The sequence below is a fragment of the Alphaproteobacteria bacterium genome, from assembly GCA_016722515.1.
Taxonomy (GTDB): domain Bacteria; phylum Pseudomonadota; class Alphaproteobacteria; order Rickettsiales; family JADKJE01; genus JADKJE01.
In genome coordinates this window covers 692,057-749,727 of record JADKJE010000002.1, presented here as the reverse complement: position 1 = coordinate 749,727, position 57,671 = coordinate 692,057, and the positions used below count along the sequence as shown (strand labels likewise).

The following is a 57,671-nucleotide window of genomic DNA, read 5'->3' as shown; positions in this document are numbered from 1 at the left end:
TTTATGATCAGCCTTACCTCCACCAACAAAAAGGCGGATGAAATTAATCAACTGCATCTGGAAAATCTCAAAGGCAAACCTTTACATTTTCAAGCAACCATCAAAGGTGATTTTGGAAAAGAATTTTATCCCACGGCCACCGAACTTCAATTTAAAATAAACGCACAAATCATGCTTCTGAATAACGATGCTGATGGCCGCTGGGTCAATGGCAGCATCGGTATCATTACTGATTTTGAACAAGACGAAGAAGGCAAACCCTACATACTGGTCAAATTGCAAGATGATGGCGGTTATGTTCAGGTGTATCCCTATAGCTGGGAAGTTTTCCGGTTTGCTCTTGCGGATAATATGATTATCTCCGAACCAGTCGGACAATTTATTCAATTTCCTTTCCGTTTAGCCTGGGCCGTTACCATTCATAAAAGCCAGGGTAAAACCTTTGACCATGTCATTATTGATATTGGCCGCGGCACATTTGCACCGGGGCAAATGTATGTAGCCCTCAGCCGCTGCACCTCCTTTGAAGGGATCGAACTTAAAACTCCTATTCTAAAACATCACATCCGTACCGATTCGCGCATTATTTCTTTTCTAAGTTACTATCAACATCAGCAAGCCGAAAAAGAATGTGCTGCCAACGATAAAGCAATCGCGATTAAACAAGCCATTCAAGAAAGTAGTGAATTAGAAATTATCTATCGTAAAAATGATGACACAACCTCTACCTATCTGGTTAAACCCATTTCAGTAGGAAGCCAGCAATATCTGGGTAAAATTTTTCCAGGAGTCGTAGCCTATTGCGGCCAGCATCAGGAAGAGCGAATGTTTAGGATCGATCGGATCATGGAGATTATTAAAAAGTAATCCCTATTCATTGCCACCTGTCTTCGTCAATGGGACACCCGAAACGAGGTTTTAGAGATCGATCAATTTTGCCTAACAACGATAAATCATTATTTGACATAATCATCTATCACTTACATTACTTTGGATATCAAATTGAGGACACGGCCTAGTTAGGTCAATGCTACCGTAAATCCTCAATCCAATCACATAATTTTTGTATTCCTTCGAGTAAATGCGGACAATATTCCTGGAGAAAATGGGATGGAAGTGGTGATCCCTTGCTGAATTTTTGAGCAGCCATGAGGGCTTTTTTGCCATCGAAATCAACATACGCCAAGCGCGCCGCCAAATGGGAGGCTGGCATTCCAAAGGCAGTTCCTGGTAATAAGGCAACACCCGTATCTTTTAAAATACGCTGACACAACGATACCGAATCGCTAATGGAAATATGCTCAAGCACCCGGCCGTAAGGGGTAAAATCGGGAAACAGATAAAATCCACCAAGTGGAGCATGCACCCACACTCCGGTATCTTGCAATCTCTGCGCACAATAATTACCCACCAGCGATAATATCCTTTGTTGAGCCTGGATATAATCGATAGTAGCATCCTGGATAGTATAAGCCGATTCAGCAGCTTTTTGAATAGGAGCTGGTGCACAAGAATAGGTTTCGGATGCGACTCCTAATAATGTTTCTTTTAACTCTTCTAAACCTTTAGGTACAATGGCGATACCCAAACGCCAGCCACCCGCCCCACACCATTTGGATAAACCAGACGTGATGATCGTACCTTCTCGGTAAAATAAAGCCAACGAGCGATGCTGTCCCTGATGATGGACAAAACCGTAAATTTCATCCGCAATCACCAGCACCTGATGTTTACGCAGCACATCCGATAAGGCTTCCAGTTCCGCCGCTGTATAGGCCATCCCACCTGGATTATCTGGATAATTTAGAATAACGATAGGCTGATACCCTGGCTGTTTCTTTTCTAAGGCAGCCTGTAACTGCTCAGGCACTATTTTCCAATGCTGTTTATAGGTTGTCATTATTCGCTGAAGTGGGTGCCCCAATAATTGCGCCTGCGGTTCATACGAAACCCAAGAAGGTGTTGGCACAAATATTTCAGCGTTGACAAAACTGGCCATAATCGCATAAATCAAAATTTTTGAACCGGTTCCTACGATCACCTGATCCCGATGAATATTAAAGCCGTTTAATTCGCTGTGAAACGCTGCAACTTGATCTCGTAAGGTAACCGATCCTTGAACAGGCGTGTAATCATGAATCCATGAATATTTGCTTAGCGCATCCAAAACATGAGCTGGCGGAGGAAACGGGGACTGACCAAAACCAAATTTATAGACTTTATTGCCCGCAGATTCCAACAACCGCGATTGTTCATTAATCAATAATGTCTGCGATTTAGAGACGTGTTTGAGTGAATGTAACTGCATAAACATTACCTATTAGAAAAAATCATGATTCATGTGTTTAACTAACGCCTTTGCTATCACCTCAGCACCCTGAATCGTGGGATGAAGACCATCAAGTTGCATCATACCAGGTTTACGGTATATGTCTTTTAGCAGAAACGGGTAGAGGGGAATATCATATTTGTTCGCAAGTGTCGTATAAATGCCATTAAATTCTTTTACATAACGCTCGCCTAAATTCATCGGGGCGGAAACCGCCGTAAGCACTATTTTAATATGATGTGATTTGCTGACACTCACAATTGCATCGAGATTCTGTCGCGTTATTTCAGGAGAAATCCCCCTTAACATATCATTCCCACCCAAGGCAATCACAATGATGTCAGGATGATAGCGATTTAAAGTCCATTCAATCCTGCTGCGACCACCACTGGTAGTATCCCCAGAAATCCCACCATTCATGACAGTGATTGCCTTGCCCTCTTCGTGCCAGAGCTTTTCCATCTTGACCGAAATCGTCTCCGTCGCGGGCAAACCATAACCAGCTATAATACTGTCGCCAAACAATAAAACGGTTGTTGCAGGAGCCGCCATAGCGTGTGATACTGGTAGGAAGTATACTAACCAGAGGGCTATGATGGATACGAATGAAAATAACGCGCTAGTTCTCAAAGACATCTCACTCTCCCTAAGGGGGCCTGAAGGTTTGCTTCCCATCCTACATCAAATTAATCTTGAGGTACACCGCGGAGAAACCGTTAGTATTGTGGGGCCATCCGGTAGCGGCAAAACCACCTTGATGATGGTCATTGCTGGCGTTGAAAAAGCAAGCTCAGGCACTATCCACGTCGCCGGGCGCGATATAACCCAGTATAATGAAGACCAATTGGCGTTGTTTCGCCGAAACCAAATTGGTATTGTCTTCCAGAATTTTCATTTGATTCCTACCATGACAGCATTAGAAAATGTCGCTATTGCGTTAGCCTTTTCAGGAGACAAGCAGGCTAACGTTAAATCAACACACATGCTTGAAAAAGTCAGTCTTGCGCATCGGCTTCACCATTACCCGTCACAACTCTCCGGGGGCGAACAGCAACGCGTTGCATTGGCAAGGGCCATGGTAATCGAACCGACGCTACTGCTCGCCGACGAACCTACCGGCAGCCTTGATACAGAAACCGGACATCATATTATTGATTTGTTACTCGACCTTAAGCAGCAATCCGGCACTACCTTAATTATGATTACCCACGATAACCAACTGGCTCAACGTACATCACGATCCCTTATCATGCAGGATGGTCAACTCCATGAAGTTCACTAGCATTCATATCAGCACTCCTGCCAAACTTGCCTGGCATGAAATACGGTATGGATGGCGACATTTTGGAGTATTTCTGATTTGCCTGGTCATGGGGATGACGGCCCTGACTGCTGTGGGTTCACTGAATAAGGCCATTCATGAAGCATTGAGCCAACAGGCACACGCATTACTCGGAGGCGATATCGACATCAGCCTCAGCAGCAACGAAGCGACTCCCGAACAAGTAACGTTCTTTAAACGCTACGGACATGTTTCCCACGTCACCACATTAAGAGGCATGATCTGGCACAACGATCAATCGGTATTGGTTGAAATAAAAGCCATTGATTCCTCATACCCACTGGTTGGTGAATTAGCTTTTTTGCCTGCTGCCGTTTCTGCCGATACGCTTCTGCGTTCAAATTCAGTAGCGGTAGATCCAGAATTGCTTGAAGAAACAGGCATTCAGATAGGCCAAACCATTACCCTGGGAAAACAAAATTATACTATTTACGCCACAATCGCAAAGGAACCAGACCGTGTTGTTCATCTCTTTAGCTTAGGACCTAGAGTCATGATGTCACAGCAGGCTCTTAGCCTTTCGGGTTTGGCAGGACCTTACAGTTTAATTCGCCATCATTACCGAATTGCCTTTGATCCTAACCACACAAGTGCTGTTTTTTTGAATGATTTAAAGAAGGCCTATCCCACGACGCCTTGGCAGATTGAAAGGGATGTTGATGGCAATCCATTCATTAATAGTTTTATCAATCAATTGTCACTTTTTCTGGAGCTGGCTGCCCTTGCTACCCTTTTAATCGGTGGCATCGGTATTGGCAGCAATGCGCGTTCATACCTTGAGCAACAAGCGCACACGATCGCCATCTACAAAACAGTGGGCGCAACCCGCTGGGTACTCTTGACCCTATTTACTCTGATCATCTCGGTGCTCACCTGTATTGGAAGTGTGATCGGGATTGCCTGCGCCTGGGGAACCATCCTTCTGTGCCAACCTTTTCTTACAGCATGGATTCCAGCACTCGGTAATGCTCCATTATTTTATCCTTCATCAGCGCTTCTTGCTTTTACTTATAGCTTGTTGATTGTTTATATCTTCAGTTTACCTCCCTTGTTACTAGCCCTTGATATTCAACCGTCTCTTCTATTTAGGAATGGGCGTGCGCTTTTGCCTTTGGTTTTTTCTAAAACAATATGGAGCATGGAAGCGTTATTGATTACATTATTGATCGTGATCCTGATTTATACCTCAGGTGACCCTGACTTTATTTGTGGAGCCATCCTGGTTGCCATGATTGGGTTTGCGGTGTTTGGCATAAGTGCCTATGTCTTTAAATTAATGGCTAGGCACCTTTCCTCCAACCGACCGTGGCTACAACTGGCCCTTGCCAATCTTTATCGCCCGGGTTCTACCACCACTACTGTGATCTTTGCCATCGGCATTAGCCTCAGTGTCTTTATCTCGCTCACCTTAACGGAAGCAAATTTTCAATATCACATTACCTCGGTCATGGAAAAACAGGCTCCTTCTTTATTTTTCATTGATATCCAACAGGATCAACGCAACCCTTTTTACGCTAGGCTAGCTAAATCCGCTTCATCGGATCATATCATGATGCTACCCATCATTCGTGGACGTATTGTGAAGCTAAACGGCAACGTGGTTAAACCCGAAAATGTCAGTGACGATGTACGGTGGGCCATTCAGGGCGATCGCGGTTTTAGCTATAGCACTTCCCTTTTGCCCAATTCACATATTAGCAGCGGCACATGGTGGCCTGAGGATTATAAGGGAAAACCCCTGGTTTCGATTGACGATCGCTTCCTTAAAGGCATGAACCTAACCATAGGTGACACAGTAACTATCAATATTTTAGGACAGGAAATAACGGCCACCATCGCCAATGCCAGGCATATTGATTACAGCACGTTTCAAATTAATTTTGCCATGATGTTTTCACCCGGTGTCTTGGAAGCATTTCCAGCAACATCCATTGCCACCGTCATTTTGGATACGAAACAGAATCCCAGCTTGGAAACAAATCTGGTTCGCAGCCTTGCCCATGAATTTCCGAATATCACCTCTATCCGTACATCACAGGCTATTGAGCGTATCAAAGAGATTATTCACTCTATCGCCATGGCCATGCGAGTAGCCATTATTACCAGTATGATAGCTGGCATTCTGGTTTTGAGCTCGTGTTTAAGAGCATTACTTAACCAACGCATCTATGATACCGCCATTCTTAAAGTGGTAGGCGCATCACGAAGAGATATCCTAAAAACCTATTTAAGCGAATGGATTTTACTGGGAGCAGTTACCACCTTGATCGCAAGTATCATTGGCACACTTGGCGCCTGGTTGATTATGATGCGTTTTCCAGGTCAGGTCTTTTCTATCATGCCTGGACTAACATTAGCTGTTATTCTGGCTGCCATGGGGCTCATTATTTTCATTGGATATATCGGAAACAGCCAGGTTTTCCGGGTCAAACCAGCATCATTATTGCGGAATGAATAATCATATTTTCTTGAATTCCAATAACGTGCTCATCTCACAAAACCCTTTATTTATATAGCTTAACAGCTCTCTAAGGCCTGGTTCCAATATTTCCTATTGACACACTAGGGTTTATATCCTATTAAATGCATATAGAATATTTCCTATTGACATACTAGGGATTATACCCTATAAAAGATGTAGAGATTTATTTTTAACACGGAGACCCTTTATGAAATACACGTTTTTAATCAGCTCTGCACTCGGCCTTGCACTCGCTGCCAATACTGGACATGCGGAAAACTATTCTGTAGATCAGCGGATCAATACTCTAGAACAAGAGATTTCTTTGCTCAAACGGCAGCAAGAAGTTGAAAAAGAAAAAGCTGATTCAGATAAGGAAAAAGCAGCCAAAACAGAGTTAGGGAAAAAAGGCCTTTCTATTACATCTCCAGACGGAAAATATGGCCTTAGCCTGGGTACTAACATCCAGCTGGATGCCCGTCACTTTATTAATGACCAAGATAAAAATGGTAAAGATGATATTCTATCCAGGCAGATTCGCCCGATCCTTGAAGGAAAAGCAGGCAACGCCTCCTTTCGATTCGTGCCAGATTTTGCCGGCGGTACTACCCGTGTTTTAGATGCGCATGTGGATTATAAATTTGCTGATCCATTTAAAGTTCGCGTAGGAAAATTTAAACCACCGATTGGCTTAGAACGCTTGCAATCACCCGTTGATATGTTCTTCATGGAACCTGGCCACCCTACAAACCTGGTACCAAACCGTGATTATGGTATTCAATTATACGGAGAGGCAATCCCTAACCTGGTTGATTATCAGTTAGCTATTATGAATGGAAACGGTGACCAGGGAAATACAGATGGCGATGACGACAATAAAAAAGATATTGATGCCCGGATTTTCAGCACCCCGTTCCGTACTTCCGATATCCCATCCCTGCAAGGATTAGGCGTAGGAGTTGGCGGTGGTTATGGTAAACGCGTCGGCACGCCTACTAAAACCATTTTAGGTGACTATAAAACTCCTGGACAATTATCCTTCTTTAAATACCGTACTGGAACTCTAGCCAGCGACACAACGTACGCAAGCGGAACCCAGTGGCGGTTATCTCCTCAAGCCTACTGGTATTCAGGCAATAAAGGCCTACTTGCTGAGTATGTGATATCAACTCAGGATGTAACACGCAGCACATCAACAGCAACATTGCACAATTCAGCCTGGCAGGTTGTGGGATCCTATGTCATTACCGGAGAAGATGTAACCTATAAAGGCAGTGTAAAACCGTATCAGGATTTTGATATACGCACTGGTGGCATAGGTGCTTGGGAAGTAGTCGCCCGTGTTGGACAAACCAACGTGGATGATGATGCTTTCCCATTTTTTGCTGACCCAGCCAAAGCAGCCAGACTTGCAACATCTGCAGGAACCGGGTTAAACTGGTATCTATCTGAAAATCTGAAAATGATGGTGGATTACGATTATACTAAGTTTGATGGTGGCAAAGCAGGCAATGATGATAGGGATGCCGAGCAAGCATTAGTCTCACGTCTTCAATTCAGAATGTAGTACCTAACTTATTTGTTATCTTAATAAAGGAGAATACCATGAATATTTTTAAGAAAATCATTTTAACCGGTTTAGTGGGACTTGCTCTAATCCCCGCAACCACTTTTGCTAAAAACATAGAATTGCTGAATGTATCTTATGACCCTACGCGTGAGCTATACGATGATTATAACGCATTGTTCACACGATTCTGGAAAGCCAAAACAGGGGATAATGTGGTAATCAAACAATCACACGGCGGATCGGGTAAGCAGGCTCGTTCCGTGATTGATGGCCTTCCTGCCGATGTCGTAACATTAGCGCTTGCTTATGATATTGATTCTATCGCCAGCAAAGGACAATTATTATCACCTGAGTGGCAGAAGAAACTTCCAAACAACAGCTCGCCTTATTCATCAACCATTGTGATGCTGGTACGTAAAGGCAACCCCAAACATATTCGGGATTGGAATGATCTGGTTCGCCCAGGCGTTCAAGTGATTACCCCGAATCCAAAAACATCGGGTGGTGCTCGCTGGAATTATTTAGCTGCCTATGCTTATGCGTTGAAACAATCCGGCAACGACAAAACCAAAGCGAATGCATTTATGAAACAGCTTTATAAAAATGTTCCGGTTTTGGATACGGGAGCCAGAGGCGCAACCACGACCTTCGTACAACGTGGAATTGGTGACGTGCTGATTGCTTGGGAAAATGAAGCTTATCTTGCCATCAATGAAATTGGCAAAGATAAATTTGATATCATCATCCCATCTCTTTCTATTTTAGCAGAACCCCCTGTTGCTGTAGTAGATAAAGTTGCTAACAAAAAAGGAAATTTTGAAGTTGCCAAAGAATATCTGAATTACCTTTACAGTAACGAGGCACAGAAAATCATTGCCAAGCATTATTTCCGCCCTAGTAATCCTGAGATTGCCAAACAATTTGCAAGCAGATTCCCTAAAATTAATTTGATCACCATCAATGATTTTGGCGGATGGAAAAATGCCCAGAAAGAATTCTTTGATGATGGCGGTTCTTTTGACCAGATCTATTTGAAGTAATGTGCTGTCCTCCAAAAAGCCCAATTCATCGAAAGTGAATTGGGCTTTTTTTATGTATTCTTGATTCAAAGACAACCAACTTGATTAAAAGCAGAGAGCTCATCCGCTTCATTTCATAGACTTCTCGTAGCCAAATGTGTATTATTAACCTCTAACCGTCTTAGAAACTGGGATTACAGGCTTATGCGCAGCGAACACCTGACTTTATGCGAATCAATTGACCATTCATTACGTATCATACGGAGGTCACTTTGACGTTGAGCGCGCAACCAAGAGATTAAGTGAACTTAACCAACAGGCAGAAAACCCTCAATTATGGGATAATCCTGAAAAAGCCCAGAAAATCCTCAAGGAGCGCACCAGCCTTGAAAATGGTTTACAGCAATATCATGATTTTGTTCAACAGTATGATGATGCCAAAACCCTGTATACATTAGGTGAAGAAGCAAACGATCCACCGTCTGTCCTTGAAGCGGCCCAACTACTGGAAGAACTCAAAAAACATTTAAAACTCGCTGAAATCGAGTGTATTTTTTCTGGTGAGGCTGACAGCAATAATTGCTTTTTGGAAATCCATGCAGGAGCCGGTGGTACCGATTCTCAGGATTGGGCATTGATGATGATGCGCATGTATGTGCGCTGGGCAGAGCGGCATCGATTCAAAACCGAAATACTAGATGAGCAACCAGGTGAAGAAGCAGGCATCAAGTCGGCAACCATCCGTATCAATGGTCATAATGCGTATGGATGGGCCAAAACTGAAAGCGGGGTCCATCGCTTAGTTCGCATTTCGCCTTTTAATAGTCAAGGTAAGCGTCAAACCAGTTTTGCCAGCGCCTGGGTCTATCCAGAAATAGACGACTCCATCGATATTGTGATTGAAGATAAAGACTTACGCATTGATACATTTCGTTCATCTGGAGCTGGCGGACAGCATGTCAACACCACGGATAGTGCTGTGCGCATAACCCACCTTCCGACTAACATCGTGGCCCAGTGCCAGAATAACCGCTCTCAGCATCGCAACCGCGATGAGGCCATGGCCATGCTGCGTTCGCGTCTTTACGAGCGCGAACTGCAACAACGGCAAGCCCAAGTCAACGCATTAAATGCTTCCAAAACAGATAATGCCTGGGGACATCAAATTCGCTCCTATGTTCTGCACCCGTATCAATTGGTAAAAGACTTGCGTACCTCACATGAAACTGGCAACATTCAAGATGTACTTGATGGCAACCTCGACGCTTTCATTACTGCCAGCCTGACAGCACAGCTTGAGGGAAAAACACTGACTCCAACGGATGAAACCGATGACTAAACCCATCATTGATATTGTTGCTCCTTCCATGCCTTGTGAACCAGACATTGTACGTCAATGTCTGCACATGATTGAAAGCTGGGGGTTTACCCCACGCTACACAATCGCAGAAGACAGCCCTCAATCACCGCTTGGTTTTTACAGCGAAACCATCCGTTTCCAACAACTCAGTGATGCAATTTATGCCGAAGATTCCGATATAATATGGGCTTTGCGCGGTGGATATGGATTATCACCCTTTGCAGATAAACTCTGCCAGATTCCCACGCCCAAACGAAAAAAAACCTTTATCGGCTTTAGCGACAATACTGCTTTGCATGTCATTGCCACCCAACAATGGAATTGGCAAACGGTTCATGGGCCGGTCTTGTTTCAAGCAGCAACAAACCTCGTTACCGAAAGCATTTTAGGACAATTATCTGCGCTTCTTAGAGGTGATTTAGTTGAAACAGTGATTCCGGCCTTAGCATTGAACGAAGCGGCTCAGACTAAACGTTCTATCCACACAACAGTAACGGGCGGCAATTTATCCCTTTTGCAAACGTCCATCGGCACTGCCTGGCACGTTAATTGCCAACATAAAATACTCTTTATCGAAGAGGTTAATGAAACAGGATACCGCATTGACCGCATTCTTCATCACCTTCGCCAGTCTGGAATTTTTGAAGGTTGCCAGGCACTCCTGGTGGGTGATATCGATAAATCATCCGACCGCACAGGCGAGGATCTGGCTCCTTACGTAATCGACACATGGGCGCAGCATTTGCCTTTTCCTGTCATCCGGCTTCCAGGTTTTGGTCACGGAAAGGAAAACGGATTACTGCCTTTCAATCGCCCATGCACACTTTCGCTTGGTGAAACACCTACACTAACATGCCTTTTTCAGTAAGGCTTCCTGTCATAAGATAATCGATATAACTCCCCTGGAACAATCGCAATCCATACCTTTTTCCGAGTTCAACCATCATGGCATTTTGGCAATGCCCCATAATTAACCGATTGGGATTACATTCTTCTATCGCTTTGATTAATGCTTCACTGTTGCGATCCAACAAAATACGTGCCTGTTCACTGGTTGCCGATAATTTGATCAAATCAAAGCCTAATTGTTTCGGTTGGATAAAAGGCAGACTCTGTATATCAACACCATCCAAACAGGTGCGGTATCCTTTTTCCTGTGCTCTTTTTTTAGCTTCCACGCCTACCGTCCAGTCTGATAATAAATCCTGTAATGATAATTCAATAATCACAGATCGCCTTTTGGCTGGCAATATGACATGTTGAAGCCGCTCAAAATCAGATCCTAAAATGGTAGTAAGCCGTAAATTAAAACTGACGGGGTGTTGAAGATAAATAATCGAACGTGACAGCACGGTGCGAATCAGATAATGATCTAATAATGGAGTTAATCGGCTTTTCAAATACCCGATATCCCCGGCTTGATCATCTCTGCGCAGGAGCTTAATCACCCAATCTATATCAATCGATAATTCTTCAAATACATGCGATGGCTTACCTGATTGAGAAATAATACAGGCAGGCTGCCTTGAGACTGCACGGCTTAAATCAATGCTTTCCAAATCGTTGATTAGCGCCTGGAAAGGATCGATATCTTTATTTTTGCCAATAACCGTCACGTTGGATTTCTGAAATGAAGCAACGTCTTCTGCTTTGGTTACCGTTATTTTATGGCACATTGAAACAAAAAGCGGATATTGGTAAGACAAATCATAAAAATAACAGAATTCAGGATTGTCACTGCCATTTTCAAAATAGGTCAAGGAATCTTCCGCAAATAAATAACGCAACTGGAACATTGCTTTATGAAGGAGCTCTTCTTCGCAGTCACTTACCACACAGCAAACGTCCCCTCCAGCAAGGGGAAAAATGGCACCATCTATTTTTTTAAGAATATCCAACAGTATATTGAGAGCAATCCGCAATTGATAATCGCTGCGAAAAACATCATCTAATTTTGATAAATTAAAGATGATGCCATGGCAGGCATCTTCTTGCCCCTCAAGACACCGCACCATCTCCAGCAGTTTTGAATCAGCAGCTTGCTCGACCAGAATCATATATATTGAATAAAAAAATAAGAGCACCGTACGGTGCTCTTATACCAAATATACGAACGAGAAGAAAGACTTCTGTTCACCTTATTTTTTGCCAGTTGCTAAAACTTTCAATTTTTCAGCAAGACGGCTTATTTTACGAGAAGCTGTACGCTTATGCATAATACCGCTATTAGCGCCTCTGACCGTTTCAGATTGAGCTTTAATGAACGCTTCCTGCGCTTCTTTAACATTGCCGTTAGCAATCGCTTCCTGAGCTTTCTTTAAAAAGGTACGAACGCGCTTACGACGATCATTGTTAATTTCGGTACGACGCTCGATTTGACGGGTTTTTTTCTTTGCAGACGATGTATTAGCCATGTGTTTTCCTACATTTCAAAACATGAAGAGTGGGCTAATCTACCCTAATTCTTCCTATTGGTCAAGGGGCTTTGGTTATAAATATCTATCTTAGGATGCTTTATCTTCGCCCCCTCCTCTCATCAGCGGTGGGGAATAAGGAGTGCTGCACTTCCTTCTACCACCCTCCGCGCGGAAGCGGGTCAGATTCATGCCCTCTTTGGCATGAATCTGGGGTGGTGGGAAGGACACCCGTTTTTTACTTCGTCTTTTTCTTGCGAACCACTTTCTTCTTAGGCGCCGATTGCTTCGTTTCGATAAGCAACAATGCCTGCTCAAGGGTAATCTGTTCTGGACCAGTATTCTTAGGAAGCGTGATATTATCACCATTATATTTGATATAAGGGCCGTAACGTCCCTTATACACAGCGATATCTTCCAGGGAATCAGGATGTTTACCAATAACACGCAACGGCTCAGCCTTCCCTCCCGCTCCGCCTTTGGCCGATTCGGCAATCAAGTCTACGGCACGGTTAATACCAACAGTCAATACATCATCGGTCTTAAGAGTCACATATTTGCTGTCATGCTGGAGATATGGCCCAAAGCGACCGATACCTGCAACAATTTTTTTACCTGTTTCTGGATGGGTTCCCACCTCTCTGGGGAGTGATAACACAGCAAGAGCCGTGGCCAGATCAATAGAATCAGGAGAATAGCCTTTAGGCAATGATACCCTTTTAGGTTTTGCTTTTTCTTTATCTTTGCTCTTGAGTGCTTCACCTACTTGCAAATAATGACCATAAGGTCCCTTCCTTACCGTTACATCCATACCGGTAGCAGGATCCTTGCCAATCAAGCGTGGCCCCTCAAGCAAGGATTGGGCTCCAGCTCCGCCTTGCTCACCCTCTTCAGAAGTATGTCCCTGGAGAGGTCGGGTATTATTGCATTCAGGATAATTGTTGCACCCGAGAAAAGCGCCAAATTTGCCAATGCGTAAATGTAACTCACCTTTGTTACAGACAGGACAATGACGATCATAGCTGCCATCTTCTTTCTTTTGAAATAGATGCGGCGTCAATTTTTCATTGAGGACATCTAATATCTCTGTCAAATCATGCCCCTGCACTTCATCAATCGTGCCTTTAAAGGGCTTCCAAAAACCACGGAGCACTTCTTTCCAGGCCATTTCACCGGCTGAAATATCATCAAGGGCGTTTTCAAGTTCGGCCGTGAAATTATATTCCACATAAGGACCAAAATACGATTTCAAAAATGCGGTGACCAACCTTCCCCTTTCTTCTGGAATAAACCGGCGTTTATCCAACACCACATACTCACGATCCTGGAGCACCGAAATGATCGAAGCATACGTCGATGGACGGCCAATTCCTAATTCTTCCATTTTTTTGACCAATCCAGCCTCACTGTAACGTCCTGGCGGCTGGGTAAAATGCTGATCCTTAAGCCAATCCTGCACATTGACATCATCGTTGAGATGAAGTGGTGGCAGGAGTGCATCCTGCTCATCTTTGCTATCATCCTCCTGGCCTTCTTGATACAGAGCCAAGAATCCATCAAACGCGATGGTTGTACCGACCGCTTTAAGGACCGCCTTACCCTGTTTATCATTCATCAATACGATAACCTGATCCATCACGGCAGATTGCATCTGGCTGGCAACCATGCGATTCCATATTAATTCATAAAGTTTATATTGAGCATCATCCAGATAGGTAGCGACCTCCTTAGGTTTGCGCGTTACATCGGTAGGCCTGATTGCTTCGTGCGCCTCTTGGGCATTTTTAGCTTTGGTTTTATAAATCCTGGGTTCTGCAGGAACATATGATTTTCCAAATTCTTGCAAAACCATTGTTCTCGTCGCATCAATGGCTTCTTTAGAAACCGTCACTCCATCGGTACGCATGTAGGTGATAAGGCCGGTTGCTTCACCGTCCATATCAATACCTTCATACAACCGCTGGGCAAGCTGCATAGTCCGCGAAGCGCCAAAACCGAGCTTCTTAGATGCTTCCTGTTGAAGCGTTGCTGTGGTAAAAGGTGGTGGCGGATTACGACGCAGTTGTTTCTTTTCGATATCACTAACCGTAAACTGGCAACCCTCTAATACCGCTAAAGCCTTTGTGGCAGAAGCCTCATCCGTGAAGGTAAATTTTTCGACTTTCTCGCCTTGAAGCGTGGCAAGGCTGGCTGTAAATTCTTTACCGTCCTTGGTCGTCAATAACGCTTTGATGGTCCAATATTCTTGCGTTATAAACTGCTCTATCTCCTCCTCGCGTTCGACAATTAAACGTAACGCAACCGATTGAACACGACCTGCCGATTTACTGCCAGGAAGTTTCTTCCACAATACGGGCGATAAATTAAATCCCACCAAATAATCGAGCGCTCTACGCGCCTGTTGAGCATTGACCAGATCCATATCAATGTCACGTGGCTGCTTGATAGCTTGGAGAATAGCCGATTTCGTAATTTCGTTGAACGAGATACGCTTCACATCAACACCCGCTTTAAGTGCTTTGTGCTGCTTGAGCACCTCTACTACGTGCCAGGCAATGGCCTCCCCTTCGCGGTCAGGGTCAGTTGCCAGATAGACTGTGTCAGCATTTTTGACCGCTTTTTCGATGGCAGCAATATGTTTATGGGATTGAGAACTCACCTCATAATCCATGGCAAAATCATCATCTGGCCTTACAGAGCCATCCTTGGAAGGCAAATCACGGACGTGACCAAAGGATGCTAGAACCTGATAATCTTTACCTAGATACCGGTTTATTGTCTTTGATTTGGCTGGTGATTCCACCACTACCACTGCGCTCATAGCAATCCTTTCTTTTTATAACGTTTTTTGGTTATAACCTAAATCCATTGATAGATCGTTACTTCCTGTTTAATAAACTCTTGAGATAGTTCCTCCAATGTGCCGCTCAACCTCACCGAGCAGCTCAAGTTCAGCCAAAGCTGACATGATTCGCTCACAAGGCTCTTCGATTAAATCCATAAGATTGTCGACCGCAATCGGAGTTTGGTTTAAGTTCTGTATAATTTTTATATGGATGTTGTCAACGTCCGATTGCATTTTGGGATGATTATCTTCATCTTCTTTAACAAATGTGTCATTCTTCGCAGGAGCAATATAACCTGGTATCATCATCAATACGTCACTAGCGTTCTCCACCAGGATTGCCCCCTCTTTAAGCAGTGAATTAGGGCCTTTAGAACGAAGATCCAGCGGAAAACCAGGGACCGCATAAACCTCACGCCCCTGTTCAAGCGCATATCTTGCTGTAATTAATGATCCAGATGCCATGGCGGCTTCAATGACCACAACTCCAAACGATAAACCCGAAATAATCCGGTTTCTTCTTGGAAAAAAATTCGCTAACGGTTTTGTTCCCAACGGCATTTCACTTACAATCAGACCCTGAAGGGCAATGGCATCATACAATGATTTATTTTCAGGCGGATAAATATAATCAAGCCCGCCAGCCACGACGGCAATAGTGCCATTTTCAAGTGACCCTTTATGCGCAGCAGTATCAATTCCCCGCGCCAAGCCCGATACGCAGACAAACCCAGCCGCACTCAATTCATACGCCATTTGTTTTGCTAAGGTCATGGCTGCATGTGATGCGCCTCTGGTTCCAACGATTGCTAAAGCTTCCCTGTTTAGTAAGGCACTATTCCCCAAGCAGCGTATAAAAGGCGGGTGGTATGTAATCTGTCTTAATTTATAGGGATAAAGCGCCTCATACCAGCCAAGAACGGCGATATGACGCTGTCGACATTGTTCATATTCCTGTTGTGCGTGAATAAGATAGGTTTGAAAACTGGATGCCATGCCCTTGGCTGCTTTTCCAGATGCAGATTGCTTGAAAAACTCAAAGGCCTCTTTAGCCGTTGGTATATGTTCTACTAACTGATAAAAAGTTTGAGGGCCAATCCCGGGAACCCGTGCCAAGGCCATCCAGGAAATTTTCTGTTCCTCATTAAACATCGCATTATCGATTTGCTCCACCTATCACTCCTTTCGTACAAACCTTTAGGTTTGATCCTGCTGTTGCTTATCTGCATCAAATGCCTGGATCGGTTTTTCCTCTCCACGAATTAAACGCACAATGTTGTCACGGTGGGCATAAATGACAATCATTCCCATGAACATAAATACAAATGCCTGTACGCCAGACGAACTGAAAATAAAGGCAAAAAACGGAACCAAAAAAACCATCGCAATTGATGCGATAGAAACGATATTAGTCGCTTTAAACACAGCGCCCCAAATAATGGCAGCAAAAATAACGGCTGGAAAATAAGCTGAAGCATACACACCAATGGTGGTAGCCACTCCTTTTCCTCCCCTGAAGCCCATGAAAATCGAATAGATATGCCCAACAACAACAGACAACCCGATCCACAATCCCATCGTGTCGCCTAAATAGTGCCTGGCAATTAAAACCGGAATAATCCCTTTAATGGCATCTGCCACCAATACAGCTGCTGCCATCGATTTCTTTGCATTGCGATAGACATTAGTAGCACCTATATTCCCTGACCCTAACGTGCGTATATCCTGATTTTTTCCAAATTTCATAAAGAGGTACCCCGTGGGAATCGACCCAATGACATACCCTGCTAACAAATACAGTCCTTTCATTAATATAGAAACCATAGCATCCCTTTTTGTTTCACACCGCATTCACGCCATTTCAAGTAGGATAAAACGAATTATCAAATTTACAACTGTTTATTTGTTAGATGACAACACTATTTTAAGCTTGTTATGTCAGCATTTCTATGTCACAAATAAGCCAACTTTTATTGCTTGAATGTACGGTACATGATTCGTAGTTCCTTATTATTTCCTTATTCAGATCAACGTGATTTTCTTGATCACCTCCAGTCCGTACTTGATACAACACAAGCAAACAATCAGCGTTTGACACTAGTTAATATTCATTTAGCCAACTCACCGCTTGTCGCTGAATTTTATGGTATTGAGACCATCAATACATTATTAGACGAACTCTGTGTTAAATTAAAAGGCCTTCAAAAATATGGCGAGCCTGTTTATAAACTTCAGATTGATCAATTAGCTGTCTGTCTTCTCAATTATACGCCTGCAGAAATCGAAGAATATTGCACGATGATCCACGAATTCATCCATCATTCGCCCGTATTTGTGGGGGATAATGATAAAAGCTGCATTTATTTTGTGGTCTCTCTGGGCACTGCCGATTTCCCCAGTGATGCGCAAACAGTTCCCGATTTAATCATACGTTCGTATTTTGCCTGCTCGTATGTCCAGAAAATTCCCGATAGTGATTGGTTTCATTATAGCGGTTTAAAAGATATTAAAGAGCGGCACAAACAACTCATGCTACGTGCCAACCATTTGCAGACAGCCTTAAAAGAAAAACACTTCAGGCTTGCCTATCAACCCATTATTAACAGCATCACCGGCAAGAAGCCAGATTAATGAATGCCTGCTTCGTCTGGGTCGATGTCAATGGCAATATTACCTCAGCATGGCCCTGTATTGAAGCCGCAGAGGAGCTTGGATTGATGGGGGATGTCGATAATCAGGTTCTGGAACTGGTTGCAAAAGAGCTTCATCGTTCTCCAACGGTCTCTTTAGCGTTTAACATTTCGGGACGTACGATTGACAATCCTAAATGGTTAATCAAAGCAAAAGAACTCATCGGTGACCCTGCTGTTGCATCAAGAGCCGTCGTAGAAATCACAGAGACAGCCGTTCAACATGACTTGAAGCGTTCGATCAGCTTTGTATCCTCACTTCAGGAAATAGGCTGCCGCGTTGCCCTTGATGATTTTGGAACCGGCTATACATCATTTAGGCAATTACGATCGCTGCCTATCGATATCGTTAAAATTGACGGATCATTCATCCGTGATATTGCCTCCAGCCATGATAATCGTTTATTTGTTAAAACTCTTTTGCGCTTAATCGAAGGATTTGGGTTGACTGCTGTGGCTGAATATGTTGAAAATGGTGAGATTGCAAAATTACTGATGGATTTTGGCGTTCCCTATTTCCAAGGTAATTACTTTTCAGCTGCCGTTAATTTTCGCCCCTGGATGGACCAGGAATCCTTATAGATTCTAAATGTCTTATACGATTCATTATCATCAACATGATATCATTATTATTGGAAGTGGTGGTGCTGGCCTCATGGCAGCATACCAGGCTTCTATGAAAGGCGCGAATGTTGCGCTTCTTTCAAAAACACACCCATTGCAAAGCCATACCGTTGCTGCCCAAGGCGGGATAAATGCTTCACTAGGACATGTTGAAGATGATCATTGGCAGTACCATATGTATGACACGATCAGTGGTTCGGATTGGCTTGCTGACCATGATGCCGTAGAAGTTATGTGTCAAGAAGCGGCCAGTGCCATTATTGAACTTGAGCATCTGGGGGTTCCTTTCAGTCGGCAAAACGACGGACGACTCTATCAACGTCGTTACGGCGGGCAATCAACCCACTTTGGACAGGGAACTGTCGTTCATAGAGCCTGTGCCGTTGCTGACCGAACAGGGCACGCTATTTTACATACGCTTTATCAGCGAGCGCTAGAAAGAAAGGTCCATATCTTTGCCTATCATTACGCGTTGCAACTGATTATGGATGGAACTTCCCGCTGTCATGGCGTGGTAACGCTGGATATTGAAACCGGAGACATTCATATTTTCCTTGCTCCATCCACCTTAATCGCCACAGGAGGTTTCAGTCAGATTTACCAAACCAACACCTCATCCAGCACCTGTACTGGCGATGGCAATGCATTGGCTCTAAAAGCTGGCTTATTCTTGCAAGATATGGAGTTGTCCAATTCCATCCCACTGGCCTTTATGGGTCTGGCTATTTAATTACCGAGGCTGCCCGAGGTGAAGGTGCCATTCTTTTAAACAATCAAGGCGAGCGTTTTATGGAACGTTATGATCCTCAATTTATGGATCTTGCCTGCCGCGATGTCATTACACGTGCCGTTGCTCAGGAAATCGCTGAAGGCAGAGGATGTGGTGAAAAAGGTGATCATGTATTATTAAGCTTGGAGCATCTTTCATCCACCCTCATCTATGAAAAATTGCCGCATGTCGTGGAAACCACACGTAACTTTAAAGGGATTGATCCGACCATCACGCCCATTCCTGTTGCCCCAACCGCACATTACACAATGGGTGGCATTCCAACAAACATCAACGGAGAAGTGCTCATGCCGACCGATGAAGGCATGATTCCAGTGCGTGGCTTATTTGCTTTAGGTGAAGCCGCCTGTAGTTCAGTCCATGGCGCCAATCGCCTGGGATGTAACTCGCTCTTGGATTTAATGGTTTTTGGAAAACGTGTTCCTCATTATGCGTTAAACACGACAGACTCTTCTTTGCTGCCAAACAAAAATAAATCGCTTGCTGAACAAGCGATTAGCCAATTAGATCGCTTACGTTTACAAAAGGGGCCTATGTCACTTAGCCATACGCGCCAAAGTCTCATGACATCCATGCAACATTATGTCGGGGTCTATCGTCACCGACAAGGATTACAGCACAATCTTACTTTCTTAAACGAATTAGCTGAATCGGGAAAATCGTGGCATATAGGTGATTCATCGCTCATGTGGAATACCCAACTTTTAGAGGCCCTCGAGTTGGAAAACATGCTTCTTCTTTCCCTTTCAACCACTTCATCAGCGTTACGACGCCAAGAAAGCAGGGGTGCGCATTATCGATCCGACTTCCCTCAACGCGACGATAATCAGTGGCGTGTCCATAGCCTTATATCGGTATCTGCCTCGCATGAATTTCATTATAAAACAACTCCCGTGCGAACCACCTGTATGGATCCATTGACACCCACATTCACCCCTCCTGTAGCATAACACCCTTTTAAATAGCCTTCCCACAACCTGTAGTGGAACTTTGTTCTTGCAATACATAGATTTTGCGATATAACCCTTTACAGGAGAGTGCGGAAGGGAGGCTATGGTTCGTCGCGGTTATTTATTCATTATCAATGTGATAGTTTGCTTCACTGGTTTGTCGCCTGCTTATGGCAGCGAAGTGAGCTTTGATGTGGTGACTTCGCCCGTACAAACCAAAAAAAACACCGATCCCAAGCATACGGCCATAGAAATTTCAGCTTATATAAAAACCTGCCGGGCTTTTCGTTTTAAAAGCGGTTCCATCGTACCTGACTTGTCTCAGAATCAAACCTGCCATTCCAATCCTAATGCTATAGATCTGGTCGCTGAATTTGGCACAAACTTTGCCCAACTAAATTTAACTGGCTTTGATCTGGAAAATGTGGTGTTTGATGGTGCCGATTTGCGTGGGGCCATCTTATCAGGAACCAATCTCAAGGGCGCTTCTCTCAAAAATGCCAGACTCCAACACAGTATTTTACAAGGAACCAGCCTTCAAGGAGCAAACCTTAGAGGTGCCGTTCTTGATTCGGCTAATTTACAGGGTGCTAATTTACAAGGTGCCTACCTTAGAGGCGCATCTATTCGTGGTGCTTTGCTGCACGGTGCCTATTTGGTTGAAGCGGATCTGGTTGATACTAATTTTCAAGATGCCTTGTTGATCGGGGCTAATTTATCTAAAGCCGATATGTATCATGCGCACCTTCAACGCACCGACTTAAGCGGCGCTAATTTAGAAGGGGCCGATCTGGAAGGCAGCAATTTATACCGGGCCTCCTTAATGGGTGCCAATTTGCAAGGCACCAATCTCAATCAGGCCCAACTCAGTGAAATTCACAGCGATAATATTCTAAAATTCAGTGAAGCTAAATCACCACGGGATATGGCAGGTGCCGATAATGACGTATCAGCACAATAACTGAATTTAGCAACAAACCTTGTCTTTTAAGGTTCAACACGTTAAACCTTGCAAATAATTAAAGTCGGCATGGAATTCCAGGCCCGTTTTTCATAACAGACATTTATTTTATTATTTATATTTCTATATTTAATAATATTTTTCTATCATATTAGTGCAGCATTTTTTTGCTATAGTACCAGCTTTAGAAAAGGCTTCATATGAAATATTTTACACATAGATATATCAAAAACAACCAAGTAATTAGCTCATTTCCTATAAAAATGGAAGAGAAAGAAGAGAAAGAAGAGAAAAATGTGTTTTATGGTCATCGTGATGAATTCTATTATGAATTCGATAATGATACGCCATGGTTAATGAAGGGTTCATCCGTTAATGCTTGTGAAACGATTGTTTTTAAAATTCATAAAGCTTTGATTGAGGTGGTTCCACAGCTTGATTCTAGTAGTTTTATCGTGCGGTTGGGGTATGATTCTATTTTATTTGATTTTAATCAAAATCAAGGGGAAGCCTTACGTTTAGCTAAAACATTTTTAGACAATAACATAAAGGGAATTGAAGTTGCAGAAATAGATGGCCGCACCCTCATTCAGATTCAGCCTAAACAACTTGAAAAATTTATCACGGATTTCCTGAGATTTTCACCGGAAGGAATCACTATCGTAAATTTACCCAAGGGACATCCCGGTCGTTTTGGGTCTTTATTGCGTAATGTCTTTAAAGATTTGCGTAAAGGCAAGGAACATGATGCTCTACTGCCTTTAAATAAAGCAAGTACCTATGCCTACCCTAAGAGGGGTAAGAACGATTTTACGGTGACCACAGGCACTATTGATTGCTCTCTCTATCCTTCAGAAGGTATGGCTTACAGCCCAGACCAATTACTGGATATTTTTAAAAAGAAAATAGGCGTAGATCCGCAATTTGAAATCAATTTCAAAAAAGTACAGGAAATTATTGACGTCGCCATTAAAAAACGGGGAACATTTAAGGGAACAACCTACAATGTCGTGAAAGTTGTAAATAATCTAACCGGAAGATTTAACCAGAAGAAAGCGGACAGACGTCTGAGTGAACTACAAGTTAATATTCTTATGGCTAAGTTAATTAATAAGTTTATATCACGAGAAAGATATACACCAGACCAAGGCATAACGTATCCGCTTTCCGCTATTTTTGAAACGATTAAACCCCTTGAAGCAAAAAGGAAGGAAAGCAAATCGCAACCTGAACGTACCGAACGTTTTAAGTTTAAGCAGATTGAAATTTTACGGCAAGTTCATTCTCATTTCTTTACACCGGATAAAATGAATCCATTGGTTGTAAAGATCAATTTTAACGACTGCGTACAGGAAGTCCTTAAGAAGCAATATATTGAAAATGTAAGTAAGCTAATAAATTTAGATATGTCTAAAAATGACGAAGGCAAAAACGAAGTTTCGTACTCTGAATGGCTCGAACTCCGTAATGATATTATTGAATGGGAGGACCTTCTAACGCGTCTAGACTGTAATTTTTCTGGCAACATGAGCCAGGCTCGAGGCTTATTGCAAAAAACTAATGTGCAGTCTTCTTATCAAGAAGGAAAATTATATTTTTTCTTGCTTGAGCTTTTAAATCCAATAATAGAATCTCCGAAAGGCCTGAATGATTTTATTCATGAAAAAATCATTGCATGCCGAAATACAGATAACCCCGAACTGAAGGATTTTTATAGAGGGATAATTGGGGCAGTCTGTGATAAAGACATTAAGTTGCCAACCTTTTATGAATCGGCCACACCTTACTTTAAAAACGAAAACACATCTATTGCCAATTTTTCTCTCATGAAATCGTGTGTAAAAGGCCATGAATACAACCACGGAAATCAAGTGGCCTTGCAATTAATTAATAGTATACATGATAATGGCATGTTGTTTCAAACCGTTAGCGAATGCGTGATTGATATTTTGAATGAAGCCAATTTCGCATCAGATGAGTCATCTAGGCGATATTTAGCTGGTCTTTTATCGACGTTGATTAGTTATCAGTACAGCCAATTTAAAGGCACGTATATTCTTCCGCCGCAATATCAGATGGCGTGGAGGATGGGAGGAATGGCACCGTTTAATTGCGCGTTAAATGTTATTAATACTCATCTTATCCAGGAAATAACACTTTCTTATCCAGAGATTATTCCAAGCGTGAATCCCGCATTTAATCCCAACCCCGGTGTTGGTTCTTCAGGGTATTCGCCTAACCTTGTCCCAGTTCGCCAATCGATTACGCCTATTGCAAGGCCTGCAGTGAATCCTCAGAATCAGCTTAATACGATGCGCCTGGTCCAAATCATTGGAGAAAGGAAAAACCGCATGGAGGATATTGCTGTTAAAGAAACCCCAACAATGCGCATCCAACCTGGTACTGAACAAGGTGGTGATGGGTACCAGGCTTATTATTATGCGCTTTGGATACAGTCCTTCTTAAGGTTGAATGCATTACCCCCCCAGGTGCAAAATATATTAACAGACCTGTCGTATGCATTTATGGAAATTACAGAAAGCTATGGTAAGATGTTGGAAATTAAGGAATACTACAAGAATTCAAGTATGCAATCGATTGACAACGTTGATCCCTTTGACCTTCAACGTAGTTATCATACAACAATTAATATCTTAATAGACAAGCATATTAAGGATTTGAATGAAAAAAAGCGAACATTTTTTGTGTCGGGATATAATGGGCATTATACCATTGATGAAATACGTTTTGTACCAAGTGGCTCTAATGGCGGTGTTGTCATAAAACATATATCCTATAATGCAGGTGATGATGCTATGCCTTCCAATCGCCCTCTTGAAGTGTGGGGAACAACGGTGCGGTATATGCAGAATATCCCAAATGAAACCGCGCTACGCACTTTTATTCATTTATGTTATGATATGAAGTTGCGAAGGAAAGGTAGTAGCTATTATAACAAGCTTCGTGCGGCCAGCGATTTTTATTTGGGGTTGGTGATTCCAAGTGAAAGCAAGTCTGTTTCTCCACAGCAGCAAGGTAATTGTACTACTCGCTCTCCAAGAGAAATGATACGTTCTGCTTTGGGCGATGAAAACAGGAGCGTGTACTGTGCGCTTCGTATTTTTATTAATGGCCATCCCATTGAAAATTTACAAGAGCAACTGCTGGCGCGGGTCAATCAAACGTACCAGCAACAGTTGAAGCAACAAGGGTTTAATCAAGGTCATCCAGGGCGGCAATCGTGATTTATTAATGCAACATAATACCGTAACCATAAACCCGCTATGACCTAAAGAAAGGGGTCCTGCCTCCCCATAAACACAGGAGATTTGAACCACGATGCGCTTCACCTTTTGGGTAAAAAACAAGTAAAGGATCCCCGCATGATGTTATCGATAATTGTACGGCCTGTTCTAAAATGAAGTGCAACACCTTATGATATTTGTTGTCAAAACAGATAATCAAAAGGATGTTGCACTTCAAACTTGGATATAGCCGTAACCATCGCCACGAAGAGATAGGTTGACGGCATACGGTTTAGAGAATAGTTTGAATGCAGTAGCGGCTCTTTCCTTTTGTTAGAAAGAAGCCGCGTAGCATTTATTTTTACCTTTCATTATGTCAGCAACGCTTCATCACCCACACCTCAACACCCCGATCTCTGCCACCAATCAATATTGGCAATTTGATAAACCAAATGAACGCGATGTCCTCGCCGTGTCGCAGCATTATGGCCTAAGTGATATTCTCGCTCGCATACTTGTTAACCGCGATATTCCCTTTGAGGCCGTGCCATCTTATCTTAATCCCACTTTGCGAGAATATTTACCTAACCCCTTACATCTTCTGCATATGAAGCAAGCAGCCCAACGTCTTGCAACGGCTATTATGAACAAAGAAAAAATCGCCATTTTTGGTGATTATGACGTAGATGGGGCGACCTCTTCATCGCTGATAAAACGGTTTATCCAATCCGTAGGCCACGATGCCGTTATTTATATTCCTGATCGTATCATCGAAGGGTATGGTCCCAATACAGCAGCGTTGCTTAAGCTTCGCGAGCAGGGAACGTCAGTTTGCATCACGGTTGATTGTGGCACGGTAGCATTTGATCCGCTTGAAGCTGCTCACCAGGCAGGCCTAGATATCATTGTCATTGATCACCATTTAGGCCAGGAAGTCTTGCCTGCTGCGGTTGCGGTTGTGAATCCCAACCGCATTGACGAAACATCTCCGCACCGGAACCTTGCCGCGGTAGGTGTTTCATTCTTATTAGCGGTTGCGGTCAATACGATCTTCAAAGAATCAGGATATTACGAAGGCAAAACGCCCCCCAATCTTTTAGAACTTCTAGATCTGGTTGCATTGGGAACGGTATGCGACGTCATGACGCTAACCGGACTTAATCGCGCTTACGTAAGTCAGGGACTTAAAATCATGTCCCAACGCAAAAATATGGGCCTACGCACCTTGTGTGATGTAGCTGGTTTAGACAGTGAAGCGTCGGTGTACCATTTAGGGTTTGTACTTGGACCTCGTATTAATGCGGGAGGACGTGTTGGAGAAGCAGGTTTGGGTGCACGACTTTTAACCACACAGGACAGTTTTGAAGCCCATGATATTGCGGTTAAACTGAACCGCTATAACGAAGAACGCAAAGCCATTGAAGATATTGTACTCACCCAGGCCCAGGAACAAGTCATACCTTATGCAAAAAGCAAATCCATGTTATTTGCTTATGGCACTGGCTGGCATCCTGGCGTTATCGGCATTGTTGCCGGACGCATTAAGGAACAGCATTATCGCCCTATCGCCGTCATCGCCATTGATCAGGATATAGGCAAAGCATCCGTACGTTCCATTCCCGGAGTTGATATTGGCAAAGCGATCACAACGGCAAAACAAGAAGGCTTATTGATAGCAGGCGGTGGTCACGCCATGGCAGCAGGATTTACAGTTGAGACCCAAAAAATTCCAGCCTTATGGGATTATTTATGTGAGGCCATCCGTGAAGATGTAGAAATCTACGGGTCAAAGAAAATCATTCATATTGATTGTTCATTGACCATCAGCAGTATTACCCCTGAATTTATACGTTCTCTGGAACGATTAGGGCCTTATGGTCCAGGGAATCCCGAACCACGTGTTGCCCTCAACAACGTAACCATCGTAAACATGGATCTCGTTGGCGTTGACCATATACGCTGTATTTTAAAAGATAATAAAAGTCTTAAATCCACGTCATTAAAAGCAATGGCTTTCCGCTGTGCCAATCAACCTCTGGGAGAATTTTTATTACGCTCTAAAGGTAAGGCAATCACCGTGGTTGGTAAACCTCGCATCAACCATTGGCAAGGCCGTGAAAGCGCTGAGTTTACGATCGAAGATGCTGCCGATAATATCCACATCCAATAGCGCTTAAACCATCCAATTATACTTCTGACTTCATTTCAGAAGGTGAGGTAATTGCTTTCAAGAAAGCTCTTTCCAGATTCGTTTCCGCATAGATTTCACGGAAAGCATCAGGAGCACCGGTATAGATAATTTTGCCATTGTGAATCACGGCAATACGATGACAGATTTCTTCGATATCTGCCAGAATATGAGAGGTAAAGAAAATAGAATTCCCCTTCTTACCATATTCAATCAATAATTCTTTAAGCTGAATACGCGCACTAGGATCAAGGCCGCTCATGGGCTCATCAAGGATTAAGAGCGGTGCTTGCGACATAAACATCGACATCAAGCCAATTTTCTGCCCCATCCCTTTTGAGTATTTACCAATTTTTTGTTCCAAAACTTTCTTATCGAGCTCCAATTTATGAGCCAATGCCAACGCCTCTTGATGATCATATTTGCGTTTATAATAAGCCAGTGAAAGCGAGAGATATTCCGTTCCTTTCAAATAGCCAGATGGAATAAATTTCTCTGGCAGATAGCACATTTTTCGACGGCTATTCATATCCGCAACCGGAACATCAAACAACCATGTATTACCCTTATCTGCATTCAGCAAATTAAGAATAATCTTGATAATGGTGGTTTTACCAACGCCATTTAACCCAACAAGACCAAAAATTTCTCCAGGTTCAACAGATAAATCAACCCCATGTAACACGTCCTGTTCTTTAAATCTTTTGTGTACGCCTTGTACACTCAATGGCTTGTGTAAATCCATAATGCTACCCTGTTATTGTGAAGGTTGAGTGGTGATATCTTCTAACAGCTTCTTTGCATCTCCTGAAGATTTAATAGAATCTTCTACCTCTTGTGGGGTAGGCGTTTTTTCTTGAATATGTTTCATACCACGATATTTTTCGGTAGGATCCACATCAGAACCACCCTGAGATGGCAACCCTGCGGGAGGAACATAAGCTGTCGTAGACGTGGGAAGATCCGTCCAAGACACATCATCTGGCAATTGTTCCGGCGAAGCTTTAGGCATGGACGCAGCCACTTGATCTGGCGTCGGTGGCGGAATGACTTCTTTTAGCTTGCCTTCAATAATAGACATTCTTGCAACGACAAACGTTTGATTAGGTTTTAAGGTGAACTCAAGCCTTGTTTTATTTTGATCTAATACATCCTTGACGGCAACCGGATTAGTCATTGCTAATTGGGGTTTCTTTTCTGGATTCTTCAGCTTCTCACGCCAGGCCGGTACCATCACATCAAGCGCATCGGTTTCCCAGGTAAATGTAGCTTCATCTTTATTGACACTCACCAACTTCAATCCATTTTTTCCCTGGCTCTCCTTTTCTTTCGATGTCATACGATCATTATTGACCCACACAGACCAGATTCCTGGTGCATCGAAAACGATTGAACTTAAATAAAAGACCGGAGCAGGCGGAATCTGTATTTTTTTCTGCTGGTCTGGATTGGCGAATAAGCTTTGGAACTGTTGCTCTTTAATTTTTTTATCAAGCTCAGACAGCTCATAATTCATAATAGCCTGCTCAATTTCCTGGAGTTCTTTAGGCAGGAACATAATACTTCCTTCCCACGCATAAGGATCCTTTACTTTATTGCCTTGGTCCACACGTGCCATTTGAGGGGAAGTTCCTTTATCTCCTGGCAACGTTGCTGGTGGTGCAATTTGAGGAGATAAGGTATTTTTAGCATTCGCATTGCCTATGGGTTGATTTGCAACTGGCTGTGGATTCGCTACTTGCGGCTGAGCGGCAGGAACAAGAGGCGAAACAGGTTTATTCTGAGTATTTCTTGATGCATCAGGTTTATTGAGTAAATCCATCAACTGTGCTTCGACATGCGGATCCTTAGATGTCGTTGTCTGAGCTGGTGCCATGAAGGGAAATAGGACCATTATCATCAGATGAAAGATAAATAATTGATATTTTTTCATCACCATAACTCAACCATTATTCCCTTAAGGTTTTTTCTTATTATTATTAGCGTCAACCTCAGCAGGCTGACGCTTAAAATCCTGCCAGACAAATTCAAGCTTTCCTTTAACCAAAGGAGGAAAATCACCTTGAGCCATTTTTTCTAACATGGCTGGCGTTAAAGCCCCGCCTCTATCCATCCGTAACTGCCCCATTTTCATAAAGCCAGGCAATAATCTGTGTAGGGCATTAATAAATGAAAAAGCATATACATCGGTGATCGCAGTGAAATCAATGGTTACTCTGCTTTCTTCCACTTCTACTTCTTTCGTTCTGTGCTTACGGCTGATATCTGGATTAACAATTGGCGATGTCATATTGACATCAACTTTTAAGATTCGGTATTTCTTCTGGAGTTGGGCAATTAGCTCACGGGCCTTATCGATATTCACCCCATTAATTTGTCGCTGATTATCATTGAGGCGATTCCAGGTTTCTAATGCTTTTTGATATTCACCAGCAGCATTGCGGGCTTTGGTAATTTTTTGATTCATTTCAGTAATACCGCTTTGCAGGCCAGCACTCTTTTCACCTAGTTTTGTATGCCACATATAAAGGCTCGATGTAATGGCAACCGAGGCTAAAAGCAATGCCACATAAAAATAAATTTGAATGAGCTGACTTTTTTTGATATCAACTTTCATTATCACTACTTCCCTTTACCCTTCTTCTTTTTCTCACTCACCGGACCCACGATTTCCAATTTAACAGGAATACTTTCCCGTTTGTCTGCAAACGTAATCTTGTCAAAAAGTTGGGTAAAGTTGACTTCGTAATTGTCGAACGTTACTTCAACTTTTCTAACAAACTGATCATAATCGGTGAATAATTTCTGGATATTGGTTTGATTGTTATTAATTTCCAATCCCAATGTCATACTAATTTCGTCTTTCTCTTTACCCACTTGTTTTTGCGAATGCCAATCAAGTGTTTTAACAATGATATTAGGGTCTTTAAGGGTTGCAAATTGCGAGACCAATAACAAAGGAAATTCAGGCATAACCGTGATATCAGCATAGACCTTAACCAATTCGTTGATTCGATCTACTTCCCCTGATTTTTCCTTTTCATAATACCATTTAAGCTCTTTATTCCTTACTTGATCCCAGGATCTATCGACCTGATTCTTGTCTTTGGTAAAATTATCGATTTCCTTAAAACGCTGAAATATTTCCCATCCGTAATAACCATCAATGGCCAGCATGATCGGCACACATCCAGCACAGGTAAATGCCAGATACTTTACTGCCTCGGTAATATTGGTGAGTTTCTGGGTTTTTGGTGTATTCACCAATTGAACCGGTTTGCCTGCTTGCAGGAAGTAACTGCATAGGACTGTATCTGCGTATTTATCGGTAGGTAACGCTGCATTCTCGAGTTTATACGCGCTAGCAACTTCATATGGTGTTAGAAGCGTAACAATATCAGCCTTTAAATTACTACTTTGCAAACTTTCTTTAATTTCTTTAGAAACCAAGAAAATCATTTCAAGTCCATCCGAATCTTGAAACGTTAAGCGTCTTAAATACTCAACCGTATTTATGGTTTCTTGCTCAATATTACCGGCCACAATATCCGGAATCGTATCACTGAGATGAAGGCTCCGTGTGAAAATAATTTTCCCCTCATGAAGCACAACCAATCTCAAACCACTGACTTTGTTATACGAAACAAAGAATTTCCAGTTAGTGTCTTTGGCATTTTTGGGAGCAAATGTTTTTGATAATTTCTTTATCATCGGCTGAAGCTCAATAGGCAACAGATAGAGGCCTTTAAGCGGATTAGGCAACCCACAAACATAATCCACCCAATCCGAAACGGGAGGTTTGAATGGGGATGCAACAAACATGAAATTCCAATCTTTTCGTCCTTCTTTGGCGCGCCCCAGCAAGAAAAAAGTTCGCAAGTCTGTGGAAGCACATTCTTTTTCTAGTCGTTTTTGTGCCAGACGTTGGACCGTTAAAGAACTCACAGCAGGTAACGAATGCTGGATATAGGATTGTTCCGAAACATCAACGAGCATATAAATGGGAGCTAATGGATTCTCGTTCAAAATGCTTCTAATATTCTTAATATCAGGAGAATTGACGGCGCGACAAAAGGCGCGACGTTCCACATTGCCTTTGTTTTGGTATATAAGCACCGCCCCGTCATCACCTATTAAAAAAGTATAGGCTGTAGGAAGGTTTTTATTCATTTTTGGTACAAAATTTTCCAAATCCATGGATACACATATATTTTTGAGTTATCACCTTATGATTATCGAACGATATGATGAAAAAAAGGTTACTAAGTGAATGTTATTTTTAAAAGGCTTGCCCCTCTTTTTCTTCCTGGCCCCTCTTTTTCTTTCTGGCCGCGCGAGTTTCTGGAGCTTCCGCATGGGATCCCGCCGCATGATACGTTTGGACGGGTGTTTGCGTTGCTGGACGCGGATAGGTATGAGAGTTGTTTCAGCGAATGGGCACACTCTCTGCCTGTGCTGATGGCAGATGGAATGAAGAAGGAGATCATCGCAATAGATGACAAAACATCACGCGGTTCTGATAACCGTAGCAAAGGTCAGAATCCACTGCATCTGGTCAGTGCCTGGGCATATGAACAAGGGCTGGTGCTTGGCCAGGTCAGCACTGATGAAAAAACCAATGAGATAAGGCTATTCCACCTTTACTGAATATGATCTCCGTTGAAAACAGCATCGTCACCATCGATGCTATAGGATAGCGTTTATTGCTAACTGCATTTTTCTCTTTTTTACAACATATTTGTGGTATAAAGCTGTTTGTTTAATAATTTATAGCTACCTGGACTGGCATCTATAAGAGGTGAGAATCAGGGAGCTTTTTAATGAATGGAATTAGGATATATGAAAGAAATTATTCGCGTTGATGTCAGCATTCTAAAGAATTTCGCACAGGAATCACAGTCTAATCAAATTTTTAAATTGAGAAAAATAGATTTTGATATTAGTTTTAATACCTATGTAGCAATTAAATATAATAAAGCACCTGATACTGTTATTGCTGATCTCACCGGAGTAAACCTAACAAAAGCAAACCTCGCCGGAACAAAACTCATCGAAACAAACTTCACCGGAGCAAACCTTAACGGAGCTAACCTCGCCGAAGCTAACCTCGCCGGAGCAGACCTAATCAATGCCAATTTTTACAATGCAATTATTATTGATGCAAATTTTAATGTTAGCGTACTATGAGAAAATCAGCGGCCTCAGGTAATTTTAGATCATGATACAATGGCAACTAGATTAATCTTAGACACCAGCCTTTCCTTAACATGGCTTGATGACTATAATATTTATAACAGGGTTAATCCTGAAATAAAAGAGATTTTGGAAGAGTCTTTCCCAGCGCTGCAATGGAATATAAAGGTTGCAGATCAGTTAAAAGCAGCGCAGGAAATTTATCCAACCATCCGTCAAATGCTTCTAGGATTGAGACAAAGCAATGCTCAAGGAGAAGGAGTATTCCTTAATAATGATTGTAAAATGTTGGTCGTGGAAATCCTTGCAAACTCTGTTGGTTCATCTAATAAACAAGCCTCAAATATGATTTATTTTGCAATTGATCAAAATAATGGTATCGGGATGTAGGTGTTTTTCTGTTTCTTGAGCCCTATCTGCACCACAAATAGTAGCCAGTATCGCAATCGCAAAATATCCTCCAGCTTATGGAGAAGATTTAAATCCGCGACTCTTGGATCTTCAATGGATGAAAAATACTCTAAGAATTCCTCTGATAAAGACATGCCAACACGCCCAGTTTGCGCTAATAAACGCAATCTGATCCTTTCCTTTAGAAATAGACAGGAGAAGGATCAGTGCGCTTAAATTAAACTAAATTGAAATTATTCTAGAACTGCATTTTCGAGAAGCTTGAATACAAGGGTCCAAATACAGCAATTGAAATCCACAGAAGGATACCACCCAAAACGATGGTCAAGGCTGGCTGGATAAACCCTACCATGCCATTGACAGCATCATCCACTTCCTTGTCATAGAAGAAATTCACGTTTTCTAATACAGTGTCTAAGCTACCGCTATCCTCACCCACTTTAAACATCCGGATAACCAAGCTTGGAAATTCTTGGCTTTCCTTGAGTGAGTTGGTAATTGATGTTCCCTCGCCCACGCTTTTTTTAACATGGTTGATGCTTTCTTTCATTACTCGGTTTTGTACCACGTTAGAGGCAATTTCCAAACATTCCAAAATACCGATACCGCTTTTAAATGTAATAGAAAAGAATCGACAAAAACGTGCTAATTCAATTTTCTTTATCGTTTGACCCAAAATAGGGGAGCGCAACTTTATAAGATCCATTTTATAGGCAAACGACTCCGACATCTTACATGCAAATTTGAGGATAACCGTGATGATAACCGGAATACCTAAGACCACATACCAATAACTGCTAAAGAAGTCTGACGTGGCAATCAACGCCCTGGTATAAATCGGCAATTCAAAATTCTGTGCTTTTAAGAAATTCGATAATTGCGGGATTACGAACAGCATCATCAACGCAATAATACCGCACATCAGGAATAACAAGAAAATAGGATAATAAATTGCTTTTTTAATTTTACGGCGAATTTCACTGACCCATTTTAAGTGTCCTGCCAATTGAGCAAATACATCGTAAAGATTACCCGTTTGTTCACCTGCGGATACCAGCCCTGAGAAAACCTCCGAAAATACTTGAGGATGTTTCTGCAATGCTTCAGAAAGCAGTGCTCCTCCCTTAACGGCTTCATAAATACTCGACATTAAATTCTTCAAAGCAGGCGATTCTGTAGAATCCCTTAAATCGGTCAAAGAATCTAAAATGGGTACACCAGCCCTATCCAACTGCTCCAAGTGTACACACATCATAATTAAGTCTTTTGTTGAGATACCTTTGGAAAAAACAAATCCTTTTGATTCTTTTTTAATGCGTGATGACAATAAATCAAGTTCAAGCGTTTTCAAACGCTCTTCAAGATCTTTTTCGTTAGCAGCATCAATGACGCCTTTAACTTTATGTCCTCGTTCATTTAACGCATAATAGATATAGGTTTCCATACGCTATAACCTTTCCGTCATGTCTATGTTTTTAATTACTTCTTCTAAATCGGTCATACCTGCCTTGATTTTATCAATCGCTTCATCCTGCATGGTGATAAATCCATGTGATTTTGCATGCTCCAGCATTACTTTACGTGTTTCTCCGCGAGCAATCATATCATCAAGCTCCTTATCAACAGGCAGAATTTCTGTTACGCCAATCCTGCCTTTATAACCCATACCCTCGCATTCATCACACCCCTTGTGTTCATAAATAGTCGGTGGAGAATTTGGATCAACGCCTAAAATGCGGCATTCATCTGCAGTAGCCGTATGCGGCACTTTACATTTTGGACAAAGCCTTCTAACCAGCCTTTGCGCCAGGATACAAATAAGGGATCCCGACAATAAAGTATTTTTAACGCCAATATCAATAAGGCGAGGTATTGCTCCCATAGCATCATTGGTGTGGAGTGTTGTATAAACCTGGTGACCTGTCATGGCAGCACGCACGGCAAGTGTCGCAGTATCTTCATCACGCACCTCACCCACAAACACGATGTTTGGATCTTGACGCATGAGTGATTTAATACCACTCTTGAAATCCATCCCCACCTCGGCCTTAATATTCGTCTGCCTGATTAACGATAGCTGATACTCAACCGGATCCTCCAGAGTCATAATATTCACTGTCATCGAGTTAATATAACTCAGGATCGAGTAGAGTGTGGTTGTTTTACCGCTACCCGTTGGACCCGTGATAATAATAATACCTTCTGGACGTTTAATACATTTCTTCAGCAATGCCTCAGAGTGTGCTGGAAATCCTAATTTTTCAAGTGGCATCAACGAATTCTTTCTATCCAAGACACGCATTACGATATTTTCACCATGAATGGTGGGATGGGTTGCCACCCTGAAATCAATAACCCGGCCTAAAATATTATAGTTGATACGACCATCCTGCGGTCTGCGCGTTTCGGCAATATTCATATCGGATAAAATTTTGATACGCACGGCAATTGCCGGCCAATAATTTTTATGGAATGTTCTAATTTGCCGTAATTCTCCATCAATACGATAACGAAGACGCAAGAAATTCTCTTCCGGTTCAAAGTGAAGGTCGGAAGCTTGTTTTTTAACAGCATCAATCAGTAAGGCATCAACTAACCGAATAGTTGGATTCGTATATCCCTCCCCTTCGCCAGAAAGTGTGATCGACTCATCCGATATGCCGGTTTCAATTTCCTTCAATATCCCGCCAATTGACATCTCGTAAGCATAATAAATGTCAATCATTTCGATAATATCTGGCGGTGATGCATACACCGGAACAATACGAGTCGTTTTGTCAAAGTATCGTTTTATCTGATCCAGAACCATAATATTATAAACGTCAGTCATGGCGATCAATACTTTATCGCCTGTCATAGAAACAGGTATCACTTTATTTCGTATAGCAACTTCTTTAGGTATTTTCCTAACAAGCTCAGGGTCAAGTGCTGCCGATTTTAAATCATATTGCTCAATCCCCGTTGATTCGGTAAAGACATCTCCAAGCGCAGCTTCTGTGATAAATCCCATATCAACAAGGATCGTACCAAGCATTTTTTTTGAGCCCGTTTGGCGTTGCTCCCTTAGGGCCACCTCTAATTGGTCTTTACTGATTAAACCTTTGGCAATTAATCTCTCACCAATAGAAGCCGTTCCCGTTGATTCAGATTCCAGCTCCTCAACTGTTTTCTTAGGACCTTTCTTAGGAGAAGACATTGGGTTATCTTGCGTCAATTCTTCTGCTGAAAGAGCTTTCTCTATTTTTTTATCTTTAGTCTCATTTATCTCCTTACCCTGCGTTTCCAGCAGCTTATTTTCAGATGCTGCGGTCACAGACATTCCGTTAGGGGATTTTTCTGTAGAAAGCGTAGGAGATGAAGAAGCATGAGAGATTGGAGCCGCGGGTTGAGTATCACCCCCCGAAATTACTTGCAATTCTGGTTTAAGTGTCTCTGATTTTGTTAAGAAATCAGCAGGGATATCAATTTTTTTGGATTTTTTAGTTCTGATTTCCAAAACCGGACTTTCTGCAGACGTTGGCGTACTCACTGGAATATCGCGTTGAGATGACTGTGCTTGCAATACCGTATCTTTATCCACGGGCTTGGGGTCCACAGATAGCACAGCTGATGGTGAAGCATTTGACTGGGCAGAAGCGTTAATCGGTTCCATTTCCGTAAATTCAGTCTTCGGATCAAGGATGAGCGGCTTCTTTTTTTGAATAACAGGCATCTGGGCGATAGCGATCTCTTCTGTTTGATTTTGAGCGATGGCGCTAAGATCACTTGGCACCTCAATTCCTTTTTTGACTTTATTGGGTACATCCACTTTAAGCTCAGAAGCTGCTGGGGAAACAGGCTTATCCTCCATAACACTACTCTGTTCAACCGATTTTGAATCAGTAATTGGCCCCATTGAAGGAGACGACACATTTTCACGAGCTTGAATAATATCCTTAGCATCCGCCCCCTCAAGATCAATATCCTCAACCGAGGCAAATTCATCCACTGAAGTAGAAGCCGTCAACACAGGCTCAACAGGCGTAACCGGAGGATGTTTTTTAACATCCGATTCACCCCTTTTCTTGCCCTTATCTTTACCAAAACCCAAAACCACGCTTTTCCCTCCCCCGAGAAACAGACAACGAATGGAGATATAACCTACTTATTATAGTGGGGGATACCTTAATAATTTCCTAAGAAATCATATCCTTCTCAAGAAGTGTTCGGAAATGTTGAGCGACCGAAACATCATGAAAAATAAGAGATTGGGATACAATGCGTGAAACCGGAACAACAGGCCAGCCCACATTGGTCAAGAATACTGAACGTGCTTGTTCTAATTGGGAAATATCGGCTTCTATTTCTTTAACAGGATAGGGAGAAAGCTCCATAACACGTCTTCGTATCACTCCTGCCAGGCATCCTGTTTTTAACGATGGAGTAAAAAGTATATCATCCTTTATCCAAAATATATTTGCTGCCGCACATTCGCTGATATGGCCATTCCCATCAAGCATTAGCGCTTCCTGGCAGCCCTGTTCCTGGGCTTCCAGGAGTGCCAAGGTTGATTGCATTCCCTGCATCATCTTCGCGTGCATAGGAAGTGATGATGGAGAAATACGCACATAACGACTTAACCATACAGAAAGTAACGTTTGGCTTACATGAGGTAAAGGACGGGTTTCAATCACGATTGTTGGCTGCGATCCATCCGTCAGTGGGCGATACCCAGCGCTCCCTTCTCCTCGCGTAATAGCTAAGCGAATAATCCCGTCTATTAAGTGATTTTTATCAATAATTTGCTGACATAACGATTTGAGTGACTGCTCTTCAAGAGCCACCATCTTAATCGCTTTCAGTCCCAAGCTTAATCGTTGGAAATGGTAACTCCATAAATAGAGAGCCCCCTGTGAAACCCTGATCGTTTCGAAAATACCATCGCCAAAACGAAAGCCACGGTCATTTATGGAAACTGCTGCTTCCGACCGTGGCTTAAAATATCCGTTTATAAAAACAATATCAGAGAACGTTGTTGCCTGAGTCAACACAAAGAAAACTAATTGTTTTCTTTGTTTCCAAACAAGTTCAAATTTCCATAACGAGAATTGAACTGTGCCACTTTTTCGTTGGCCTGGTTGGTTTGAACACTACCTGACTGAGTCCATGCAGGATGTTTGTCCCAGATAACGTCTACATAGAGTTCTTTTTTACCATAGGCTGAACCGATCATATATTCACGACCATCTGGAAGTACCACTTTAACTTTGTGATAATGAGGGTGTATATTGGCTTGCATTGCTGTCTCCGCATTTTATTTTAAGTGGGTCACTATACACCAGGAAGTTTTATCTGACAAGGGACTTGTGCGCTCTAAGAAGACTCATCAACAGACTCCCCAAAACCACCAGCGCAAAGATCCCCACGGAGGCAACGATAATCGATGGCCCCGAAGGGGTATCGGCCCATACCGACCCTAAAAGTCCCAATACCGTCGCCACCATTCCAAATACGGAAGCCATCACCGCCATTTGCTCAGGGGATTTAGCCACTTGCCGTGCGGTAGCAGCCGGAATAATGAGCAAGGAGGTGATTAATAATATGCCAATCAACTGGACAGACATTGCCACGACGCAGGTCATGATCCCAATCAAGGCTCCATTAATCCATTCAACCCTGATCCCGTCGGACCTTGCCAGATTTTCATGGATAGTAGCAAGTAACAGCGGACGCCATAACCATATTAATAGGCCAAGCAGCACAGTACCTCCTCCATAAATAATCGCGATATCTTGCGACGTCACCGCTAAAATATCCCCAAATAGATATTGATGGACATTAACCCGAAGCCCGGCTACACCCAAAACAACCATACCAATCGACAAAGCGGCATGGGCTAATATGCCCAGGAGGGTATCATTAGCCAGATGTTTAAGCCGCTGCATCCAGATCAACAATAGGGAAAACAAAATGCAAACAATGACAATCCCCGTATTTACACCTATGCCAAGTAAAATGCCCAATGCTACCCCAAGCAGGGCACTGTGGGATAACGAATCACCAAAATAAGCCATCCGTCGCCATACAACAAAGCATCCAACCGGTCCAACTAGGGCAGCAATGCCCATTCCAGCTAGTAAAGCCTTTATAAAAAAAGGTTCAAACATCCGTTAAACTCCTCCATTTATTCATGATGATGATGATGATGTTCATGGTCGTCCTCATGTTCATGGGTATGGCTATGGGTATGATGATACACCGCCATCATCTTTGAAACATCATCACCAAATAATTCCTGAAACTTCGGATCTTTGGTCACAATATGTGGCTCACCTGAACAACAAATATGATGATACAGACAAATCACCTGGCTGGATGATGCCATCACCATATGCAAATCATGCGATACAACAATAATCGTACAGCGCCGCTCCTGATAGAGTTTTTCCAATAATTTATAAAAAGCCAGCTGTCCCCCCATATCCAGGTTTTGTGCTGGCTCATCAAGGCACAGAACATCGGGCTTACGCAATAATGCCCTTGCTACCAAAACACGCTGAAACTCTCCACCAGATAAAGACGATACAGGATCGTATTTAATGGAAGCGATATCCATGATCGCCAAAATTTCATCCATAAAGGCCGGTGTGGTTTTTCCAGCCAATTCTAGAAACCGCAATACGGTAATAGGCATGGATAATTCTATCTGAACCCGTTGCGGAACAAACCCTAAACGAAGATTATTACGTCGATACACCATGCCAGCATCAGGTGCACACAACCCCAGCAATACGTGTAATAGCGTGGTTTTCCCAGCACCATTTGGACCAACGATCGTGATAAAATCATGATCCTTAACCTGAAGGCTTACATCATTCAAGACCGCTTTGCCCCCCCTTTCAACAGTAAGGTTCTGCACAGAAAGGCAAATATTAGGTTGAGTCTCTTCCACCATGATCCCTATGATATTGGTTAATTAGATTACCCAACCATCTTAAAGCGTTTCGCCTAAGTTTCAACGTCAACCAGCAACCATAATATATTTCATGAGAAATGTCATGATGCCGGTCATGATTCCCATGCTGGCACTCATCATAATCCCCATTCTGATTGTAAGCTGCAATCCCAATTTTTCCACCTTGCCTTCCACACGTGCAAAATCTTTGCGAAGCTCTGCCTCAAGCACACGCAATTCGTCTTTAGTGGCATATTTTTCTAAAGCTTCTTTTAAATCTTCCTTGGTAGCACATCTTTCTACGGCTTCTTTGGTCGCACATTTCGCTATTGCTTCTCTTAAATCTTCTTTGGTAGCACATCTCTCTACGGCTTCTTTGGTCGCACATTTTTCTATTGCTTCTCTTAAATCTTCTTTGGTAGCACATCTCTCTACGGCTTCCTTGGTCGCACATCTCTCTACAGCTTCCTTGGTCGCACATTTCTCTACGGCTTCCTTGGTCGCACATCTCTCTACAGCTTCCTTGGTCGCACATTTCTCTACAGCTTCCTTGGTTGCACATCTCTCTACAGCTTCCTTGGTCGCACATTTCTCTACAGCTTCCTTGGTCGCGCATTTCTCTACGGCTTCTTTGGTAGCACATTTTTCTATTGCTTCTCTAAAATCCTCTCTACCCAAAAAACCTCTTAGATCACCTTTTCTAGGATGAACCAAATGACTATATTCTCGTAATTCAACTAATTTTTTAGTAAAGGCAACAGCTTGCTGCTCAGTGAAACCACCGTCAATTAAATATAAGATTGTTTCATGCGTATCGATGAATGCCACAGTATCACCCTCTAACAATAGGCTGCCCATATACTATCCTTTGTCGTATTGATTCATTATGAACAAAACATGTGGGCAGACACATTTTACATAACTACAAACAACTATCAACCATTATTTAATTCTGGATGCAATATAAAATGCAAAAGAGCATCAATGGCTTCCATTTCGTCAAAAACCAAGTTAATGCCACAGGGTGTAATGCTTTCTTTTAAACTGGAAGGAACGCGTGTAAAGTCTTTTTGTGTTGTCAGCAAATAGGCATGCTGGTCACCGGCATAATGACACAAATCCTGCAAATCTTTTTCCTCATAAGGATAATGATCTGGAAAAGCTTGTGCACGCAACACATTATATCCCATGCCCTTCAACATTGAAAAAAACTTCTCTGGCCTGCCAATTCCTGCAAATGCCACAACATTCGACCCTGTGGGTGGGAAGGTTTCTTTTTTAGGTTCGACACGCGCTTTTATAACCATTTTCTTCCCGAGCCTTTCCGTGAGATGCGTTTCATCATCACCAATCATAATAACAGCTTTAGGCAACCGTAACGCATCAACCAACGGCTCTCGCAACGGACCTGCGGGGAAAACAAAACCATTTCCCAACCCATAAGCCCCATCAATAACCAGTAATGAAAGGGTTTTTTCGATAGACGCATTTTGTAGCCCATCATCCATAAGTATCACCTGCTTGCCAGCTTTCATCGCCATATGGGAACAGGCTACTTTATCTTTTCCTACCCAGACATCCTGACTTTGGGCTAACTGCAAAGGCTCATCTCCCACTTGAGAAACCTGATGCAACTGAGGATCTACTTTAATAACCCCCCGTCCCGAACGCCCGTATCCACGCGAAATAATACCCACCGAGACGCCATTTAATTTCAAATAATTGGCCAACGCGAGGACAACTGGAGTTTTTCCTGCCCCACCCATGGTTATGTTTCCAACACAAATCACAGGTACTTTCAGTTTATGTGAGGTCGTCATTGCACGCCTTTTGCGCGACAATAGATCATAAAAAGCCGACACAGGAAATAATAACATGGCCACAATATTAACGTGATTCCAATAATCAGGAGTAGCAGGAAAACATAATTTCCTTTTCCACTCTTTCCACAATTCCTGTATTTTCCCCATAATCCCTTCCCATTGATCTCTATTATATTGCTGTCTGTATAGTAGATTCGATAAGGTTTAAAATTTTCTCAATAGCTCCTTTATGGGCAAGAACAGCCTTTTTTGCATTCTCCATTAACAGCCAGCGATAATCCGCCTCATCAAATAACTGGCCAACTGCCTGCGCCAGGCCTTTACCATTATGCACTTCAATAGCCGCATTTTTAAAAATCAATTCAGCTGCAATCTCACTAAAATTATACATTGATTCACCAAAAACAATGGCGCAATCCAGACGAGCAGGCTCAAGTGGATTATGCCCACCTTTTTCAATTAAAGATCCCCCAATAAATGCGATACCAACGAGTCGGAAAAACAATCCCAGTTCACCTAAGGTATCCGCCAGGTAAATATCCGTTGAATCATAAATAGGTTCAGAGCATGAACGCATGGCAACTGATAAACCACTTTGTTTGATAAGGTCTCGAACAGCAGCGCCCCTGGACGCATGCCTGGGCACTAAAATGGTTAATATATCGGGATAATGCTCTTTAAGTTCACGATGGGCGATGATAATCTGCTCCTCTTCACCTTCATGGGTACTGGCTGCAATCCAACATCTTCGATTGGCTATTTGTGTTTTGAGTTGCTGAAATTCGACTTCTTTATTTGGCAAGGGCGGAGCATCATATTTTAAATTACCGACAAAAAGCACCTTCTGCGCACCCAAATGTTTCAAACGTTCCTGGTCATTGACGGATTGCGGAAGAACAAGGGTAAATTGACAAATGACCTCCCTAATTAACGAATGGGCCTTCTTCCATCGATCGGTCGCACGTTGCGTGATCCGCCCATTAACAAGGATCACTGGGCATAGACGCGACGACTCCATGATCACGTTAGGCCAAAATTCTGATTCCAACCACAACACCAGATTAGGCTGCCAATGATCAAGAAAGCGTTGTACCGCTTTCAAACTATCAACGGGAATATATTGATGAATCACACCATGAGGAAGACGTGGTGCCAATAACTGTGCCGAGGCAACCGTGCCTGTTGTCAGCAAAAACTGCTTATCAGGAAACCGTTCGCACATGGCGCATATCAATGGCAACGCCGACAGTGATTCGCCGACACTTGCTGCGTGGATCCAGATGAGGAATCCTTTTGGACGTTCAAGGGTTACAATACCCAAGCGTTCGTTAAAACGTATACTATCTTCTTTACCTTTAGAACGCCTGCGTAACAGATAAAGATAGATAAACGGGTAACCGACAATAGTCAAAAACCGATAAACCTGATACAGCAGCATACTCGTTCCGTTGTTTACATCATTTAAGTGTTTTGATTTAAATCTTCTAAATCAAAGAAGTCATTATCATGAATGACTCCTCCACCAAATTGCTGATGGTAAAGCTTATGATAAAAGCCTTTCTTTTCTAATAATTCATGATGATTTCCCGCTTCAATCACCATCCCTTGACGTACAACATATATCAAATCGGCATTACGAATGGTTGATAAACGGTGGGCAATAACCAAGGTTGTTCTATTTTTCATTAACGTGGTCAATGCTTTTTGAATCTGCTGTTCAGAAATCGAATCCAGTGCCGATGTTGCTTCATCCAACAGGAGGATAGGAGCATTTTTAAGCATTGCTCTGGCAATAGCCACACGCTGACGTTGCCCTCCCGAAAGAGTAAAGCCACGCTCGCCCACGACCGTGTCATAGCCTTCGGCCAATGAACTAATAAAATCATGAGCTGCAGCAGAATATGCGGCCTGGATCACTTCTTCTTCAGTTGCATCAAGCCTACCATACAGAATATTATTGCGAACGCTGTCATCAAATAACATGATATCCTGGCTCACTAAACTAACCTGGCTTCGCAACGAAGACAGCGTTGTACTCCGAATATCTTGTTGATCGATAACAATACTGCCCCTATCAGGGTCATAGAATCGTAAAAGCAAGTTCATGATCGTGGTTTTCCCACCACCAGAAGGACCCACCAACGCTACCATTTTTCCCGCCGGTACCGTTAATGAAATCTGATCAAGAGCTGCACGCTCAGGACGATAATAAAAACTCACATTATCAATAATTATTTCGCCTTTTGATATAACCAGTGGCTTACTTGCAGACGTATCACTGATACTAGGCTTAATATCATAGACCATAAATAGGCGCCTCAAAGCAGAAAGCCCTTGTTGAACGCCCACATTAATAGAAGAAACACTTTTTTAATGGCCTGTATACCAACATCATTGAGGCCATGAATGAACTAAACGCACCAATGCTTAATGTTCCTTTAGAAATTTGGTGTCCTGCATACACCATCACACCTGCAATAGCAAACCCACCTAATAATTCAAGAATAGGCGAAGATAATGATTCTGCTCGAATGGCTTTAATATAAAGGTTAAATAACTTTTCGATTCCCTTACGTGCGCGGTCCATTTCATAGTTCTGACGATCATAGGATTTTATCAGGCGAATACCTTGAAATGTTTCATCAAGCGTCGATGTAAATTTACCCAATTGTTCCTGGGTTTGGTTGGCAACACGCCGCATACGCCTACCAATGTGATAAATAGGTAAAATAGCTAACGGGAAAACCATGAACGCAATGACCGTTAAGGTTGGGTCTTGATTCAACATCACAGCGATCAGGAAAATAATCGTGAATCCTTCCTTTATCAATCCAACCAATACATTGGAAACGGAGTAGCGCATCGTATTAATATCATTGGTAAAGCGCGAAATAAGACTTCCAGAACTTTGGCTGCTGATATAAGCCAGATCCGATTCCAGAAGATGCCCATAAAGCTTTATTTGCATATCAGTCAGCACCCTTTGCCCAACTGACTTCAGCGTATAATTTTGTCCTACGGTCCCAAACGCTTTGATGATAGTCAAAATGACAATCATACCGGCAATCATCCACATGGGAACAGTCCCGATTTGTCCAGTAACATGCTCCGAGAACGATTTCATCCACACGGGAATCGAACTAACACCCCCTTTTTGTGCACAATCCCCTGCAATATTATCAATGGCCGGCTTCATAATCCAGGTCATACCAGCCGTTGAGGCTGCAACCATCAGCATGTAAATAACGGCTGTCAATGTTCGCTTGAAATGGGGCCTTAGATGATCTCGTGCCAACCTTTTTACCAGATAAGACATTGAGTCATACTGGGCATTTTCACTGCTAGTAGCGGAGTTAACCACTGAACTTTTCTGGGTCATAGTGTCTTTCATTGACGGAATATCCGCAACATACTACTATCCTAGAGATAAAATTCAACCTAAATCATAGAGTTAACGATGGCTGGCCGCTCAAAAATTGAACAGGATGATCCCTCTCTAATTCCACATCCAAGGCTTTCTTCTACGCTCTATGGTCATCGTGCCGTAATGGCTGCATTTGAAAGAGCCATGAATTCTGGACAGATTCCCCATGCTTGGCTGCTTGTAGGTCCCGAAGGAATTGGTAAAGCGACGGTTGCCTATCATGTAGCCCGCAAATTATTAACCGCATCCAGTACCGGATTATTTGCCCCATCCGAACAAGACATTGCCGCCAAGATAGCGCAATCTTCACACCCTGATCTCTTGGTGCTGGAAACCAGTGACGATAAAACCACTATTCCGGTTGATGAAGTAAGGGATATATTACATCTCATGCGCCATACGCCTTATGAATCCTACCGGCGTATCGTGATTATTGATCCAATTGAAGCACTTAATCCGAATGCAGCGAATGCACTGCTCAAAATTTTGGAAGAACCCCCTTCCCATGCCATATTCTTTTTGATTTCCCACCATCCGAATGCGCTGTTACCCACCATTCGTTCGCGTTGCCTGATGGTGCATATGCACCCTCCCAGCCGTCAAGACACGCTATCGATTATGCGCAGTATTCAGGCCGATATCCCCGCTCATGAAACCGAGGCCTATTTAAGTTTGGCCAATGATGCCGCTGGCTACGCTATCCAATTGGCCAAAGTTAAAGGCTTAACTATTTACAAGGAATGCCTGCATTACCTGTTATCCCTTAAAACAGAAGCCGTAAGTTGGAGCCAACCTTTACTGGCATTTATGGATGTAACGTCCTTACCTTTTATTCTTGATACCGCCTTTAGTCGTGCAATAAAATATGCCAGCCACATTCCTTTTGGCGATTATTTGATAAACGAGGAAGAAGCTCTGCTTGCCAATATCACAGGTAAGCTTTCCATTGAAATGCTGCTCAACGTGAGGAACACAGCATTAGAACAATTAGCGTTAAGTGATAAAGTGCATTTGGATAAACCGTCCATTATACGGTCACTGTGCAGCTATGCCGAATAAGTCCTCGACTAAGGACTTATTATACGTTAAAATGGTGGTGCCGCCAGCGGGGATTGAACCTGCGACCTCGTCATTACCAATGACGCGCTCTGCCACTGAGCTATGGCGGCGTGGCACACACCATGCCACAAACACCCTGCTAATGCAAGTATTTCGATAGGTTTTTTTCATGTCTCATACAAAAGATTCTGCCTCATCTCCTAAAGCACCACAGAAATCACTTCAAAAAAAGCAAAAAGAAGACCGACTTAAACAAGCTCTTCGGCACAATCTTAAGCGCCGTAAACAGGCAAGTGTGCCTCAACAAAGTTCAGCGAAGGAAGAATAGTCACTATGCTTGAAATTTTAGCCCATTTTTTTAGTAGTTTTAAACATCTTGGCGGGAAACTCATAAATCGAATCCGCGGGAAGCACGCCGTAGAGGCTGCCAACCAGCAAACCAAGTTGAAGGCCAAGCTCCTCTCCCTCCAGATGAGCAATCTCAAAACCCATCATGGCCCTGCGGCTGGTGCACAAAAACCATCAGCTGCACCTGCAGAAGCCTCTAAATCGGCTGCTGCTCCAGCCGGCGCCGCAAAATCATCCGAATCATCAAGCAAATCCGCCACTTATTCCTCAACCCCCAAATCACACCAAGAAGCGACCATCTGTGCAGGAAGCAGAATCAAACGCACAACCTCAAAAAATAACCGCAAAGCGCGTAAAGGGAGAGCGATGAACCCGTGATGCACGGCAGTTCTACCCTCCCAAGCCCCCCCAGAAGTGGGGAAATATCTACAAGGAACATTTTGTAACATATTGAAGTGAATATCAAAATGCAGTAAAGCGGTTTTCCCCGCCTGCTAAGGAGGGGACAGATTTAGCGCCATTTAGGCGATAAATCAGGGGTGGTCTAAAAACCTATCAGTAGGGCACCAGCCTATGCTTCTGCGAAGCTTCGGAGGACAAGACGGCTAGGCAAGCCCCAAACTCTAAAAGCAGTTTGCGTTGCAAGTTTAGGCGAGTACCATTTCGAGGTTTCTCGACCACCTACCTTCGCTCTTCGAGCTACGGTAGATCGGATGGACCAACATCTAAATCAGAAGGACCAGCCCTTAATACTACTGGCGGTGGCGGAAAATCAGGCAGTGGCGAAGAAGCAAGCAAAGCAGCCAATTACTCCTCGACCACCAAAGCTCACCAAGAAGAAGTCGTTGGTAAAGGGCGAACCAAACGCCGAAGATCTAAAAATCGCAGAAGAAGCCGGGGAGGAAAAGGAATAAATCCTTAAATTAGCCCCCTACTCTTTTACAGAGGATACGTTACACCGGCCTGATCTGCCCCTTACCTTTCACAACATATTTAAAGGTGGTGAGCTGCTCAACCCCAACAGGACCCCTTGCATGTAGCCTGCCCGTGGCAATACCAATTTCTGCCCCCATGCCAAATTCACCACCATCGGCAAACTGGGTTGAGGCATTTTGCATCACAATAGCGCTGTCTACCCCGTTCAAGAAATAATCCGCAACCTGCTGGTTCTCAGTAATCACAGCTTCCGTGTGATGAGAACTGTGCTGATTGATAAAATCAACCGCCTGCCGATAATCATCTACACATTTGATGGATAATATACTATCGAGATATTCTGTATCCCAATCCTGTTCGGTAGCTGGTTTAATGGATGAATCAATGGCACAGGACACTTCATCGCCGCGCAACTCACACCCTTTCTCTGTAAGGGCGCTTACGATTTTAGGAATCAATTGAGCTGCAACCACTTTATCAATAACCAACGATTCTGTAGCTCCACACACGCCCGTACGGCGCATTTTTGCATTTACCAATACGTTCAATGCCATTGTTTCATCCGCATCGTGATGAATATACGTATGGCAATTACCATCAAGGTGCTGCAATGTTGGCACACGGCTTTCTTCGATAATTCGCTGAGTTAAACCTTTTCCACCACGCGGAATGATCACATCAATAAAGTCGACCATTTTCAACATGATACCCACCGCATCACGATCCTGCGTAGGGACTAACTGGATAGCATCTTTAGAGATACCCGCCTCATCTAACCCGTAATGCAGGCAAGCAACGATCGCTTGCGACGAATGGAAACTTTCTGAGCCGCCGCGTAAAATAGCCGTATTACCCGACTTAAGGCATAAGGCGCCGGCGTCCGCTGTGACATTAGGCCTTGATTCATAAATAATTCCTATCACGCCTAAGGGCACGGATACTCGGCTAATATGTAACCCATTTGGGCGATCCCAGGCCGCCAGTTCGCGACCGACAGGATCAGGAAGGGCTGCAATGGCCTCCAATCCTTCGGCCATAGCCTCGATACGTTTTGCATTCAAGACCAGCCTGTCGATCATGGCTCCCGACAATCCCTTTTGCTTGGCAGCGTCTACATCCTGATGATTAGCAGCAAGAATAATCTCTACATTCTGGCGCAGGGCTGATGCTGCGTTGCTCAGTGCTTTATTTTTAAGTGAATCTGGGGTTCCGGCAAGCTCCAGTGCAACGGCTTTAGCCCGATTACCAATAGCTTGCATTTGTTCCTGGAGAGTTACAGTACCGGCTATCATGTCAACCTCACTTAATATATTGATTTACCGCATTAACACCCAGTGAGTCTATCATGAATTCATGGTATTCTCAATAAGACGACCCGCGGAATTCCTATCCAAACCTAACAAATAAACTCCCAACCCCAGTCAAATACCAACGCCCTACAGGTAACTAATGCTTGAAATAATCCACAATCTTCTGGGCCGCCTTATGATCGATTCCTTTTACCTTTAATAAATCCTCAAGGAGCGCCTCTGCTATCCCCTGGATAGAACCAAAATGATTTAACAAAGCCCGTTTACGTTTGGGGCCAATACCTGGAACATTATCCAGCACCGATTTTGTCAGTCCTTTACTGCGCATATCACGATGGGAGGTAATACCGAAACGATGGGCTTCGTCGCGCAATTGCTGGAGGTAATACAGCACCTTATCATGCACATCCATACCAAAAGGCTCCCGATGGATCATATGGAATATTTCTCTCCCGGCATTGCGATCCGGACCTTTGGCAATACACACCAGCGGCACATCAATCTCTAGCGTTGCCAAAACCGAATAGGCTGTACTTAAATGCCCAGCACCTCCATCGACCATCACTAAATCGGGCCACTTGCCTAAAACACGGTTAGGATCTTCCTCTTTCAAACGGCTAAAGCGACGCACTAATACTTCATGAAGCATAGCATAATCATCACCAGGATTTAATTCGGTGGAACGGATTTTAAATTTACGATATTCGTCTTTAATAAATCCTTCTTCACCCGCCACAATCATGGCCCCCACCGCATATTGTCCCATGATATGGCTATTATCATAGACTTCAATACGTTTAGGGATGGCAGGTAATTCAAAACGTTTCGATACTTCTGCCAGAATTGCCTGCTGCGCCTTGTGCTCACTCATTTTACGGCCGAGCGATTGTTTGGCATTTTCGATCACTGTTTCCATTAAATGATATTTGTCTCCCCGTTTAGGAACCGTGATCGATATTACAGATCCCGTTAAATGGGATAAAGCCTCTTCAAAACTTTCACGCGAAGCAAAATCATGGCTGAGGTATATATGCGAAGGCGCTGGATGGTTTTGATAGAACTGCCCTAAAAAAGCCTCCAGTACTTCTTCTGTACCGGCATCTTCGGCATGGGTTGGAAAATAAGTGCGGTTTCCATAATGCTGACCACCCCTGAAAAAAAACAATTCAATAGCCACCACACTCCCACCGCGATACAGGCCGATAATATCGGCATCTTTAATGGATTTAGCCTGAATATCAAATCGCGCCTGGACATAGGTTAAGGCTTTGATCCGATCACGATAGATTGCTGCCTTTTCATAATCAAACTGATTACTTGCTTCTTCCATCTGTTTAGCAAGGTCACGTTGAATCTCACTGCTCTTACCATTTAAAAACATCATGGCCTGCTTGATCGATTCGCCATAAGCATCTTTAGAAATTTTCTCCACACACGGTGCGCTGCAGCGTTTAATCTGATATTCCAGGCACGGCCTTTTACGCGCCGCAAAATAGGTATCTGAACATGGACGTATCAAAAAGATTCTCTGCAATGTCAGGATAGTCCGATTAACATCACCAGCTGATGCAAAGGGTCCATAGTAAAACGCATTGCTGCTTTGCTTCCCCCGATGGCGGGTAATTTGCGGGTATTCATGTTTCGTCACCATGATATAGGGGAATGATTTATCGTCTTTGAGTAATATATTATATCGCGGTTGCAGGTTTTTAATAAGGTTAGCTTCCAGCAATAACGCTTCACCTTCGGTTTTGGTGGAGACAAACTCCATACTGTGCGTTTGGGCAATCATGTTTTGTATACGATACGTCAATCGCTCTGGCGACGTATAGCTAACAACGCGTTTAGGCAGATTTTTGGCCTTACCCACATACAGCACCGTTCCGTCGTGGCTTAACATTCGATAGACCCCAGGCGAAGTCGGAAGTCTTGGGATATACGAAGCAATAGCCGCTACCCCTTTTGTGAGTGAATAACCAGAATCGCGTGTCATCTCATCATACCCATTATGCAACCTTTCACTTGACCGTTAGCCGTAAAGCTGGATTATACTAAGAATAAGGTCTTTGACCAATCTTATCTTCCATTTTTACCCTATAACCAGGTTACGCATGTCTACACCTCCCCTCCCCCATGTATGGGTACTCGCCGACCCCAGAGTTGGCACATCCTCACAAGCCATTGGCATCGCCGAAGCTTTGGGATGGCCGTTTGAAATTAAAAAGCTAACCTACAGCCCACTGGGCGTACTTCCCAATATAATCCTGGGCAAAAGCCTGTTTGGTATCGATAAACAACTAAGTGATACCCTTACCCCGCCTTACCCTAATGTGATTATTGGTGCAGGAAGGCGTACCGCACCCGTTGCCAAATATATTAAATCGCAATCCAACGATCCCTGTTTTTTAATTCACACCATGGATCCAGAAACGTCTTATAGCGATTTTGACTGTGTATTTCTGCCAGAACATGATGGCGCTGCCACTCAGGATTTCGTCTTTCCCATTTTAGGGGCACCTCACCGTGTGACCGCCTCTAAAATTCAAGAAGCTTATCAAAAATGGCGTCTGCAATTCTCTCAATTGCCCGATCCTAAAATCGCAGTGCTGGTAGGTGGTAATTCCAATGGCAAAACCTTTACCCCCGACCATGCTACTGACCTGGCCATGAAAGCCACCGCTTTAGCAACAGCCCTTGATGGCTCGTTACTGATTACCACCAGCCGCCGAACCAACAGCAACGCAATCGATGCGATGAAGGCCAATATTAATTGCCCCTATTACATGTATGACTGGCGCGCTCCCGACCTGGCTGAAAATCCCTATATGGGCTTTTTGGCTTTAGCTACCGCAATTGTGGTCACCGGCGATTCAGTATCAATGGTTTCAGAAGCCTTAGCCACTGGCAAACCCTTATTTATTTTTGCACCCGATGAGTTGGTGGTTCCAAAATTCAGGCAATTCCATCAGCAGCTTTATGATCGGGGTTATGCTAAAAAATTGGGATCATCATTACGTCTATGGCAATATCAGCCACCGGATGTGATGAATAAGATTACCACCATTGTTCACGATTCTTTTATCAAAAAATGGCAAAAATTAGGAGCCACATTATGAGCCTACAGACCCGTTACCTTATCCATTCGACTTTGACCCTCCTCCTCCTCGGTGCATGCTCTGTAGCCGAACCAACACCGCTTAATCTTCGTCCGGTTATCAAGCCTTCGGTTTCGAACAGCAACGTTGGACAAGGTCAAAAAATTGGTGTAAGTGTCAGCGATGACCGGCCTAATAAAAAAGTAGGGGATTATGGTCCGAATGAATCACTGCGTGCAGATGTCACCGTTGAAGATTTAACTGCCCCGCTTCTGGATGTGGTGAATCAAGGCCTGAAGAGCAAGGGATTTGATCCGGTTCCCACTAGCTTCTCTCACAACAAAACACTGCATATACGCATCGTTTCACTGCAGCTCAATTCATCCACCGCGCGCATGGATTCGTCATTGGATCTCCAGGCAACTGTTTCCGCCGAAGCCACCAATGGCAACGCGAATATGAGCAAGGTGTTCCACGCTGAAGAAAAATCACAAGCGCAATTATTGTCGGAAAAGAAACGTAATCATATCCAAGCCGATTCCATACTTTCGGATGCATTGACTAAAGTATTGGAGGATCACGAGCTGGCAACCTTTTTGGCAAGGTAATGTCATCCGCGAACGACTACTTTCTACCCGTATTAATACAACATACTATTTTGCTGATTATCGCTATATTTTTGTTGCACACGCGAACTAAATGCTTGAGGGGGAACAATTGATTTCTCTCTCTCTTGAGACATCATTTGCCCACGGTGTTCCGGGCCTTCGCTGCCAGACGTTTGTGTTTGAACACGCTCATCACTTAACAAGGGATGTTCCGTAAGCTTAGAAAATGGTGGAAGCGTTATGCGTTGCAATGGAGGAGGAGGACAGACATTCTTTATTTTATTCATACCAGCGTATTTTGGAGATTTATTGCTCTTTGCCGAAACCAGCTTGTCCTGTACCATTCTAAAGTGGCTATACTGACCTGAATAATTATTGTTAGTCACCGGCTGCGACAAAGCACTTTGTGACGTTGGGAGCACTTTTCCTCCAACCAACGGAACAGGGAGACTCTGCAAATTGTCCCCTATTTTCAAAGGACTGCCAAAAGGTTGGTCCGTGATAAATGCTATCTTCATTTTATAGAGATCTGCTCCCATCCCAGAGGCATTGTTTTCCTTTGGATTGATTGCAATATACTTTTTTTCCTGTCCGTCCCGTTCTCTCATATAATCCTCAACACCGCCCTATATATATTCTAGAATAATATAATTTCCTGTAAATCAGCAACGTCCAAAACCACCACTTATTTCCTTTATTTCCGTTTTCTTTGAAAACTGGTCATCAAAACGAGACTGCAATTCTTTTTCCATGTCACGGCGTTGTGATAAGAATTCTGGCTCGGTGATACTGGTCTGTAACTGGTGCAGCATTGAATTTGCCTTGCTGACGATAAAGCCACGCTGTAGAAACCGCGTTAAGATTCCCGATAATGCGTGTCGTTCCTCCCGAGGTAAATCCTCTGGAAAAACAGAAGCAGCCACGTTCATGATAGTTTGCGGCGTGATGATTTCCTCATATTTTTTCATCGTTCTCTGCCGGGCCACTGCGCGGTTAATTAAAGGCAGGGTTGATAAATCGAGGGCTTTAATCGCCGTAGGAAAAGCATGATAATGGGTGTCATCTGCCGCATGCCCAAGCAAATCGTGGAAATGTGAACGCACCAAATCAGTTGCTACCAACCATGGGCTTCCTTCCATCCGTTCCTTATTAGGATCTTGCCTCAATCGACGCTGAATGTCGGTTGGCATCCACCATTCAGCATCGATCACTCCTAGTGGATACACCAAGCTTCCATGCATGCTCTTAGTCGGTTTTCCGAAAATGACTCCCACATTTTGTCGATAATTTTCGGTGTCTCCATTATCAGCTGTTGTGAGCAAATATTTAATATCTATTCGTCCATACACTTCGAGTTCTTTAATCTCATCGCTGACATGAGTGCCTCTTTCTGGGTCGGCAATTTCATGAATATGGACGGTTGTCACTCCTCGTGCATTCACACGAAAAGGTGTGCTCCAATCAAAATGTTCAGCATCGTAATAATCAGGCCAGGTGTTGGTGACAATCAATGGTACTCGCTTATCATTAACTATGCCATAGGCTATATAAGCATCGGGCACATGCTTAGGTGCTAATAATTTCCCCAATCGCAAAGCCAGGCATTCTTTTCTAATGTAAAACAGATCGTTTAACTGATCATCCATCCGTAGGTAACTATTGGTCTGTACCAATGACTTTACGTGGTAATTTTCAACTTGGACACTGCTTTTATTGTCAGTCTTACTCTTGCGATTGGCCCGATAGACAAGGTTGTGACCTTTTGTTTCTTGTTCAATAAGGGTAAGGTACTTTTCTAATTCAAAAGGAGGACGATAGACAGGCCGCGAGGCCACCACACTTGATACCCACCGCCCAACGTTTGTTGTTGAGTATAATCCCACACTCAAAGGCTTATAATATTTTGCTAACATAACTTCTTCTCCCTCATCACAAGACAACGCATTCCCAACGCCGCGCATCTTACACAAAAGGGGCCATATTACAACCACTCAATGGTAAACAATCTTTAACGATACGCCATACAAACCGGCACTAAAGTGACGTTGCTGCTTTACCTTTACATTGTTGGAATAATGCTGGCATCCTTTGTGTTATTCCATGGGCATATAGCTTCCATGTGTTCCTATACACAGCCCCGTCTAGACCAACGAGATGCACAGGTTTATGTTCTGGAACATCTGGCCTGATATCATGATGTCTTCAATCCTCGTAAAGCGAGGATGGTTCCCCTTTTTATCTGCAGCATCCCACCCGAAAGCACCCATTTTGCCACCCTCTGAATTAAATGATCAGCCATTTAACCACCAATAACTGGCGATAGAGCCACCAAAACTAGCCTTCTACAAACTTTCTGAGATAGTGCTTGCAGCTTAGGCTAAAGGGGTGTATAAAGGATATCCTATTAAAGTTTCCAAAACTTTTTAAGTGTCGCGGGGTGGAGCAGCCCGGTAGCTCGTCAGGCTCATAACCTGAAGGCCGCAGGTTCAAATCCTGCCCCCGCAACCAAATCAAATTAAGGGTTTTAGCCCCTTTACAGTTTTCCCAAAAAATCTCCGTTGCTACCCCGTTGCTACCTTCAATTTGGGTTTTCTTTTGGTTCCTATCTAACAGATCCCATAATAATAATATTGCATCCGGCTCTTTTTAGGCTATAAGTCAAAATACCTTGATTCAATTGGCGTCCTTTCCTTGGAAGATTTGGGCACTTTTTTTATGTGGATAATTTAAATGCTGGAGACAGAAATTGAATCCAATAAGCTTTTGGAAGAGAAACAACAAAATCAACGAAATGAAATAAGACTACACCAATTTAAATTGGTCGACTTGGCGAACAATTATGCAAGTACAGGATTGCGCACCATCGTTATCCTAAATGCAGGCGCGCTATCATTAATACCTACCTTTATTACGGCCTTTCGAATATCAAAAATTAACCCGGATATGTTAGGAGCTGGCATGGTCTTTTTTGTATTCAGTATTTTATCCGTTTTAAGCGTTTACCTTTTCGGCTACCTGTCCTCTTCTTTTGTAGCTAGGAGTTGTATAGAAGAATCAAATTGCCGGTATTGGACACTTAATATTTGCCATTTCATCGAACGCCAAAGGGCCGTTCCTCAGGATTGGTCTGCTAAAGAACAATATCATAGAAAGAAAGTCAATAGATGGGTTTCTTACGCCAATGTTCTTGAAGTTGTGGCTATTATTTTAACCTTAAGTGCTTTGTTTTTCTTCTTCTTGGGAACAATATATTCTATTAAAGCACTACCAGTCAACATACTCGTTTCGCAAACTGGACTGGTTCCAGAAATTAAGAATACAGAAAAAATTAGTAAGAACTGTATCATCGGGGTAGTGAACGAGAGAAAAACAGGTAATAGCCATTAGACAGTGTTTATCTGTGGCTATCACACAAAATATTAAACCTTGTTAAGTGTTGATTTTGATGTTGTTCCTTTCGATTTTCTGAAATTGTTCTGCTTTTGAATTAGCCTCATGGTTAAATGGTGATACATAAATTGCTGGATACTGTTTAGCATAAAGTCCATGAGTGATAACGCTAACTTCTAGTTTAGCTTCATCAATCAATTTGTCCCTCAGCCATGTTGATTGTTTGTGATTAGTATCAATAGCTGCAACAGCATCTAGGCGAATCTTGACCGTTTCCAGCACTTCATGAATAGCTTTAAACATGGATGCGCTAACCTGGTATTTAGGATTGAATGGTTGAAATTCATAGGTTGGTTTATCTTTAAAGATACGAAGGGTTTGTGTTATCCAATGCAAGAAAAAATTAGACATATCCGTATGAGCCATCATTGCAATATTAATGGCTCCCTGCTCTGAGAATAGAAGCACATCATTCCCTTCTAATCGAATCATTGTTGCCTTAACCTTCTTGGTCATCGATGCATCGAAAAAGAACTTGAATTGATAGTATAGTTTTTCTGCTCGATGACGACTAAAACAACCCAGGGCTTTGCTTAACTGTTTTGCTGTGATCCAGGGCTTGTTATCAATTTCATAGAAGGTAAGAGGAATGCCTCTAAACTTAAAGATTGACGTTGAAGGGGATTCTTGAGGGATAGGATTTATCATAATACCCCTCGTTTCTGACTTGTTCTGAGGTGCTCCCAAATGTTGTACCAGTTAGAAGTAGAGTCCTGAGTTTCTTATAACTGCTTTTGGTTTCGCGATCAACACCACATTGGGCATGCCCAATGTGGTGTTGATCGCGGCGAATTGCTCAGGTGTCCAGAAATGGTTCTGCATGTGTTCCATAACACATTCCTGGAGCTTGATATCCTTGTCTTTAACAACAAACATCATTAGGTGTTGCACTTCATTTTAGAGCAGGCCGATGACACCAAAATCGGCGTTACCCACGCCACCATCGGCGCAGGAACCATCACCATAGCAGGCCAGGCGGCAACCAATGACCAACTGAATGGCGTTAACCGCGATGTGAACAACGTACAAGAAATCCTGGTGGATGAGCATGATCATCTAGATATAGAAATCCCGCTGAGTGGGTTTAAAGATATTGCGGATATGGCCGATGATATTGTTGCTAAAATTAGAGCAGGAGCAACCAAAGCCGAGATTGCTAAAATACTGGCAGATTCAGGATTGACGGATGAACAAAGAAAGGATGCCATTATGCTGGCTCAAGCTGGATCAATTATAAGCTTGGAAGACTTAAACAAGGCAAAAGCAGAGGCTGCCGATTTATTGTCGAAAACGGATCCAGAGATAGAGGCAACAATTAAAGCAATGTCGATGCAGGAAAAATTATCTTTATACTTGGCTTTAGCTTATTGCGATAGTTCAAAAAACTCTAGAGTAGATGAATTAAAATTAGCCGTTGTGAGTTCACTGCCAGACAAATATAATTTCTATGGAAATGATGGAAAAATCATTCAAAATCTTCCCGATAGATTATATGATGAATTGACACACGATCCTGGATTTAAGGATTTCTATGATCAGTTTGCTGCTAAAAAGAGTGATCCAGCTTATATGAAGGACTTAACTGTTATGGTGGCAACAACGGTAGCTTCAGTATTAGGGTTAAGCTCAGTCCCAACAGTAAGCATTTCTTCAACAGCAAAATATGGTGACTCACAGATGGCACATAAGGATGGAACCATATATATTGACCCCAATTATTTAAGAACAGGCATGAAAAATTCTACATTTTCAAGCGTGGTTTCTTTAATTAGCCATGAAATGATTCATGCATACCAAGCTGATCAAGTTAATACTGTAATAGGCGGATACCCTACTACTGTTCCTATTAATGTTGAAAACACCGATTTAAATGATCCTCAAACTTTAAATGCGATGATTTATGCTATTAATAAAGCCAGTTATGTTAACAGCGGAGCTTTATATTATGTCCAACCCGTTGAAAGCCAAGCCTATAAAATACAAAACAAACTAAGAAACGATTTGAACAAATGGAGCTTAGGACAGCAATGATTAAAAATATAATAATTAATACATGTTATAATTCAGTAGCTTTACTAATTTTTATTCTTCTACCTTGCTTATCATTAAAAGCTCAGGAAGCTACAGAAATAAAAAAAGAAAGCTATGATAGATTTTGGCCGAATATTAAAAAAGAGTATAAGTATCCTGTCCGTATAAATATTATGTATACCGGTGATGCTGTTCCTGGAGGATTTGGAAAAGACACACCCGAAGAAAAATTAGAGAATATTGAAATAAACCGAGATACTT

At 42.9% G+C, this 57,671-nt stretch carries 53 protein-coding genes, 2 tRNA genes and 1 pseudogene (2 of these 56 running past the window's edge); 27 read left to right on the top strand and 29 right to left on the bottom strand.

Going from position 1 to position 57,671, the window contains the following annotated elements; genetic code table 11:
* Window positions 1-867, top strand: partial view of an AAA family ATPase gene (locus tag IPP74_08190; protein MBL0319251.1) — the 3' portion only. The gene continues 696 nt to the left of window position 1, outside the view; 867 of the gene's 1,563 nt are visible here — the last part of the coding sequence; its start codon lies off the left edge, out of view; its stop codon occupies window positions 865-867.
* Window positions 868-1,030: 163 nt separating this feature from the next.
* Here IPP74_08190 and IPP74_08185 read toward each other — a convergent pair whose 3' ends face one another.
* Together IPP74_08185 and IPP74_08180 are read right to left on the bottom strand one after the other, a co-directional pair.
* Window positions 1,031-2,308: a pyridoxal phosphate-dependent aminotransferase gene (locus tag IPP74_08185; GenBank protein MBL0319250.1), complete on the bottom strand. Its 1,278-nt coding sequence runs from the start codon at window positions 2,306-2,308 to the stop codon at window positions 1,031-1,033.
* 12 nt (window positions 2,309-2,320) lie between these two features.
* Window positions 2,321-2,881, bottom strand: coding sequence for an arylesterase (locus IPP74_08180; protein ID MBL0319249.1), 561 nt, complete (start codon window positions 2,879-2,881; stop codon window positions 2,321-2,323).
* A 43-nt stretch (window positions 2,882-2,924) separates the two neighbouring features.
* Here IPP74_08180 and IPP74_08175 point away from each other — a divergent pair, with 43 nt between their 5' ends.
* The 6 genes from IPP74_08175 to IPP74_08150 all read left to right on the top strand — a co-directional run bounded on the left by IPP74_08175 (window position 2,925) and on the right by IPP74_08150 (window position 10,949).
* Window positions 2,925-3,611 (top strand): ABC transporter ATP-binding protein, encoded by a 687-nt coding sequence (locus IPP74_08175; GenBank protein MBL0319248.1) that lies wholly within the window; start codon window positions 2,925-2,927, stop codon window positions 3,609-3,611.
* Window positions 3,598-6,129 carry an ABC transporter permease gene (locus IPP74_08170; GenBank protein ID MBL0319247.1) on the top strand — a complete coding sequence of 844 codons (2,532 nt, stop codon included), beginning with the start codon at window positions 3,598-3,600 and terminating at the stop codon, window positions 6,127-6,129. The genes IPP74_08175 and IPP74_08170 overlap by 14 nt, the downstream gene beginning before the upstream one ends.
* Window positions 6,130-6,340: 211 nt before the next feature.
* Window positions 6,341-7,699, top strand: coding sequence for a porin (locus IPP74_08165; GenBank protein MBL0319246.1), 1,359 nt, complete (start codon window positions 6,341-6,343; stop codon window positions 7,697-7,699).
* 38 nt (window positions 7,700-7,737) lie between these two features.
* Window positions 7,738-8,742, top strand: coding sequence for a sulfate ABC transporter substrate-binding protein (locus tag IPP74_08160; GenBank protein ID MBL0319245.1), 1,005 nt, complete (start codon window positions 7,738-7,740; stop codon window positions 8,740-8,742).
* A 183-nt stretch (window positions 8,743-8,925) separates the two neighbouring features.
* Window positions 8,926-10,060, top strand: a protein-coding gene (prfB, locus tag IPP74_08155; protein MBL0319244.1) for a peptide chain release factor 2 whose coding sequence is annotated in 2 segments (ribosomal slippage) — window positions 8,926-8,988 and window positions 8,990-10,060 — 1,134 coding nt in all. Because the reading frame shifts where the segments join, the coding sequence is not laid out codon by codon here.
* Entirely contained in the window at window positions 10,053-10,949 is an 897-nt protein-coding gene (locus tag IPP74_08150) for an LD-carboxypeptidase (GenBank protein MBL0319243.1), read from the top strand. Before prfB ends, IPP74_08150 begins: the two co-directional genes overlap by 8 nt.
* Here the strand turns inward: IPP74_08150 and IPP74_08145 are convergent.
* The 5 genes from IPP74_08145 to plsY form a co-directional block, all read right to left on the bottom strand.
* Window positions 10,924-12,138 carry an EAL domain-containing protein gene (locus IPP74_08145; GenBank protein MBL0319242.1) on the bottom strand — a complete coding sequence of 405 codons (1,215 nt, stop codon included), beginning with the start codon at window positions 12,136-12,138 and terminating at the stop codon, window positions 10,924-10,926. The two genes, IPP74_08150 and IPP74_08145, sit on opposite strands and share 26 nt — an antisense overlap.
* An 81-nt stretch (window positions 12,139-12,219) precedes the next feature.
* Window positions 12,220-12,495 (bottom strand): 30S ribosomal protein S20, encoded by a 276-nt coding sequence (gene rpsT, locus IPP74_08140; GenBank protein MBL0319241.1) that lies wholly within the window; start codon window positions 12,493-12,495, stop codon window positions 12,220-12,222.
* A 238-nt stretch (window positions 12,496-12,733) separates the two neighbouring features.
* Window positions 12,734-15,316 carry a type I DNA topoisomerase gene (topA, locus tag IPP74_08135; protein ID MBL0319240.1) on the bottom strand — a complete coding sequence of 861 codons (2,583 nt, stop codon included), beginning with the start codon at window positions 15,314-15,316 and terminating at the stop codon, window positions 12,734-12,736.
* Window positions 15,317-15,385: 69 nt separating this feature from the next.
* The gene (gene dprA / locus IPP74_08130; protein MBL0319239.1) at window positions 15,386-16,513 is read right to left on the bottom strand and encodes a DNA-protecting protein DprA; all 1,128 of its coding nucleotides are present in this window, start codon (window positions 16,511-16,513) and stop codon (window positions 15,386-15,388) included.
* A gap of 24 nt (window positions 16,514-16,537) precedes the next feature.
* Entirely contained in the window at window positions 16,538-17,164 is a 627-nt protein-coding gene (gene plsY, locus IPP74_08125; protein ID MBL0319238.1) for a glycerol-3-phosphate 1-O-acyltransferase PlsY, read from the bottom strand.
* A gap of 168 nt (window positions 17,165-17,332) precedes the next feature.
* Here plsY and IPP74_08120 point away from each other — a divergent pair, with 168 nt between their 5' ends.
* The 7 genes from IPP74_08120 (at window position 17,333) to recJ (ending at window position 26,770) form a co-directional block, all read left to right on the top strand.
* The gene (locus IPP74_08120) at window positions 17,333-17,971 is read left to right on the top strand and encodes a diguanylate cyclase (protein ID MBL0319237.1); all 639 of its coding nucleotides are present in this window, start codon (window positions 17,333-17,335) and stop codon (window positions 17,969-17,971) included.
* Window positions 17,971-18,612, top strand: a complete 642-nt coding sequence (locus IPP74_08115; GenBank protein MBL0319236.1) for an EAL domain-containing protein — start codon at window positions 17,971-17,973, stop codon at window positions 18,610-18,612. Before IPP74_08120 ends, IPP74_08115 begins: the two co-directional genes overlap by 1 nt.
* 7 nt (window positions 18,613-18,619) lie before the next feature.
* On the top strand, window positions 18,620-19,384 hold the full coding sequence (locus tag IPP74_08110; protein ID MBL0319235.1) for an FAD-binding protein: 765 nt from the start codon (window positions 18,620-18,622) through the stop codon (window positions 19,382-19,384).
* 59 nt (window positions 19,385-19,443) lie between these two features.
* Window positions 19,444-20,394: an FAD-binding protein gene (locus IPP74_08105; GenBank protein ID MBL0319234.1), complete on the top strand. Its 951-nt coding sequence runs from the start codon at window positions 19,444-19,446 to the stop codon at window positions 20,392-20,394.
* Between the two features lie 103 nt (window positions 20,395-20,497).
* Window positions 20,498-21,355, top strand: coding sequence for a pentapeptide repeat-containing protein (locus IPP74_08100; protein MBL0319233.1), 858 nt, complete (start codon window positions 20,498-20,500; stop codon window positions 21,353-21,355).
* Window positions 21,356-21,555: 200 nt separating this feature from the next.
* The gene (locus tag IPP74_08095) at window positions 21,556-24,600 is read left to right on the top strand and encodes a hypothetical protein (GenBank protein MBL0319232.1); all 3,045 of its coding nucleotides are present in this window, start codon (window positions 21,556-21,558) and stop codon (window positions 24,598-24,600) included.
* Between the two features lie 373 nt (window positions 24,601-24,973).
* Entirely contained in the window at window positions 24,974-26,770 is a 1,797-nt protein-coding gene (gene recJ, locus IPP74_08090) for a single-stranded-DNA-specific exonuclease RecJ (protein MBL0319231.1), read from the top strand.
* A gap of 16 nt (window positions 26,771-26,786) precedes the next feature.
* On the opposite strand, the gene IPP74_08085 is transcribed toward recJ, so the two are convergent.
* Genes IPP74_08085 through IPP74_08070 form a run of 4 tightly spaced genes read right to left on the bottom strand, consistent with a single transcriptional unit; the run spans window position 26,787 to window position 30,985 of the window.
* On the bottom strand, window positions 26,787-27,533 hold the full coding sequence (locus tag IPP74_08085) for an ABC transporter ATP-binding protein (protein ID MBL0319230.1): 747 nt from the start codon (window positions 27,531-27,533) through the stop codon (window positions 26,787-26,789).
* A gap of 12 nt (window positions 27,534-27,545) precedes the next feature.
* Window positions 27,546-28,727 carry a hypothetical protein gene (locus IPP74_08080; protein ID MBL0319229.1) on the bottom strand — a complete coding sequence of 394 codons (1,182 nt, stop codon included), beginning with the start codon at window positions 28,725-28,727 and terminating at the stop codon, window positions 27,546-27,548.
* Window positions 28,728-28,745: 18 nt separating this feature from the next.
* Entirely contained in the window at window positions 28,746-29,405 is a 660-nt protein-coding gene (locus IPP74_08075; GenBank protein MBL0319228.1) for a hypothetical protein, read from the bottom strand.
* Between the two features lie 5 nt (window positions 29,406-29,410).
* The gene (locus IPP74_08070; GenBank protein ID MBL0319227.1) at window positions 29,411-30,985 is read right to left on the bottom strand and encodes a hypothetical protein; all 1,575 of its coding nucleotides are present in this window, start codon (window positions 30,983-30,985) and stop codon (window positions 29,411-29,413) included.
* Window positions 30,986-31,054: 69 nt separating this feature from the next.
* Here IPP74_08070 and IPP74_08065 point away from each other — a divergent pair, with 69 nt between their 5' ends.
* The 3 genes from IPP74_08065 to IPP74_08055 all read left to right on the top strand — a co-directional run bounded on the left by IPP74_08065 (window position 31,055) and on the right by IPP74_08055 (window position 32,371).
* Window positions 31,055-31,435 (top strand): ISAs1 family transposase, encoded by a 381-nt coding sequence (locus tag IPP74_08065; protein MBL0319226.1) that lies wholly within the window; start codon window positions 31,055-31,057, stop codon window positions 31,433-31,435.
* Between the two features lie 192 nt (window positions 31,436-31,627).
* Entirely contained in the window at window positions 31,628-31,975 is a 348-nt protein-coding gene (locus tag IPP74_08060) for a pentapeptide repeat-containing protein (GenBank protein MBL0319225.1), read from the top strand.
* Window positions 31,976-32,014: 39 nt separating this feature from the next.
* Window positions 32,015-32,371 (top strand): hypothetical protein, encoded by a 357-nt coding sequence (locus IPP74_08055; protein ID MBL0319224.1) that lies wholly within the window; start codon window positions 32,015-32,017, stop codon window positions 32,369-32,371.
* 259 nt (window positions 32,372-32,630) lie between these two features.
* On the opposite strand, the gene IPP74_08050 is transcribed toward IPP74_08055, so the two are convergent.
* The 10 genes and pseudogenes from IPP74_08050 to IPP74_08005 form a co-directional block, all read right to left on the bottom strand.
* Entirely contained in the window at window positions 32,631-33,836 is a 1,206-nt protein-coding gene (locus tag IPP74_08050) for a type II secretion system F family protein (protein MBL0319223.1), read from the bottom strand.
* 3 nt (window positions 33,837-33,839) lie between these two features.
* Window positions 33,840-35,588, bottom strand: a complete 1,749-nt coding sequence (locus IPP74_08045; protein MBL0319222.1) for a type II/IV secretion system protein — start codon at window positions 35,586-35,588, stop codon at window positions 33,840-33,842.
* A 979-nt stretch (window positions 35,589-36,567) separates the two neighbouring features.
* Complete coding sequence (locus IPP74_08040) at window positions 36,568-37,422, bottom strand: aminotransferase class IV family protein (GenBank protein ID MBL0319221.1); 855 nt, start codon at window positions 37,420-37,422, stop codon at window positions 36,568-36,570.
* Between the two features lie 8 nt (window positions 37,423-37,430).
* Window positions 37,431-37,670 (bottom strand): 50S ribosomal protein L31, encoded by a 240-nt coding sequence (rpmE, locus tag IPP74_08035; GenBank protein ID MBL0319220.1) that lies wholly within the window; start codon window positions 37,668-37,670, stop codon window positions 37,431-37,433.
* Window positions 37,671-37,719: 49 nt separating this feature from the next.
* Window positions 37,720-38,538: a metal ABC transporter permease gene (locus tag IPP74_08030; GenBank protein MBL0319219.1), complete on the bottom strand. Its 819-nt coding sequence runs from the start codon at window positions 38,536-38,538 to the stop codon at window positions 37,720-37,722.
* Between the two features lie 17 nt (window positions 38,539-38,555).
* Window positions 38,556-39,302 carry a metal ABC transporter ATP-binding protein gene (locus IPP74_08025; GenBank protein ID MBL0319218.1) on the bottom strand — a complete coding sequence of 249 codons (747 nt, stop codon included), beginning with the start codon at window positions 39,300-39,302 and terminating at the stop codon, window positions 38,556-38,558.
* Window positions 39,303-39,392: 90 nt separating this feature from the next.
* The gene (locus tag IPP74_08020) at window positions 39,393-40,184 is read right to left on the bottom strand and encodes a hypothetical protein (protein ID MBL0319217.1); all 792 of its coding nucleotides are present in this window, start codon (window positions 40,182-40,184) and stop codon (window positions 39,393-39,395) included.
* A gap of 77 nt (window positions 40,185-40,261) precedes the next feature.
* Window positions 40,262-41,296, bottom strand: coding sequence for a tetraacyldisaccharide 4'-kinase (gene lpxK, locus IPP74_08015; protein MBL0319216.1), 1,035 nt, complete (start codon window positions 41,294-41,296; stop codon window positions 40,262-40,264).
* A 22-nt stretch (window positions 41,297-41,318) separates the two neighbouring features.
* Window positions 41,319-42,587, bottom strand: coding sequence for a 3-deoxy-D-manno-octulosonic acid transferase (locus IPP74_08010; protein MBL0319215.1), 1,269 nt, complete (start codon window positions 42,585-42,587; stop codon window positions 41,319-41,321).
* Window positions 42,588-42,610: 23 nt separating this feature from the next.
* A pseudogene (locus IPP74_08005) lies at window positions 42,611-44,456 on the bottom strand (ABC transporter ATP-binding protein).
* Between the two features lie 150 nt (window positions 44,457-44,606).
* Between IPP74_08005 and IPP74_08000 the strand changes: the two are divergent.
* A complete protein-coding gene (locus IPP74_08000) occupies window positions 44,607-45,632 on the top strand; it encodes an AAA family ATPase (GenBank protein ID MBL0319214.1) in 1,026 nt (341 codons plus the stop codon).
* Between the two features lie 35 nt (window positions 45,633-45,667).
* Here the strand turns inward: IPP74_08000 and IPP74_07995 are convergent.
* A tRNA-Thr gene (locus IPP74_07995) sits at window positions 45,668-45,742 on the bottom strand.
* Between the two features lie 59 nt (window positions 45,743-45,801).
* On the opposite strand from IPP74_07995, the gene IPP74_07990 reads away from it, so the two are divergent.
* The 3 genes from IPP74_07990 to IPP74_07980 all read left to right on the top strand — a co-directional run bounded on the left by IPP74_07990 (window position 45,802) and on the right by IPP74_07980 (window position 46,894).
* Window positions 45,802-45,960 carry a hypothetical protein gene (locus IPP74_07990; GenBank protein MBL0319213.1) on the top strand — a complete coding sequence of 53 codons (159 nt, stop codon included), beginning with the start codon at window positions 45,802-45,804 and terminating at the stop codon, window positions 45,958-45,960.
* Between the two features lie 5 nt (window positions 45,961-45,965).
* Entirely contained in the window at window positions 45,966-46,358 is a 393-nt protein-coding gene (locus IPP74_07985) for a hypothetical protein (protein ID MBL0319212.1), read from the top strand.
* A gap of 335 nt (window positions 46,359-46,693) precedes the next feature.
* Window positions 46,694-46,894 carry a hypothetical protein gene (locus tag IPP74_07980; protein ID MBL0319211.1) on the top strand — a complete coding sequence of 67 codons (201 nt, stop codon included), beginning with the start codon at window positions 46,694-46,696 and terminating at the stop codon, window positions 46,892-46,894.
* A gap of 39 nt (window positions 46,895-46,933) precedes the next feature.
* Here IPP74_07980 and IPP74_07975 read toward each other — a convergent pair whose 3' ends face one another.
* A complete protein-coding gene (locus IPP74_07975) occupies window positions 46,934-48,208 on the bottom strand; it encodes a glutamate-5-semialdehyde dehydrogenase (protein ID MBL0319210.1) in 1,275 nt (424 codons plus the stop codon).
* A gap of 154 nt (window positions 48,209-48,362) precedes the next feature.
* Window positions 48,363-50,219, bottom strand: coding sequence for an excinuclease ABC subunit UvrC (uvrC, locus tag IPP74_07970; GenBank protein ID MBL0319209.1), 1,857 nt, complete (start codon window positions 50,217-50,219; stop codon window positions 48,363-48,365).
* A gap of 118 nt (window positions 50,220-50,337) precedes the next feature.
* Between uvrC and IPP74_07965 the strand changes: the two genes are divergently transcribed.
* Window positions 50,338-51,342, top strand: a complete 1,005-nt coding sequence (locus tag IPP74_07965; GenBank protein ID MBL0319208.1) for a mitochondrial fission ELM1 family protein — start codon at window positions 50,338-50,340, stop codon at window positions 51,340-51,342.
* Window positions 51,339-51,929: a hypothetical protein gene (locus IPP74_07960; protein ID MBL0319207.1), complete on the top strand. Its 591-nt coding sequence runs from the start codon at window positions 51,339-51,341 to the stop codon at window positions 51,927-51,929. Before IPP74_07965 ends, IPP74_07960 begins: the two co-directional genes overlap by 4 nt.
* Window positions 51,930-51,961: 32 nt before the next feature.
* On the opposite strand, the gene IPP74_07955 is transcribed toward IPP74_07960, so the two are convergent.
* Both IPP74_07955 and IPP74_07950 read right to left on the bottom strand, forming a co-directional pair.
* Window positions 51,962-52,537, bottom strand: a complete 576-nt coding sequence (locus IPP74_07955; GenBank protein ID MBL0319206.1) for a hypothetical protein — start codon at window positions 52,535-52,537, stop codon at window positions 51,962-51,964.
* A gap of 54 nt (window positions 52,538-52,591) precedes the next feature.
* A complete protein-coding gene (locus tag IPP74_07950; protein MBL0319205.1) occupies window positions 52,592-53,842 on the bottom strand; it encodes a hypothetical protein in 1,251 nt (416 codons plus the stop codon).
* 518 nt (window positions 53,843-54,360) lie between these two features.
* On the opposite strand from IPP74_07950, the gene IPP74_07945 reads away from it, so the two are divergent.
* Both IPP74_07945 and IPP74_07940 read left to right on the top strand, forming a co-directional pair.
* A tRNA-Met gene (locus IPP74_07945) sits at window positions 54,361-54,437 on the top strand.
* Window positions 54,438-54,659: 222 nt separating this feature from the next.
* On the top strand, window positions 54,660-55,316 hold the full coding sequence (locus IPP74_07940; GenBank protein ID MBL0319204.1) for a hypothetical protein: 657 nt from the start codon (window positions 54,660-54,662) through the stop codon (window positions 55,314-55,316).
* A gap of 42 nt (window positions 55,317-55,358) precedes the next feature.
* Here the strand turns inward: IPP74_07940 and IPP74_07935 are convergent, their stop codons facing one another.
* From IPP74_07935 to IPP74_07925, 3 genes are read right to left on the bottom strand one after another with little or no spacing between them, the layout of a single operon-like run.
* Window positions 55,359-56,027 (bottom strand): hypothetical protein, encoded by a 669-nt coding sequence (locus IPP74_07935; GenBank protein ID MBL0319203.1) that lies wholly within the window; start codon window positions 56,025-56,027, stop codon window positions 55,359-55,361.
* 51 nt (window positions 56,028-56,078) lie between these two features.
* A complete protein-coding gene (locus IPP74_07930; GenBank protein ID MBL0319202.1) occupies window positions 56,079-56,258 on the bottom strand; it encodes a hypothetical protein in 180 nt (59 codons plus the stop codon).
* A gap of 18 nt (window positions 56,259-56,276) precedes the next feature.
* Window positions 56,277-56,429 carry a hypothetical protein gene (locus IPP74_07925; protein ID MBL0319201.1) on the bottom strand — a complete coding sequence of 51 codons (153 nt, stop codon included), beginning with the start codon at window positions 56,427-56,429 and terminating at the stop codon, window positions 56,277-56,279.
* Between IPP74_07925 and IPP74_07920 the strand changes: the two genes are divergently transcribed.
* Together IPP74_07920 and IPP74_07915 are read left to right on the top strand one after the other, a co-directional pair.
* Complete coding sequence (locus IPP74_07920) at window positions 56,418-57,410, top strand: hypothetical protein (protein ID MBL0319200.1); 993 nt, start codon at window positions 56,418-56,420, stop codon at window positions 57,408-57,410. The genes IPP74_07925 and IPP74_07920 overlap by 12 nt on opposite strands.
* A protein-coding gene (locus IPP74_07915; GenBank protein MBL0319199.1) for a hypothetical protein crosses the window boundary here: on the top strand, window positions 57,407-57,671 show its start. Its footprint extends 464 nt past the window's final position; only the first 265 of its 729 coding nucleotides appear in the window; the start codon lies at window positions 57,407-57,409; the stop codon falls past the right edge of the window. Before IPP74_07920 ends, IPP74_07915 begins: the two co-directional genes overlap by 4 nt.

Bases quoted from the DNA above. Each gene is read 5' to 3' on its own strand.
- IPP74_08185 (MBL0319250.1), bottom strand. From the start codon at position 2,308: ATGCAGTTACATTCACTCAAACACGTCTCTAAATCGCAGACATTATTG.
- IPP74_08180 (MBL0319249.1), bottom strand. From the start codon at position 2,881: ATGGCGGCTCCTGCAACAACCGTTTTATTGTTTGGCGACAGTATTATA.
- IPP74_08175 (MBL0319248.1), top strand. From the start codon at position 2,925: ATGGATACGAATGAAAATAACGCGCTAGTTCTCAAAGACATCTCACTC.
- IPP74_08170 (MBL0319247.1), top strand. From the start codon at position 3,598: ATGAAGTTCACTAGCATTCATATCAGCACTCCTGCCAAACTTGCCTGG.
- IPP74_08165 (MBL0319246.1), top strand. From the start codon at position 6,341: ATGAAATACACGTTTTTAATCAGCTCTGCACTCGGCCTTGCACTCGCT.
- IPP74_08160 (MBL0319245.1), top strand. From the start codon at position 7,738: ATGAATATTTTTAAGAAAATCATTTTAACCGGTTTAGTGGGACTTGCT.
- IPP74_08150 (MBL0319243.1), top strand. From the start codon at position 10,053: ATGACTAAACCCATCATTGATATTGTTGCTCCTTCCATGCCTTGTGAA.
- IPP74_08145 (MBL0319242.1), bottom strand. From the start codon at position 12,138: ATGATTCTGGTCGAGCAAGCTGCTGATTCAAAACTGCTGGAGATGGTG.
- rpsT (MBL0319241.1), bottom strand. From the start codon at position 12,495: ATGGCTAATACATCGTCTGCAAAGAAAAAAACCCGTCAAATCGAGCGT.
- topA (MBL0319240.1), bottom strand. From the start codon at position 15,316: ATGAGCGCAGTGGTAGTGGTGGAATCACCAGCCAAATCAAAGACAATA.
- plsY (MBL0319238.1), bottom strand. From the start codon at position 17,164: ATGGTTTCTATATTAATGAAAGGACTGTATTTGTTAGCAGGGTATGTC.
- IPP74_08120 (MBL0319237.1), top strand. From the start codon at position 17,333: ATGATTCGTAGTTCCTTATTATTTCCTTATTCAGATCAACGTGATTTT.
- IPP74_08115 (MBL0319236.1), top strand. From the start codon at position 17,971: ATGAATGCCTGCTTCGTCTGGGTCGATGTCAATGGCAATATTACCTCA.
- IPP74_08110 (MBL0319235.1), top strand. From the start codon at position 18,620: ATGTCTTATACGATTCATTATCATCAACATGATATCATTATTATTGGA.
- IPP74_08105 (MBL0319234.1), top strand. From the start codon at position 19,444: ATGGAACGTTATGATCCTCAATTTATGGATCTTGCCTGCCGCGATGTC.
- IPP74_08100 (MBL0319233.1), top strand. From the start codon at position 20,498: ATGGTTCGTCGCGGTTATTTATTCATTATCAATGTGATAGTTTGCTTC.
- IPP74_08095 (MBL0319232.1), top strand. From the start codon at position 21,556: ATGAAATATTTTACACATAGATATATCAAAAACAACCAAGTAATTAGC.
- recJ (MBL0319231.1), top strand. From the start codon at position 24,974: ATGTCAGCAACGCTTCATCACCCACACCTCAACACCCCGATCTCTGCC.
- IPP74_08085 (MBL0319230.1), bottom strand. From the start codon at position 27,533: ATGGATTTACACAAGCCATTGAGTGTACAAGGCGTACACAAAAGATTT.
- IPP74_08080 (MBL0319229.1), bottom strand. From the start codon at position 28,727: ATGGTGATGAAAAAATATCAATTATTTATCTTTCATCTGATGATAATG.
- IPP74_08075 (MBL0319228.1), bottom strand. From the start codon at position 29,405: ATGAAAGTTGATATCAAAAAAAGTCAGCTCATTCAAATTTATTTTTAT.
- IPP74_08070 (MBL0319227.1), bottom strand. From the start codon at position 30,985: ATGGATTTGGAAAATTTTGTACCAAAAATGAATAAAAACCTTCCTACA.
- IPP74_08060 (MBL0319225.1), top strand. From the start codon at position 31,628: ATGAAAGAAATTATTCGCGTTGATGTCAGCATTCTAAAGAATTTCGCA.
- IPP74_08055 (MBL0319224.1), top strand. From the start codon at position 32,015: ATGGCAACTAGATTAATCTTAGACACCAGCCTTTCCTTAACATGGCTT.
- IPP74_08050 (MBL0319223.1), bottom strand. From the start codon at position 33,836: ATGGAAACCTATATCTATTATGCGTTAAATGAACGAGGACATAAAGTT.
- IPP74_08045 (MBL0319222.1), bottom strand. From the start codon at position 35,588: ATGTCTTCTCCTAAGAAAGGTCCTAAGAAAACAGTTGAGGAGCTGGAA.
- rpmE (MBL0319220.1), bottom strand. From the start codon at position 37,670: ATGCAAGCCAATATACACCCTCATTATCACAAAGTTAAAGTGGTACTT.
- IPP74_08030 (MBL0319219.1), bottom strand. From the start codon at position 38,538: ATGTTTGAACCTTTTTTTATAAAGGCTTTACTAGCTGGAATGGGCATT.
- IPP74_08020 (MBL0319217.1), bottom strand. From the start codon at position 40,184: ATGGGCAGCCTATTGTTAGAGGGTGATACTGTGGCATTCATCGATACG.
- lpxK (MBL0319216.1), bottom strand. From the start codon at position 41,296: ATGGGGAAAATACAGGAATTGTGGAAAGAGTGGAAAAGGAAATTATGT.
- IPP74_08010 (MBL0319215.1), bottom strand. From the start codon at position 42,587: ATGCTGCTGTATCAGGTTTATCGGTTTTTGACTATTGTCGGTTACCCG.
- IPP74_08000 (MBL0319214.1), top strand. From the start codon at position 44,607: ATGGCTGGCCGCTCAAAAATTGAACAGGATGATCCCTCTCTAATTCCA.
- IPP74_07990 (MBL0319213.1), top strand. From the start codon at position 45,802: ATGTCTCATACAAAAGATTCTGCCTCATCTCCTAAAGCACCACAGAAA.
- IPP74_07985 (MBL0319212.1), top strand. From the start codon at position 45,966: ATGCTTGAAATTTTAGCCCATTTTTTTAGTAGTTTTAAACATCTTGGC.
- IPP74_07980 (MBL0319211.1), top strand. From the start codon at position 46,694: ATGGACCAACATCTAAATCAGAAGGACCAGCCCTTAATACTACTGGCG.
- IPP74_07975 (MBL0319210.1), bottom strand. From the start codon at position 48,208: ATGATAGCCGGTACTGTAACTCTCCAGGAACAAATGCAAGCTATTGGT.
- uvrC (MBL0319209.1), bottom strand. From the start codon at position 50,219: ATGACACGCGATTCTGGTTATTCACTCACAAAAGGGGTAGCGGCTATT.
- IPP74_07965 (MBL0319208.1), top strand. From the start codon at position 50,338: ATGTCTACACCTCCCCTCCCCCATGTATGGGTACTCGCCGACCCCAGA.
- IPP74_07960 (MBL0319207.1), top strand. From the start codon at position 51,339: ATGAGCCTACAGACCCGTTACCTTATCCATTCGACTTTGACCCTCCTC.
- IPP74_07955 (MBL0319206.1), bottom strand. From the start codon at position 52,537: ATGAGAGAACGGGACGGACAGGAAAAAAAGTATATTGCAATCAATCCA.
- IPP74_07950 (MBL0319205.1), bottom strand. From the start codon at position 53,842: ATGTTAGCAAAATATTATAAGCCTTTGAGTGTGGGATTATACTCAACA.
- IPP74_07940 (MBL0319204.1), top strand. From the start codon at position 54,660: ATGCTGGAGACAGAAATTGAATCCAATAAGCTTTTGGAAGAGAAACAA.
- IPP74_07935 (MBL0319203.1), bottom strand. From the start codon at position 56,027: ATGATAAATCCTATCCCTCAAGAATCCCCTTCAACGTCAATCTTTAAG.
- IPP74_07930 (MBL0319202.1), bottom strand. From the start codon at position 56,258: ATGATGTTTGTTGTTAAAGACAAGGATATCAAGCTCCAGGAATGTGTT.
- IPP74_07925 (MBL0319201.1), bottom strand. From the start codon at position 56,429: ATGCTCATCCACCAGGATTTCTTGTACGTTGTTCACATCGCGGTTAAC.